Here is a 56,140-nt window from a genome sequence, read left to right as displayed (position 1 = left end):
TGGGCGGGGGTGGCGATGAGGAGGGCGGGGGCGCCGACGGTGCAGGCGAGCACCAGGAGGTCCAGGGGCCACAGTACGAGGGCGAGCAGGGCGGCGTACGCGAGCTCGCGCCAGGTGGCCTGCTCCTTGACGCGCAGCTTGAACCAGGCGGGGATGCCGGGGGCTTCGGGGGTGCGGTGGGGGGTGGGTGCGGGGGGCCGGGGGTCGACCAGGCGGAGACGGCGGCGTTCCAGGGCGGCTATGGGGATGCCGGTGAGGCCCAGGAGGGGCAGGAGGGGGAGGCCTATGAGAACCAGGGCCAGGGCGGCGCACACGGTCAGGGCAAGAAGCCCACCGAGGAGAACAAGCACCCCCAGCAGTACGCCGCCCAGGAGGTACGCCAGCCCTCTCCAGGGCGCACTGCTCCCCAGATAGGCCCGCCCACGAAGCCCCACCCACACGCTTTCCCCGTCCATGGGGTCACGGTATGCGGGGCTATCGGGTGGGTGGGCGGGAAACGCTTGTTCGTTCAGGGGGCGGCTGCGGGGTAATCGGGCGGGTGGTGGGAGAGCCCCGTCCTACGACAGCAGCCCCTCCCGGGCCTGGGCCCTGTACAGGTCGAGAAGAGAGGACTCGGCGACAGGGGTGAGCCGCTCGTACGCCCCACCCCCCGCATCGGGACGCCACCAGACAGGATCCCCGCAGCGGAACCCCTCCCTGCGCAGGGAGGCCCGCGCCACCTTGTTGGTGGCGGTGACCGGCATACTCCGCACCACCCGCACGAAGCGGGGCGCCATCTTCGTGCCCAAGTCCTCCTGCGACAGCAGGAACTCGGCGAAGGCGAGCGGATCGAACTCCGCCCCCGCCCGAGGCGCGAGCGCCGCCATCACCTGATCCCCCGCCACGGGATCGGGCACCGCGTACACCGCGACCGCCGCCGCCCCCTCCCACCGCGCGAGGATGTTCTCGATCATCGCCGCCGCCAGGTTCTCGCTGTCCACGCGGAGCCTGTCGTCCGTGCGCCCCGCGAAGTAGAGGAACCCCTCCGCGTCCCGGTAGAAGAGGTCCCCCGTCCAGTACCAGCCGTCCCGGAGCCGCGCCGCGTCCGCCTCCGCGTTGCGCCAGTACCCCTCGAAGGGCGACCGGCCCTTGTTGACCAGCTCCCCTATCGCCGCGTCCCCGTTCAGCAGCCGCCCGTCCGCGGCGAAGACAGCGGGCGGGCACTCCGCACGCGTACCGGGATCCACCACCGCCAGTTCGTCCCCCGGCGCCGCCCGACCGATCGCCCCGGCCGGAGTCCCCGGCGCCCGCTGGATCGCCGCACCGCCCTCCGAGGAGCCGTAGCCCTCCACCAGCCGCACACCGAACCGCTTCTCGAACCGCCCCGCGTCCACCGCACCGGCCTCCGTCCCGAAGCCCATCCGGAGCGGGTTCTCCGTGTCGTCGGGGCGCTCGGGCGTCGCCAGGAGGTACTGCACCGCCCGGCCCACGTACGTGAAGTACGTGGCCCCATGAGCCCGTACGTCGTCCAGGAACGCCGAGGCCGAGAAGCGCCGCCGCAGCGCCACCCCCGCCCCGCCCGCCAGCGCGGGCGCCCAGTCCGCGATCACCGCGTTGCCGTGGAACATGGGCATGCAGATGTAGTGGACGCCGTCCGGCCCAAGACCGAAGTGCTCGACCAGGGAGCGGCCCGCCGCCGCGAGACGGCCCTGGCTGCAGATCGCGGCCTTGGGCGCGCCCGTCGAGCCCGAGGTGAAGTACAGGAGCATGCGGCCGGCCGGGGTCACGGAGGGCGATATCTCCGGGCCCGCGTCCGCATAGGGCGCGAGCAGCTCCCCGTACGCATCCGAATCCGTCACCAGGATCCGTACGCCCGGGAGTTCAAGGCCGCCCAGGAGCGCGAGGTGCGCCCGTTCCGTGATCAGGACCCGGCAGTCCGTGTGCACGATGTCGCGGGCCAGTTCCGCTCCCCTGCGCGTGGGGTTGATGCCCGCCACCGCCGCACCCGCGAGCGCCGCGGCGCTCAGCCACAGGGGGTACTCGGGGGTGTTGTCGAGCAGCACGCCGACGTGCGGTTCGGCCCCTCTCGGCAGCAGGTCGGCAAGGAGCGCGGCCCTCGCCGCCGCGCCCGCCGCGACCTGGTGGTGGGTCAGCGACTGCTGCTCGAAGTGCAGTCCTGGGCGGTGGTCGCCCCAGCGCGCCTGTACGAGTTCCGCGACGGTTCTCCCGGTGGACTCCATGGCCGCGCACCATAATTGATGCATCGTCAGATGTGGAGAGGGCCTCCGGCGGCGGGGTCAGGGCACGGGCATGGGCTAGGGCAGCTCCGAGTCGAAGACGTCGCCGGAGTCGAACATGTCGGCCGCACTGAACATGTCGTGTGCCGTCGCCATGAAGAAGACGCAGAAGGCGAGCATGACGCCGAAGAAGCAGAGCACGCCGATCGTGGCCGCCGCACTCTTGCCGGGGCTCGGCTCGTGCGCCGTCGCCGCCTCGGGGTGGCCGGCCGCGTAGTACACGGTGACGAGGTCGCCCTCCACGATCGTCGCGGGGCCGTTCTCCTCCTCGAACCGGACGGGGCGGCCCGCGTGCGGGGTGAACTCGTAGACGTGGTGCAGCGTGGTGGCGATGTGGTGGTCCTCGCCGTGCCGGCTCGTCGTGGCGTAGGTGCGCAGGCAACGCGCCTGCGCCGTCAGGCCGCTCGCCCACGCCTGCCGCAACTGCGAGTAGCGCTTGATCACCTTGACCGCCATCGCGATCACGCCTGCGCCGATGAGCGTGGGCACGGCATAGAAAATGAACTCCACTGCATCCCCCGATGGTTGCTGCCGGTACTGCTCCGCGTACGCCGTCGTGGTCTTGGACGGCGTACGCGGAACCTACCCGTGGGGAGTGCGCCAGAGCCTCAAGCCCTGCTCAGAACTTGACGTCGGAGCAGGCGTAGAACGCGTTAGCCGTGTCGTGGACCGTCCACACCGCGACGATCACGTGGTGTCCGCTCCGGCCGCCGGGAATGGCCCCGGAGTGCGAGAGCGTGGCGGGCGGCTGCTGTCCGTTGTAGGGGACGTTGAGGAACGGGGTCGTTTCGAGGGCGGCCCGGGTCACCGGCTTGCTCTCGTCCCAACCCTGCTTGGTTATGTAGTACTTGAAGTCGGTGGTGCGGTGGCGTGCCGTGAACTGCCAGCGGAAGGTGTAGTTCTGACCGGCGCTGACACTGGTCGTCGGCCAGGCTCCGCCGCCCGGCGCCTTCGGCTGGTTGAGCGAGTCGAAGCCGCCGACGCCCGCCGAGCAGATCTTGCCGTCGGCGGGACCGGCCGCCGGGAAGCCTTTGGGGCCCTCGACGCTCTGGGGTTCGTACTGGATGGAACCGCAGCCGCTCACCGTGCCGTTGGCACAGTTGATCTGACGGCTGGCGGGCAGGTCGGTGTAGCCGTGACCGCTCGCACCACCGGACGAGAGCGCGAAGGCCCCGACCGTGGTGGCGCCGAGCATGGCCGCGTACAACTTCTTGTTTCGCATGCTGCCGCTCCAGGGGGAAACGTGGGGGTTCCGTGAGCCGTGCGCGCGCTGCGGCACTGCGGGTGCAGTGGGATGCAGTAAGTACTGCGGTCTAGACCAAGCCCAGATTATGGGCGGTAGTTGAACATGTCCATACCAATAGTGGAGACGATCCGGCCGCACCGATGGCTTGACTTCTCCACGAGTTCACCGTTCGGGCCGTCGTTCGCCGCCACCCACGCCGCCGCCCCCTCGGCTGTCCGGCCGCCCGCCAACTGCCTTTCGACCAGGCGCTGTTGACGTACCTCCGCAGGTGCGCGCACGTACCAGCACTCCGCCATCAGTTCCCGCGCCTCGCGCCAGCCGGGCAGATCGCAGGCCAGATAGTTCCCCTCGGTGACGACGAGCCGGGCCGTCGGCGGGACCCGGTGCCGGGCGGCCACCGGCTCGTGGAGGGTGCGGTCGTAATCGGGTACGTAGATGTCCTGGCCGGTGTCCTCGATGACCCGGGCGAGCAGCGCGACGTACCCCCGGACATCGAAGCTCGGCTCCGATCCCTTGCGGGAGGTGAGGCCGAGGCGCTCCAACTGGTCGTTCGAGAGGTGGAACCCGTCGAGCGGGAGATACGCGGCGCTCTCGCCGATCTCCTCCACCAGCGCCCGCGCGAACGTCGACTTGCCCGCGCCGGGCGGCCCCGCGATCCCGAGGAGGGTGCGGGGCCGCCCGGCGGTCAGCCGCAGTGCGTCCTGGGCGAGGGCGGTGAGGTCGGGGGCGGTCAGGTCGGCGGCGGTCAGGTCGGCGGCGTGGCTGGCACCTTGTTCGGGGGCGTGGTCATCGGTCTCCATGCCCCGTATAGAACGCCACCGTCAGGTCCTTGACCAAGGCCTTGCGCTCGTAGTCGTCGAGCTCGACCAGGCCTCGGGTGGTCAGCCGGGTCACGGTGTCCTCGACGGAGTCCACCACCGAGGTGAGCACGCTGTCGCGGTGCCGCGCGTCCAGGGCGGCCACCCGGCGCAGGCGCATGGTGTCGGCGATCTCGGGTGCGTACTCGATGCGGGTCGGCTGGGCCGAGAAGATCTCGATGCCGACCGGCTCGGCCTCCGCCGCGAGCATCCGGGTCAGCGTGTCGCCCACGGCGTCCGCGTCGCGCAGGGTCGCGGTGTCGTCGTGGAAGGCGTCGGCGGGCAGCCGGGACAGGACGCGGGCCGTCGCCGCCTCGACGCACTCGCGCAGATACTCCTGGTGGTCGGCGACGCCGAGCGTGGCGCGCGCCGCGTCCTTGACCCGCCAGACCACGAGGACGACGACCCGCAGCGCGACCCCGCCCCGGTCCACCGCGGGCATCGGCTCGCTGCGCCAGTGCCGCAGGCGTACGTCGACACGGCGGCGCAGGAGGAGCGGGTTGACCCACATGAGCCCGGTCCTGCGCACGCTGCCGCGGTACCGCCCGAAGAGGGTGAGCACCCATGCCGTGCCGACCCGGCCGCGGGCGAGGCCGCCGAACCCGAACAGCGCGAGCGCGCCCGACCCGGCGAGCGAGGCCCACTGGGCGAGACCGAGCCCGGTGTACGCGTCGTAGCCGCCGTGCCCGTCCGACCAGGGCATCCCGGCCGCTCGCGCCACCGGCTCGGGCAGCACCCCCGCCCACCACAGCGCGGCGGCGCACCCGGCGACTCCCGCCGTCCCGCCGAACACGCCGACCGCACCGGGCAGCACGCGGGCGGGCCGCTCGCCGAGGTCCGGGTCGACCACGGGCAGCGGCCGGGCGGCCGTCGCCACCGGGCGACGGGTGGTGCGGGGCTGCTCCCCCGTCCCCTGCCTGCGCCGCACCACGGCGGGCGCCAGCGAGACCCCGGGGTCGCCGGGGTCGTCGCGGAAGAGCAGATGGATGGGGATCTCGGTGGTGGCCTCGCTCTGGATCAGGCGCGGCGGGCGAGCGGCCGTGTCCGGGGCGCCGGCGGCCTTCGGGTCCTCGGGCTGGGGGGTCTGTGACCGTGATGCCGCTGTCGCACTCATCCTTGCCTCCACCTCATACGTGCCTCGATCTCATCCGCGACGCGGTCACATCTGTGCCCCGGCCCAACTCGTGACCGGGTCACACCCGCAACCCGGTCAGCTTCCTGCCCGCGTCTCAAGCGCGCGGCCCCGCTCATGCGGCTCGTGCGGTTCATGCGGCTCACGCAGCTCATGCGAACAATCGCCGCCAGGTTTCGGGGCCCGGGTAGCCGTCCGCTGCTGCGCCTCGCCAGCCCTGTGACCGCTGGAACGCCTCGACGTTGCGGCGGTCGTTCTCGGTCCAGCGCGGGCCAGGGCCCCGCGCGTAGTGCTTGCCGAAGCCCTTCTTCACCAGTTGCCTGCCGAGCTTCTCGATCGAGGGGCTGGACTGGCCGGGGCGGAACACTCCCCTGCCGGGGTACGCGGGCGCCTTGCCCTGGGCGCCGCCCGCCCCCGCGCCGAGGATGTCGCGGCCCTTGCCCGTCATCAGGTACGACCATGTCGCGGGGCCCGGCAGACCGTCCGCGTCGGCGCCGGTCCAGCCCTGCGCCCGCTGGAACGCCTGCGTGGCCCTGCGGTCCGCGTCACTCCAGCGCGGCCCCGGACCGGTCCTGTAGAAGCGGGCGCCGCCCCGGCCGACCAGTGCCTTGCCCAGCTGGGTGACGTACTTGTTGTTCGCACCGGGGCCGAACGATCCCGCACCGGGGTAGCGCGCGCCGGAGCTCGGCCCCGAGCCACCCGGAGTACCGCTCTCCACCCCTTTGTAGCGGTAGGCCAGATAGCGGTTCCCATTGCTCCAATAGGCATAGGGAGTCGTCTGCATACGGGCGTGCGGGCGGGCCTGTTCGTACGCGGTGTATTGCGTGTGTGCCGCGTTCGCCCAGCCGCCGAAAATCGTCACGTGCGACCCCTTCTCGGGGTTCGCCGGATTGTGGAAGAGAAGGATGTCGCCGGGCTGCAGCTGGCTCTTCGTAATGCGCACCGCGAACGAGGCGAGGCTGCCCGTCCATTCATTGCCGCCGAGGCTCCAGGCCATGGAGACAAAGCCCGAGCAGTCCTGGCGGTAACCGTCGGACCAGTACGAGTCCATGCTGTACGGCACCTTCGCCGCGACCCACTTCTTGGCGCGGGCCATGATCGCGGCCCGCGTCGTGGCCCGCGCCGCCGACACCGTGGGCCCCGGGGAACCCGGCACCCCCGGCGCCCCGTGCAGCGCACTCGTACCGCCCTGCGGACTGCCCGGACCGGGGCTGCCGGGGTCCGGGGCGCCCACCCCCGGCCCCTCGTCCGACGGAACCCCCGGAGCCCCCGGAGCCCCCGGCGGCCCCACCGGATGGTGCCCCGTGCCCGGAGCCGCCGCCGCCGGAAGCACCTGGCCGCCGCCGAGCACGGTGCCCGCCGCCGCGGCGATGACCAGGGCGCGGCGCGCGCCGTGCGCCCCCGGATGGCCGCCCTGTCGTACGGGGAGTGAGTGGGTCATGGCTCGCCGCCGGTGAATGCACCCGGGGCAGTCGCAGTCGCTCTCGGGGTCGAATTCCTCGAATACCGGAGCTCCCTCCATGCGATTCCCCTCACACTCCAGGAAAGAATGCCTGCGTCGCATCTGCACAGTCGTCAGCTTCTCAACTGTCCGGTGATATCGCATGTTGACGGTCCGAATGATTGATGCGCCCCGCATTCACGGTTCCCCCGCCTCCCGGCCTCGCCCCGGACAAAGCCCGCTCGAACCCCACCCCAATGCCGCCCCGGGCACGCGCGAGCTCCCGGCTGGTCCGGAGCACCCGTCGGCGTCCGGTAGAGTTCTCCAGGTCAGCGCGCGCCGCTAGCTCAGTTGGTTAGAGCAGCTGACTCTTAATCAGCGGGTCCGGGGTTCGAGTCCCTGGCGGCGCACAGACAGCGAAAGCCCTCCGTTCACGCGGGGGGCTTTCGTGGTTCCCGGGCCGGGCGATACCCCTGTTCCCGGCAGGGTCGGTACCTGTGTCCGTACCGCTACCGTTGCGCCATGGCGCGCGACATACAGGAGCGGATCAAGAAGCTCATCATCGACCAGCGGCTGCCCTCCGGAGCCTCTCTGCCGACCGAGCCCGAACTGATGGAACGCCTCGGCGTCAGTCGGAACTCCGTGCGAGAGGCGCTCAAGGCGCTGCAGGCGATGGGCATCGTGGAGATCCGGCATGGTTTCGGCACCTATGTCGGACCCATGTCGATGGCTCCCATGATCGAGGGCCTCACCTTCCGCACGGTGGCCGGCCACTACCGCGGCGAGGACAGCCTGCTCCAGCTCCTGGAGCTGCGGGAGGCCGTGGAGACCGGGCTCATCGCGCGCCTCGCGGGCCGCATCCCGGCCGCGGATCTGGCCGAACTCGATGCCCTCGTGGACCGGATGGACGCCGAGGCAGCGGCGAACGACGGGCGGGCGGGCCGGCCGGGAGCGGTTCAAACCGAAACCGACCGCGCATTTCACGCCACTCTGTACCGCTGTCTCCGCAATCCGCTGCTCGGCGAGGTCCTGGAAGCCTTCTGGGATGCCTTCCATAAGGTACGTACCGACCTGGTGGACGTTCCGCAGGACCCGAAAGTCACCTGTCGGCAGCACCGGGAGATCCTCGACGCGGTCCGGTCCGGCGATGTGCTCCGGGCCGAGCGGGCCATACGGGAACACTTCGGTAATATTCGAACGCGGTTGAGTGCTCCTGCCCCAACAGGCAACTCAAATCGCTTGTATGACCGGTAAACACCTTGTTTCGCTCTTGCGATCATGGCTATGGGCGTAGAACCTTGTGCTGAGCCACTGTGTGCAGGAGCCATTGGCTCTCATGAGGCAGGCGGTGCCGGGCAGTTGGGGAGGGCCGGCCGACCGCGGCCCGCGGGGTGAGGGACGGGGGTCCCTGTCACGATCGGATGCCGAGGGGGGGCATCATGCAACCGGAAGGTAGCTGTTCCATGTCTAAGGGGACGGTGGCCTGCCACTGATGCGTCCGTGAAGGCCGGGGGACCGGGTCGGACGGAAAGACCAACGAACACGCGGACGACCCGCGTGCGGGGGGATGACTCATGACGTCGACGCCGACGGGCGCCGGGCCGAACGACCCGTCAGAGACGACCCAACTGCGGGTGCCGTCGCACCGGACAGGCGGGTTCCGACGTATCAAGAAGGCTCTGCCGAGATACGACTACGAGCACTACAGCCGTCTCGCGGGACCGCTCACGCAGCCCGATCCGACCAAGCCGTACAGGGTGCAGTACCGCTCGCTGCTCTCGCAGGAGCCGCACCGGATCAGGGCCGCTCTGATGCTGGGGGCCGCGCCGCTGCTCTCGCTCGTGCTGCTCGCCTGGCTGCTGCAGCCGACGCACTGGACGAAGCGTGACTACGTCGCGAACGACTGGCTGCCGACGCTCGACATCGTCATGCTCATATCCATCGGTCTGATCGAGTTCTTCCGCTGCATGAACGTGCTCTCGAACGCGCACGCCACGCTCGTCGCCCGTGACCCGATACCCGTGGTGCCCGAGACCGGCACCCGTGTCGCCTTCCTCACCTCCTTCGTGCCCGGCAAGGAGCCGCTGGAGATGGTGACGAAGACGCTGGAGGCGGCGGTCAAGATCCGCCACCGCGGCCTGATGCACGTCTGGCTCCTCGACGAGGGCGACGACCCCGCCGTCAAGGAGGTCTGCCAGCGGCTCGGCGTGCACCACTTCTCCCGCAAGGGCGTCGCGAAGTGGAACATGAGCAAGGGCCCGCACCGCGCCAAGACCAAACACGGCAACTACAACGCCTGGCTGGACGCGCACGGCGACGAGTACGACTTCTTCGCATCGGTCGACACCGACCACGTCCCGATGCCGAACTACCTCGAGCGGATGCTCGGCTTCTTCCGTGACGAGAACGTCGGCTTCGTCATCGGCCCGCAGGTCTACGGCAACTACGACAACTTCATCACCAAGGCCGCCGAGTCCCAGCAGTTCCTCTTCCACGCGCTGATCCAGCGCGCGGGCAACGCGTACGGCTCCCCCATGTTCGTCGGCACGAGCAACGCCGTACGGATCAGCGCGCTGAAGCAGATCGGCGGTCTGTACGACTCGATCACCGAGGACATGGCGACCGGCTTCGAGATCCACCGCGCCACGAACCCGCGGACCGGCAAGAAGTGGAAGTCGGTCTACACCCCGGACGTGCTCGCGGTCGGTGAGGGCCCCAACGCCTGGACGGACTTCTTCACCCAGCAGCTGCGGTGGTCGCGCGGCACGTACGAGACCATCCTGAAGCAGTTCTGGAAGGCGCCGTTCTCGCTGCCGCCGGGCCGTCTCTTCAACTACACGATGATGGTCATCTTCTACCCGATGTCCGCCATGAACTGGATCCTGGCCGCGCTCTCCTGCGCGCTGTTCCTGGGCATGGGCGCGTCGGGCGTGAACATCGACCCGACGATCTGGCTGATGCTGTACGGCAACGCGTCTGCGCTGCAGATCGGCCTCTACATCTGGAACCGCCGCCACAACGTCTCGCCGCACGAGCCCGAGGGCTCCGGCGGTATCGCGGGCATGGTGATGTCGGCGCTCTCCGCGCCGGTCTACGCGCGCTCCCTGCTCGACGCCGTGCTGCGCCGCAAGAGCAAGTTCGTGGTGACTCCCAAGGGCGATTCGGCGAGCCCGGACACCTTGTTCGGTACGTTCCGGATCCACCTGTTCTTCATCCTGGTCTTCAGCGGTTCGATGGCCGCCGCGTTCGTCTTCGACCACGTCCACCCGGCGATGATCACCTGGGCCACGTTCGCCCTGCTGATCACGGCCGCGCCGATCTTCGCCTGGCGGTGGGGCATGCGGCAGGACAAGAAGAAGCGCAAGTCCCGGCACGGATCCGGAGCCTCGGGGCCGCCCTCGGGCGGCGGGGACCCGACGGTGCCGCCGCAGAGTGACGCCACGGCGGAGCTGCCGCAGGCACACCAGCCTCCGCAGGCGCCGCACGCGCCGCAGCAGAAGCCCAGTTGGGCATCGAACGACCAGACCATGCAGATCGCCCTTGGGGGACGTAAGAAATGAAGGACCGCTCCAGCCGCCGCCGCGCCCGCCGCATCGCGATAGGCGCGGCGGTGGTCATAGCGCTGGCCGGGATGAACGGCCCGTGGCTGTGGCGCGTGGGTTCGGAGAAGTACCACGACTACAAGATCAACAAGCCGGAGTACAAGGCCGACAACGGCCACTGGCAGGTCGTGGACTTCCCCGAGGAGTACCGCCAGAACACGATCCACGCGGCGCTCCTGCACACCGGCAAGATCCTTCTGGTCGCGGGCTCCGGCAACAACCAGAAGAACTTCGACGCCAAGAAGTTCGACACCCGCCTGTGGGACCCGGTCAAGAACACGATCAAGAAGATCAAGACGCCCGTCGACCTCTTCTGCACCGGCCACACCCAGCTCGCCAACGGCAATCTGCTGATAGCCGGCGGCACCCAGCGTTACGAGAAGCTCAAGGGCGACATCACCAAGGCCGGCGGCCTGATGGTGGTGCACAACGAAGACCCGGACAAGCCGATCACGCTGCCGAAGGGCACGAGGTTCACCGGCAAGAAGAACGGCAAGACGTTCGTCTCCAAGGACCCGGTCGTCATCGAGCGCGCGAAGAAGGTCTTCGACAAGACGACCGGCGCGTTCGTACGCAACCAGCCGGGCCTGGGCCGGGTGTACGTGGAGGCGCAGAAGAGCGGCACGAAGTACGAGACCGGCACGCAGGACAACTACCGCGTGCAGGGCCTCAAGGGCGCCGCCACCCGCAACACGTACGGCATCGCGCAGAAGCTCGCCCTGGACAAGAAGGACTTCCAGGGGATCAAGGACGCCTTCGAGTTCGACCCGGTCGCCGAGAAGTACATCAAGGTCGACCCGATGAACGAGGCCCGCTGGTACCCCACGCTGACCACTCTCTCGGACGGCAAGGTGCTCAGCCTCTCCGGCCTCGACGAGATCGGCCAGCTGGTCCCGGGCAAGAACGAGGTGTACGACCCGAAGACCAAGAAGTGGACGTACACCAAGCAGGTCCGGCAGTTCCCGACCTACCCCGCGGTCTTCCAGCTGGAGAACGGCAGGCTCTTCTACTCGGGATCGAACGCGGGCTACGGCCCCGATGACGTCGGCCGCAAGCCCGGCACCTGGGACCTGGAGGAGAAGGGCAGCTGGAAGGGGATTCCGGGGATGAGCGACCCGAACATCCTGGAGACCTCCAACACGGTCGAACTGCCGCCCGCGCAGGACCAGAAGTACATGGTCGTCGGCGGCGGCGGTGTCGGTGAGTCGAAGAAGTCCAGCAAGAAGACCCGCATCGTCGACCTCAAGGACGACAGCCCGAGGTTCGTGGACGGCCCCGAGCTGGAGAAGGGCACCCGTTACCCGCAGGCCTCGACCCTGCCCGACGACACGGTGCTCATCTCCGGCGGTTCCGAGGACTACCGCGGGCGCGGTGACTCGAACATCAAGCAGGCGCGGATCTACGACGCCAAGACCGGCAAGATGCGGCGGGTCGCGGACCCGGAGGTCGGGCGCAACTACCACTCCGGCTCGATCCTGCTGCCCGACGGCCGCGTGATGTTCTTCGGCTCCGACTCGCTCTACGCCGACAAGGCCAACACCAAGCCCGGCGTCTTCGAGCAGCGCATCGAGATCTACACCCCGCCGTATCTCTACCAGGGCTCGCAACCCAAGCTCACCGGCGGTCCCGAGGAGATGAGCCGTGGCGGGTCGGGGACGTTCAAGACCCAGCACGCCTCGTCCATCACGACGGCCCGTCTGATCAGGCCGAGTGCCTCGACGCACGTCACGGACATCGACCAGACGTCCGTCGCCCTGGACCTCAAGAAGTCCGCGGACGGCGTCACGGTGACGATCCCGAAGGAGCGGAGCCTGGTCGAGTCGGGCTGGTACATGCTCTTCGTGACGGACGACCAGGGCACCCCGAGCAAGGCCAAGTGGGTCCACGTGAAGTAGCCCCGCGGGCACCACGGAAAAGCCGCAGTCGCAACTGTCCGGTCACCCGGCAGTCGCGACTGCGGCTTTCTCGTGGGGCGCTGCGAGGCGCTTCTACTTGGCCGCCTCCGCGAGGCCCTTCGCGTACTCGGGCCACCACTGGCCCGCCTTCGGGCCGCCCCGGCACGTGCCGTCGGACTCACCGGGCCGCTTGACCCAGAGGTACGCGTCGACGAGCGGATCGTCCGTCTTGGTCGTGGGTGCCTCGCCCAGCGCACGGCCCGGCGGATTGCACCAGGTGTCCTTGCCCTTGGTGTACGGGCCGTTGCCGTTGCGCGCGGTGTCGATGACGAACGGCTTGTCGCCGATCTTCGCCGAGAGCTTCTTGCCGAACTCCGTGCTGGCCTCGGTGGTCTGGAAGTTCGAGACGTTGACCGAGAATCCGTCGGCCTGCTCGACACCCGACCACTTCAGGGGCTCCCAGAGCGAGTCCGGGTTCTTCCAGCCCGCGTTGCCCGCGTCCAGGTACACCTTGGTGTTCTTCAGGGACTTGAGCTTCCCGATGGCGCCCTTGAGGAGGTCGTACCGCTCCTCGTGGAACTCCTCCGGCGTGCAGTTGTCGACCATGTGGAGCACGGCGTCCGGCTCCAGGATGACCGTGGCCCTGCGGTCGCCGATGCCCGCGGCGACCTGGTCGATGAACTTCCGGTACTCGTTGCCGTCGGCGGCGCCGCCTTCCGAGTACTGGCCGCAGTCCCGGTGCGGGATGTTGTAGAGGACCATCAGGGCGTCCCTGTCGGCCTTCTGCGCCGCCTCGGTGAAGCCGCGCGCCTGGTCCTCCGCGTTCTCCGGGACGATCCATTCGGCGACCGGCTGCTCGGCGATCTTCCGGATGAGACCGGCGTCGTCCTTCTTGCCGTCCTTCTCGTACGCGGCGACCTGCTTGGCCGCGTTCCCCTCCGGGTTGACCCAGTACGGGTCGGAACCCTTGGGTTGCTGCTTGACCGGCCCCGAGGATTCCTCCTCGCCCGAGCCGTCATCGGAGGAGCACCCCGACAGCAGCAGCGCAGCCCCCGCAAACGCCGCCGCGGCCTGCAACCCCCTGACCGCGATCCGATGACCGCGGCCGGTGCCTTTGTGGTACATCCACTCCCCCTTGGGTGCACTGTCCGATTCTCAATCCTGACATACGCCCACCCTGGCCACGAGGCCCGCCCGTCCGCTGCGAAGACCTGTAGGAGACCTGTTACAGCGGGTCGTCAACGGGTAGGTGCAGTGGGCGGGGCGGCGCTCCATGGGGAGGAGATCATGCGGGATCGCACCTCTGAACTACGGCTTGCCCAAGTCCTGGTGGAGACCGCGAACACCCTGGACGACGACTTCGACCCGGAGCTCTACCTCGGCCGGGTCGCGGGACACTGCGTGGAGCTCCTCGACGCGTCCGCCGCCGGGGTCATCTTCGACGGCTTCGGCGCCCCCGCGGTCGCCACCGGCGGCCATCCCCGCGCACTCGCACTCGACCTGCTCGGCGTCCAGCACGACGGCGGGCCCTGCGTGGAGAGCCTCGGCACCGGTCTGCCCGTGCCACCGGTGCGGCTCGCGACGGCCGAACCCGCCCAGCGCTGGCCGGAGTTCACCGCGCTGGCGCGGCGCCACGGCATCGGGGCGACGTACGCGGTGCCGCTGCGCCAGCGCGAGACCCTGCTCGGGGCGCTCAACGTCTTCGTGCCCGAGACCTCCCGGTGCCCGCACGCCGAAGACGAGCTGCGGCTCGCGCAGGCCATCGCCGACGCCGCCGCGGTGGGCCTGCACAACCACCGCGCCTACACGCGGTATCGAACGCTCGCCACCCAGCTCCAGGGCGCCCTGACCAGCCGCGTACGCATCGAACAGGCCAAGGGAATGCTCGCCGAACGCTGGCATACCGGGATGGACGACGCCTTTGACGTGCTGCGGCGGTACGCGCGCAGAGAACGGCTGGTCATGGACTTGGTCGCCACTGACGTGATCAAGGGATCGCTCGATGACGCGGCGCTGCGCGGCGGTTGGTCCGAACCGTCCTGAAGGTCATCCTGAGAACCACCACCACCTGCGGTGATCACAGAGAGGAAGCGGAGCACGACTTGGCGTCAATCCACCCCTAGGCTCCAGCGCTCATCCGTTCTACAGTCGTCACAACGGCCCAAGCCCCCGGCCTTGTCGTCCATCCCGCACAGTGGGGTTGGCCATCGAACCTCCCGCGCCGGCGCCGGGTTACTCCCGCAGCTCGTGCGCGCGCGGTCGAGGACCAGCCCGGTCGACGGCTCCGGGGGGAGCGGGCCGCCGACCGGGCCCTGGTTGTACCGGGACCGTTGACAGTGTCCATGACCAACTGGGACTCTCCGGGACGACAAGTCCATACATCGAGGCGACGGTTGACAGGAACCCGGTGCCATTCCGGGGCGGTCCCGCCACTGTGACCGGACGCCCAAGTGGTGTGCGGAAGCCAGGAACTGAGCCGTCGTACTCCTGCTTCGGGGCGTGGAACCCCAGAAGGAGACGCTTCGACATGGCACTGCACACCGCGGCACCGCACACCGACAGGACGGCGGCCCGGGCCGCCACGGTCCAGACCCGCGACTGGCTCATCGCCTCGGCCGCGGCCCTCATCGCGCTGATCGCGCTCTACGCGGTCTTCCTCGACAACGGCTCGCTGATCTCGGCGACCGGCAGCTATCTCCACGAGTTCGCGCACGACGGCCGGCACCTCTTCGGTGCCCCGTGCCACTGACCGGGGACGGACACGGCACCATGCCATCCTCGGCGTCCTCGCCCGTACTGCCCCTGCTCGGCCGGGGTCTCGTGGCGGGAGGAACGGCGGGCCTCGCGGCCGGTCTCTTCTCGCTGCTCCTCGCCGAGCCGCTGATGGACCGGGCGATCCGCGCCGAGGAGAAGCGGTCGGCCGCCCATGAGCACGCGCAGCACCACGAGGAGCTGTTCACGCGCTCGACCCAGCACGCGGGCCTGGTGGTCACCTCGCTCGTCGCCGGTCTCGCCGTCGGCGTCCTCTGCGCGGTGGCGTACGCCCTGGTGCACCGCCGCGATCCGTACGCGCACCCGTGGCCGCGCGCCCTCGCCTTCGCGGGGGCGGCCTTCCTCGCCGTCTCCCTGCTGCCCGGTCTGCGCTACCCGGCGAACCCGCCGGGCGTCGGCGACGCGGGCACGGTCGGCGACCGCCAGGCGATGTGGCTCGCGTCCGTGGCGATCGGCGTCCTCGGCATGTTCCTGGTCCGGCAGGTGTACGTACGCCTGTCGGAGAGACCCGACCCGGTGCGGCAGACCGCGGCGGCCCTCACGACGGTCGCCGTGCTCGCCGTGCTCTTCCTGCTCCCGGACAATCCCGACCCGGTCCCGGTCGACGCGGTGCTCCTGTGGGACTTCCGCGTCCTCTCGGTCGCCTCGCACGCCCTGCTGTGGGCGGTGTTCGCGGCGGTCTTCGGAGGCCTGGGACTGCGGGCCGCCCGGGAAGGGGCCGCCGTGGGCGCGAGCGCGGCGGGAGTGCGCTCGCGCCCCGGCACCACCTCTACGGCCCCACCCCGGTGAGGTAGGCCGACACCACCACGTTCGCCGAGTACGTCTTGGCCGCCCGGTCGAACGAGCCGCCGCACGTGATCAGGCGGAGTTCGGCGCGGCCCTCCTCGTGGGGGCCGTACGCCTTCTTCGCGTCGAAGCGGTCCCGGCTGAGGACCTGGACGTCGTCCACGGTGAACTCGGCGACCGAGCCGTCGTCCCGGGTCACCCTGACCTTCTCGCCGGGGCGCACCGCGCTGAGGTCGTAGAAGACCGCGGGGCGCGTCTCGGTGTCGACGTGGCCCACGAGCAGGGACGTGCCCGCCGCTCCGGGGCGCGTCCCGCCGCCGTACCAGCCGACGGATTCCGCCTGCTCGAAGGGCGGCGGATCGATGGCGCCGTCCGGGTCGAGGCCGCGGCTGATCACGGGTGCCCGCACCTTCAGCGAGGGGATGTCGACACGTTGCGGTCTGGCGGCTCCGAGCGGCTCGTGCGCGTCCGGGAGTTCGACGGCGAAGGGGCGGCCCACCGCCGCCACGTCACCGTTCGTGGGCTCCGAGACACCGCCCCGTACGTCGGTGATCTCACTGCCCCACAGCCAGAGGCCCACCAGCACCAGGGCCCAGGCGACCCCGGTGAGGAAGCGCCCGTGCCCCGCCGATCCCTCATGGTCCGACATCGCGGTCGCCGCCCGTCACTCGGAGCGGCGCCGGCGGACGCTGCGGAGCGCCACGGCCACGGCGGCCACCCCGGCGAGCACCAGGCCGATCACCGCGTGCCGGGTGCCGGGGCCCGCCTCCTGGGTGTGCGCGGCGAGCTGCGCGGTGCCGCCGCCGCCCGCGCGGACCGGCGAGACGGGCTCGGAGTGGTGCTGGACGACGCGTACGGTACCCGCGCCCTGGTGGGGGTGGCCGTCGCAGACGACGGTGACGTCGTACGAGCCGGTGACGCCTTCCCTGATCGTGGCGGAGCCGTTCAGGGAGTACTTGTCGCCGTCCCTGCCGGTGAGCTTCGCGTCGCCCGTGAACGCCCCGGACCCCGCGGAACCGGTCGTCCCGTCGCAGCCATCGACGCTGATCTCCACCTTGGCCCCCGGCGCGGCGCTGGCCGGGGAGACCGTGGCGTGCACTTTGCCCTCGTCATGGGCGTGTGCGGGCGTCGTGGCGACGACGGGGAGCGCGGCGAGGACAGCGGCCCCGGCTATGCCACGAAGGGTGAGTGAACCTCTACGCATCGTGAACCTCCTGTTCCGAGGTTCACGCGCGGCTGCTGCTCACGCCTCCCGTGTGCGGCAAACGGGTGGTCACACGCGGTCGACGAGGTCCGCGATCGAGTCCACGACGTTCGAGGGCCGGAACGGGTGCTGGTCGATGTCCTTGCGGGACGTCAGGCCCGTGAGCACCAGGAACGTCTCCATTCCGGCCTCGAGGCCGGCGAGGATGTCGGTGTCCATGCGGTCGCCGATCATGGCGCTGGTCTCGGAGTGCGCCCCGATGGCGTTCAGACCGGTCCGCATCATCAGCGGGTTCGGCTTGCCCGCGAAGTAGGGGCTGCGCCCGGTGGCCTTGGTGATCAGCGCGGCGACGGCGCCGGTCGCGGGCAGCGGCCCTTCCATGGAGGGGCCGGTCTCGTCCGGGTTCGTGCAGATGAAGCGGGCCCCGCCGTTGATCAGCCGCACGGCCTTGGTCATGGCCTCGAAGGAGTACGTACGGGTCTCGCCGAGCACCACGTAGTCCGGGTCGTGGTCGGTCAGGACGTACCCGATGTCGTGCAGGGCCGTGGTGAGGCCCGCCTCGCCGATGACGTACGCGGTGCCGCCGGGGCGCTGGTCGTCCAGGAACTTCGCGGTGGCGAGCGCCGACGTCCAGATGTTCTCGACGGGCACGTCGAGGCCCATGCGGTTCAGGCGGGCCTGGAGGTCGCGGGCGGTGTAGATCGAGTTGTTCGTCAGGACCAGGAAGGGCTTCCCGGACTCACGGAGCCGCTTGATGAAGGAGTCGGCGCCGGGGATCGGGACGCCCTCGTGGATGAGCACGCCGTCCATGTCGGTGAGCCACGATTCGATGGGCTTGCGCTCTGCCATGGGGTGCACTCCTGCGGTCTGCGATGAACGGGTGAGGCCAGGGGCGCCGGGACAGCTCTGTGCCGACGCCCCTCAGCCTAATCAGGAAGCGGTGATCGTGACCCCGTCGATCACCCAATACCAGTTGTTCCCGCCGGTGTACCGGAAGCGGACCTGCGCGCTCTTGGCTCCCGCGGGCACCTGGAGGGCGATGTTCTCGACGCGGGAGGGGGTGTCCGCGGTGTACGTCTTCACGGCGACGGGGGCCCCTCCGTCGTACGAGACGAGCACCTCGCCCTTCTGCGGGGCCTCCTGGCGGTAGTACGTCGTGTAGGTGAGGGTGGCCCGCGCGCCGCCCCGCACCTCGTATGCGGGGCTGACCAGGGTCGAGTCGAAGGTGCCTGAGAAGGACTTGTCGGTCCATTCGTCGCCGTCCGCCACCGCGAAGACGTTCCGGGCGCGGATGTTGTTCTCGCGCTGCTGGTCGCGCTGGGCCTTCGTCCAGAACTCGTCCGTGGTGAAGGACCAGCCGCGCCACTCGGTGATGCCGCCGGTGCCCATCCGGGAGTTGTCGACGCTCCAGCCGCTCGGCGGGGTGTGCGTGAAGCCGATGACGCCGGCGCCGATGCCGGTCTCGTCGACGGGTCCGGTGAGCTTGGTGCGCAGGGCGTCGAACGCGTCCGCCGTGGGCTGCTGGACGGGGCGCCCGTCCAGGCCCCAGGCCGGGTCGATCGCGATGCCGAGGTGGGCGAGCGCGCTCGCGGCGATGTCGGGCATGCGGACGTCGTGGCGGACCGAACCCGGGGTGACCGTACCGCCGGTGGCGATCATGAAGGTCTGGCGCTCGGGCCAGCTCGAACCGCCGTGACCGCCCGCGTCGGTGTGCCCGTGGTCGGCCGTGATCATGACGAGCCAGTCCTCGTCGCCGTACGTGGCACGGGACTTGACCGCGGCGACGATCTGGCCGACCTGGGCGTCGGCGCCGTGGATCGCGTCGAGATAGGCCTGGCTCGCGGCGCCGCTGTCGTGGCCCGCGTGGTCGATGTTGTCGAGCTGGACGAAGACCGCGTCGGGGTTGCCGCTCTTGATCTCGGCGACGGCGCGTGCGGTGGTCCCGGTGTCGTACTCGGCGGACGGGGTGGAGACGCGGGCGTCGACCTTCGCGGAGAAGATGATGTCGGTGATCGGGTTCCAGGAGGCGACGGCGTAGGTCCGCAGGTTCGGCTTCGCGGCCTCGATCCGGGTCATGAAGTCCGGGTATGCGGCCAGGTTGTGCCCGGTGAACTCGTTGTTCACGACCTTGTGCTTGTCGGGCCACACGCCCGTGATGAGCGTCGACCAGCCGGGGCCCGACGAGGTGGGGGCGAGCGGGTTGGCGTAGATGCTGCTCGGCGCGGTCAGGCCCGCGCTCATCAGGCCCTTGAGCGCGGGTGCGTCGGCGTCCTTGATTCTGCTCAGCAGGGCGCCGTCCAGGCCGATGACCAGGACCTTGGGGGTCTTGGCCGCGGCCCTGGCGACGGCGGCGAGGGGCCCTGCGGCCACCGCGAGCGCGGCGGTGGAGACGAGGAGCGAGCGGCGGGTCATGCCTTGCGACACGTGGTCCTCCAGTCGAAAGCGGTGGGGGTGAGCGGCATGGCGCACGCCAACGCCCCCGGAGAACCAGGGGCGTTGGGTCCATACCCGTTATCTTTTCGCTACCGAACACCCCGGGGCCAGGGAGCGAACGGTGAACTCTGGTGTATCCAGGTGAACTTGAGGTCAGATACCGGTGCCCGGGGTCAGCTTCCCGTGGCCGACTTCCAGTCCTCCACGTACGTCTGGAGGTTCTTGGAGATGTCCGTCCAGTCCGGCTCGAAGACCTCGACGCCGTCGACGATCTTGTCGAGGGCGACCGCGTTCGCGTCGGTGGCCTTGATGTCCTTGCGGGCCGCGAAGCCGCCGCCGATCTCGCTGACCTGCTGCTGGGCCTTCTGGCTGAGCAGGTAGTCGAGGAACTTCTTGGCGTTGGCGTTGTGCGGGGCCTTGTTGACCAGGCCGGCCGCGTAGGGCAGCGCGAAGGTGGTGGACCTGCCGCCTTCCTTGGCGGGGAACCAGATGCCGAGGTTCGGCATGTCCTTGGACTGGGCGTAGTTCATCTGGACGTCACCGTTGGCGGCGAGGAGCTCGCCCTTGTCGACCTTGGGCGCGAGCTTGCCGGTGGAGGCGGACGGGCCGACGTTGTTGGTCTGGAGCTTCTTCAGGTAGTCCATGGCGGGCTTCTTGCCGCCGAAGTCGTGCATCGCCTTGATGAGCACGGCGGTGCCGTCGCCCGCGACGCCGGGCGTGGAGTACTGGACCTTGTTCTTGTACGCGGAGTCGGTGAGGTCCTCCCAGGTCTTGGGGGCCTTGCCGCCGCCGAGCTCCTTCTTGTTGTAGATGAAGCCGAAGTAGTTGTTCACCACGGAGGTCCACTTGCCGTCGGTGGCCTTGTCGGCGCCGTCGACCTGGTCCGAGCCCTCGGGCTTGTAGGTCTGGAGCAGGCCCTTCTCGTCCGCCTGCTGGATGAAGGGCGGCAGGGTGATGATGACGTCGGCCTGGGTGTTGGACTTCTCGCGGACGGCGCGCTGCACCATCTCGCCGGAGCCGCCCTCGACGTAGTTCACCTTGATGCCGGTCTTTTTCTCGAAATCCTTGAAGACCTGGTCGTACCAGCCGTCGCCGTTCTCGCCCTTGAGGCCGTCGGCGCTGTAGACGGTGACCTCCTTCGCGTCGGAGGCGGCGGAGTCGCCGCCGCACGCGGTGAGGGATCCGGCGAGGACGAGGCTGCCGGAGACGGCGGCGAGCGTGCGGGTGCGGGTTCGGGGGTGACGCGACATGACGTTTCGTACTCCTTGAAGAACCGTGGGACGGAGGTGAGTTCAGCGATAGGAGGCGCGCGTGCGGACGCGGGAGACGGCGAAGAGGACGAGCAGCGTCGCCGCCATCAGGACCACCGCGACGGCGGCACCGGTGAAGAGGGAGCCGCGGTCGGTGGCCGCGTAGATCTGCACGGGGAGCGGCATCCAGTCCGGCGGGTAGAGCATCATCGTGGCGCTCAGCTCGCCCATGGAGAGCGCGAAGCAGAGGCCCGCCGCCGCGTTGAGCGACGGCAGCAGGAGCGGCAGCTTCACCTTCCACAGGACGTACGAGGGCCGCGCACCGAGCGATGCGGCGGCCTGTTCGTACGCCGGGTCGAGTCGCACGATGGCAGCCGAAACCGACTGGTGGGCGAACGCCGTGACAAGAATGGTGTGCGCGAGGATCACGATCCAGCGGGTGCCGTTGAGGATCATCGGCGGCTTGCTGAACGCGACGAGGATCGCGAGCCCGACGACGACGGAGGGCACGGCGACCGGCAGCACGAAGAGGGTGTCCAGGAGGCGCTTGCCCCCCTTCTTCATCGAGGCGGCGGCGAGCGCGGCCCAGGACCCGACGGCGAGCGCGAGCAGGCTGGCGCTGACGGCGGTGACCAGGCTGGTGGTGAGCGCCTTGAGGGACTCCCCGCGGGTGGCGGACTCGTAGTGCCCCGTGGTGAATCCGGAGGGGAAGGCGCCGGACCAGTGCGAGGAGAGGGAGGCCGCCAGGATCACGAGCAGAGGGAGCGCGAAGAGCGGCAGGAAGAGGACGAAGAAGACCAGCCAGGTCGCCCACTTGCCCTTGCGGCTATGCACCAACACGACGGCTCACCACCCGGTAGAGGCTGTAGAGGCCCACGGAGATCGCGATGTTGACCACGGCGACGACGCAGGCCGCCGGGTAGTCGGACTCGAGGATGGCCTTGCTGTAGACGAGCATGGGCAGGGTCGTGACCCCCTTGGCTCCGGTGAAGAGCACGATCCCGAACTCGTTCAGACACATGACGAGTACGAGGCTGCCGCCCGCGGCGAGGGCGGGCAGCGCCTCGGGCAGGATGACCCGCCGGACGATGCGGCCGGGCTTCGCGCCGAGGCTGGAGGCCACTTCGAGCTGCGCGGTGTCGATCTGCGAGAACGCGGCGAGCAGGGGGCGCATCACGAAGGGCGTGAAGTACGTGATCTCGGCGAGGAGAACGCCCCAGGGGGTCGTGAGGAACTGGAACGGCCCCTCGGCGGCCCCGGTCGCGTCCGTCCACATGCCGTTCGCCATGCCCTTGGTGCCGTAGACGAACAGCAGGGCGAGGGTGATGAGGAAGGACGGGAAGGAGAGGAAGACGTCGATGAACCTGGCGACGGCTTTCCCTCCCGGGAACGGCACGAAGGCGATGATCAGCGCGAGCGCGAACCCGAGCACGAGACACCCGGCCGTGGACCCGACGGCCAGCCACACGGTGGTCCCGAGCGCCTCCCGGAACGCCTCCGAGGCGAAGACGTCGGAGTAGGGCTGGAGGGAGGTCCCGCCGGTGTCGGGCCGCACGGACTGCTGGACGACGAGGGCCAGGGGGTAGAGGAAGAAGAGGGCGAGGAGGGCGATGGGGGGAAGGGCCCATACAAGAGCGGGCACTTGGCGCCGGGTGCCTTCCGGCCGCCCCGGCTGCTGTGCCGACGATGCCGGTTCGGCTTCAACGAGTTGTCCACCAGCGCTAGGCATCGCTCACCCCGCCGGACAGCAGCACCGCGTCCTCCGGGGAGAAGTGCAGCGTGACCTCGTCACCGATGCCCGGCGGGTTCCGCAGCTCCCGCAGGTCCGCCTTCACGCGCTGCCCGGCGACATCCACGTACAGCCGATGGGTGGCCCCCCGCCACTGCACCTCGGCCACGCGCCCGGACAGGGCATTGGGGCCCTCCCCCAGGCCGACCAGATGCGGCCGCACGCACAACGTGGCGGTGGAGCCCCGCGCCGCCTCCCCCGTGTCGACCTTCAGGTCGGTGTCGCCGAACGAGACGCCACCGTCCCCCACCCGCACCGCGAGCAGATTCGCATTGCCCACGAAAGAGGCCGTGAACTCGGTCCGAGGCGCCCGGTAGAGCTCCTGCGGAGTACCGCAGTCCCGCAGCCGCGCCCGGTCCATCACGGCAATGCGATCCGCCAGGGTCAGCGCCTCGACCTGGTCGTGGGTGACGTACAGGATCGAGACGTCGGGCAACTCCCGGTGCAGCCGGGCCAGTTCACCCAGCATCCCCGACCGCAACTGCGCGTCGAGCGCGGAGAGCGGCTCATCGAGGAGCAGCACCCCCGGCCGGGTGGCCAGCGCCCGCGCGATGGCCACCCGCTGCTGCTGCCCGCCGGAGAGCTCCCGGGGAAACCGCTTGGCGTACGAGGCCATCCCCGTCATCTCCAGCGCCTCGGCGACCCGCCCCGGAATCTCGGGCTTGGGGACCTTCCGCGCCTTCATGCCGAAGGCGACGTTGTCCGCGACCCTCATGTGCGGGAAGAGCGCGTACTGCTGGACGACCATCCCGATCCCCCGCTGGTGCGGCGGCAGGCCGGTGACATCGCGCTCCCCGATGAACACCCGCCCGGACGCGGGCCGCACGAACCCGGCGACGGCCCGCAGCGCGGTCGTCTTGCCCGAGCCCGACGGGCCGAGCAGGGCCATGACCTCGCCGGGCTCGACGGTCAGGTCGAGCGAGTCGAGGACGGTGTTCCTGCCGTAGGCGACCGAGACGCGGTCGAAACGGATGCCGCTGCTCATTCCCCGACACCCCGGAGGAGGGCGGGCAGTTCGGCGACGCTCCCGAGGACGTGCGTCGCCCCGGCGGCCCGCAGAGCCCCGTCGTCGTGCGCCCCCGTCAGCACCCCGGCGACGACGGAGGCACCGGCCCGTACGCCGCTGAGCATGTCGTACGCCGTGTCGCCCGCGACGGCGACCTGCCGGACGCCGTCCACCGCCCCCGTCCGCAGGAAGGCGCTGAGCACCATGTCCGGGTAGGGCCGGCCACGGCCGCCCGCGTCGGCGGGGCACAGGGTCAGCTCGACGAGGTCCCGCCAGCCGAGCGCGGCCAGGATGGCGTCCTGGGTGACGCGGGCGAACCCGGTGGTCAGCACCACGGTCCTGCCCTCGCCCCGCAGCTCCTCGATGGCCTCCCTGGCCCCGGCGACCGGCGCGATCCTGCCGCCGTCCACCAGCGCCCCGTACGCCTTCTCGAACGCCACGTTGCCCCGCTGGGCAAGCTCCTCGTCGCCGAACAGGTGCCGGAAGACGGAGATCTTGGACTCGCCCATGGTGGCGCGTACGTAGTCCAGCTTCGCCGCGTGATCGGCCGAGTCCGGCTCGACGCCGAGTTCCCGCGCGGCGGCGGAGAAGGCCTCCTCGACGAGCCCGCCGTCCGCGACGGTCGTACCGGCCATGTCGAGGACGACAAGGCCGCACCCCTCGCTCACCATGTCTCGCAACTCCCTCACCATCCCAACTCGTCGGCGGTCTTCTCGGCGATCGCGGGCGAGCACGTCATGCCGCGCCCGCCGGGCCCGGTGACCAGCCACACGCCCTCGCGGACCTGCTGCCGGTGCACGACGCGGGCCGTGTCGACGCACTGCGCGTACACCCCGGCCCAGCGCCGCCTGATCTTCGGCAGCGGGCGGCCCAGGAAGCCCTCGACGACCTCGGTCAGGTGGTCGTAGGGGTCTTCGAGGGTGTCGAAGGCGAAGGGGTGCTCGTACTCGTGGGTGTCGCCGATGGTCAGGCCGCCGTCCTCGCGCTGCACCATGAGCAGCTGCATCTTGTGCTCGGCGGCGGTCGGCGCCTGCGGCTGCCCGGAGTTGAGCGCTTCGAGGGCGTCCGACTTGTAGGCGGGGTAGTAGCGGAAGCTGTCGGCGTCGGCGACGGAGGTGGTGAGCTCCTCGCCGAGGGGCTCCGTCTGCATCATCTGCAGCCGGACGCGGCGCACGGGCAGGCCGGGTCCCGCCAGCTCGCGGACGAGGCCGCCGAGCCAGGCGCCGGTGGCGAGCACGACGACGTCACCGGTGTGTACGTCGCCGTGGTCGTCCCGCACCGCGTTCTCGCCGACGACCTCGCGGACCTCACGGCCGGGCAGGAAGGTGTAGCGGTGCGAGGACAGCAAGGCTTCCCGGAGCCGGAGTTGGGCCACGCGCGGCTCCACGGCCGCGTCGCGCTCGCACCACAGTCCTGCGATGAAGTCGCCCCGCAGCGCCGGGTTGAGGGCGCGGGCCTCGTCGGCGTCCAGCAGCTTGTAGCCGCGGGCCGTTGCGTCGGGGCGGGCGAGGGCGGCCTCGGCGACCGCGCGCTCACGCTCGTTGCGCACGAGGGTGAGGGAGCCGTTGGCCCGGAAGCCGATGCCCTCCACCCGTGCGCCTATCTCCTCCCACAGCTCGCGGGCCCGCAGGGCGGTGTCCAGCTCCTCGCCCCCGGCGCGGCCGCTCACCCATATCTGCCCGAAGTTGCGCAGCGAGGCGCCGCGAGCCTCACTCTCGCGCTCGATCTGTACGACCTCGTGGCCGCGTTCCACTGCATGCCAGGCGTGCATGGTTCCCACCACGCCGGCTCCTACGACGATGACTCTCACGGCGGCAACGCTCCTGGGGACGGGTGACCCGCCGTGGTCCGGACGGCGACGGGATGGTGAACGGGCACCCAAGCTTGGCCTAGACCCGTTATGTTCTCGTTACCTGAATCAAGTGCAGTCGGGTGTCGGCTGCGGGGGGAGGAGGGATCAGCCGCCGTCGCCCAGATGGGTGGTGAAGGAGAACCGGTCGCCGCGGTAGAGGGTGCGGACGCGTTCCAGGGGGCTGCCGGAGGTGTCGCGGGAGACGCGGTGGATCAGCAGCATGGGCAGCGCGGGAGGGGTGCCGATGAGCAGGGCCTCGCGGGGCGTGGCCAGGACGGTCTCGATGCGTTCGTCGGCGTCGCCGAAGGAGATGCCGAGCCGGTCGCGCAGGTAGGCGTAGAAGGAGGAGTCGGGCTCGAAATCCCGGTCGAGGGCGGGGGCGCGGGTCACGGAGACGTATGTGCTCTCCAGGCCGACCCGTTCGTCGTCGGCGAGCAGCACACGCTCCATGTGCCAGACGGGCTCCCCCTGCTTGACACCGATCTCGGCGGCGAGGGCCCCGGGGGCGGGGAATTGGTCGAGGGAGATGAGATGTCGCCCCGGGGTACGCCCCTGTCGTCGTACGCCTTCGGTGTAGCTCGCGAGGGACAGGGGCTGCTCCAGCTTGGGGCCCGCGACGACGGTGCCGCGGCCCTGCCTGCGCAGCCGCCCTTCGAGCAGCAGTTCACGCAGTGCCTGCCGGACGGTCTCCCGGGCGACCTCGTACCGCACGGCGAGGTCCCGCTCGGTCGGCAGCGTCTGCCCGTCCCCCAACTCCTCTATGAGGTCGGCGATCCGGGCCTTCACCGCGTAGTACTTCGGGATGCGGCCGTGCTCGGGGATGCCGGAGCGGATGGGGGCGCCGGGGGCCTGGCCGAGCAGGTGTGCGGGAGGGTGCGGGGGGTTCGGGTTGTCCACCCGGGGATGTTCGCAGACGTACGTGAACGGGCACGTGAACACCCGCTGTCCGCGCGGGGCTCGGCGTCGGCGTGCGGGGTTCGGCGTCGGCGTGTGGGGCTTTCAGCGTCGGCGTGCGGCCCGCAGGCGCCTCGCGCCTACGACGAGGGCCCAGCCCGCGGCGAACAGCGCACCGGCGACGGCGCTGACGCCGAGCAGGGCGCGGGGCCCCGTGGCGGCGAGTTCATCGGCGTACGAGGACGACCCTCCGGCATCTGAGTCCCCTTGCCCGCCGCTGCCGCCGCCGTGGAGGTCCGACGCACCGTCGCCGCCGTCGCGTCCGCCGCTCTCGCCGGCGTCGGTTCCGCCGTCGGCACCGTCACCGTCCCCATCTCCATCCCCATCCCCATTGCCCTGGCCTTCATGGGCATCGATGGCGAACGGATAGTCCTCGGACTCGCCCACCCAGTCGCCGTCGTCGGCACGGCGCTGGACGACGGCGGCGGAGATGACGGCGCGCTCGGAGCGGGCCTCCGAGGTGAAGGAGAGCCGCACCTTCACGGCGAGGGTCCGACCGGCCTTGACCGTGAACCCGGGGAATCCGTCGTCGAAGACGCCGACGTTCTCGTCCCGGTCGGACCGCTCGAACGCGACGGGACGCCAGCGCTTGCCGTCGCGGAACTCCAACTGGACCTCGCGGGGCCGCAGCTCGCGCTCCTTGTCGACGATGACGACGACGGGGTGGATGTTTCCGCAGGTGCCGCGGGTGGTGTTGGCCAACTCGACGGACCAGCGCCGGTAGCCGCCACCGGCCTCGTATGCGGCGGGCCCCCCTCGGATCCGCGTCCCGATGGGAAAGCCCTCACTCCCGGGATCGGAGCAGGTGGGGGGCTGAGCGGCCCCCGGCAGCGGTACGGAACCTGCAGCCGGCACCCCACTCTCCATGGCAGCCACTGGAACCGCCCCGGGCAGGAGAACAGCGGCGACGACGGTGATGCCGGAGGCGAGCGGACGGCGGAGTCGCATGAGGGGCCTTTGCTGGACGCGGGCGGGCGGGAGCGGGGGCCTTGTGTGGCAGGGAACCGACCGCGAGATTGCCACGCCCCCCGCCCTCCCCCGCCCACGCCACCCCCGGTACGGCCGACTGGCCCGCGCAAGTCCGCCCTATCAGCCGACTTTCCGTTAATTCGGGTTGCCGGGGTCGGGTGGGGTGGGTGGTGGGTGCGGGCGCGGATTCTGGCGGCCGGGGCGCCCCGCCCCTGCCCGCCCCCCTACCCCCTCCCCACCGGAAACGCCGCGTTCGCCCTGCCGAAGAGTGGGGTCAGTACCAGTTGGGCCGCGCCCTCCGCCACGCCTCGGTCGCCGCCGGGTGCGATGGACACCGGGACCTCCGTGCCGTCGCCGCCCTGCCTCGCGCGGGTGGTGAGTACCTCGCCGACTCCTCGTACGAAGCGTTCCTCGTCGGCCAGGACCGCCCGGCCACCCAGCAGTACGAGGTCGATGTCGAGCAGGCTGACCAGGTTCCCCGCCCCCGCTCCGAGGACCCGCGCCGCCTCGTCCAGATCGCCCCGCGCGACCGCCGCCAGGCACAGCGCCTCGATGCAGCCGCGGTTGCCGCATTCGCACCGCGGGCCGTCCAGCTGGATCACCTGGTGGCCGAACTCGCCCGCCCCGGTGCGCGCACCCCGGTAGAGACTTCCGCCCAGTACGAGGCCCGCGCCCAACCCCGTCCCGAGGTGCAGATAGGCGAAGGACTCCGCCACCCCGCCCAGCGCGAGGCCCAGGGCCGCCGCGTTCGTGTCCTTGTCCACGACCACCGGCAGCCCGAGCCGCCCCGCGAACGCGTCCCGCAGCGGGAAGCCGTCCCACGCGGGGAAACCCGTCACGCGGTGCAGCACCCCGTCGGAGTGGTCGAGCGGACCCGGCAGCGCGATCCCCACACCGAGCAGACCTGCTCCCGCCCCCGCATCCGGGCCCCTGTCCGGGCCCGGTTTCAGGCCAGGGGCCAAGCCCCGCACCACCTTCACCGCCGCCTCCACCACCGCCTCCGCACCGGCGGCGAAATCCAGCGGTGCCCGGCGTTCCGCGACCACGTGGCCCGTCAGGTCGGCCAGGACCGCGGTCAGTTCGTCGCGGTCCAGGTGGAGGCCGATCGCGTGGCCCGCGTCCGGGACCAGGCGCAGGAGCGTGCGCGGCTTGCCTCCCGTGGAGGCGCGCCGGCCCGCCTCCGCCGCGAGCCCCTCCGTACGCAGCCGCGCGGTGATCTTGCTGACGGCCTGCGGCGTGAGCCCCGTACGCTCGGCCAGTTCCAGACGGCTTATGCCGCCGTCGCCCGCCGTGCGCAGCAGGTCGAGCACCAGGGCGGCGTTGTGCCCGCGCAGCGCAGGCAGGTTCACCCCGCCGCCCGTCCGACCACCGCCGCCGACCCTCTCGGCTCCCACATCAGTCCTGTTCACACCCCCCATTGTCGCCCGCGCTTGCGCTTTGGCAACACCGTTGCTTAAGTGGAACGCATGACTGGTACAGGCTCCCCTCTACGTGGCTCCCCTCTACGCGTCGCCCTCATCGGATACGGCCTCGCGGGCTCCGTCTTCCATGCCCCGCTGATCGCCGCCACCGAGGGCCTCGCCCTCGACACGGTCGTCACGTCGAACCCCGAGCGGCAGGCCCAGGCCCGCGCCGAGTTCGGTGACGGGCTGAACTTCGCCGCGTCGGCCGACGACCTCTGGGCCCGTGCGGACGAGCTCGACCTGGTGGTGATCGCCTCCCCGAACAAGACGCACGTCGCGCTCGCGACCGCCGCCCTCAAGGCGGGCCTCCCGGTCGTCGTGGACAAGCCGATCGCGGGCACGGCAGCCGAGGCCCGCGAGCTCGCGGCACTCGCCGACGACCGCGGGCTGCTCCTCTCCGTCTTCCAGAACCGCCGCTGGGACAACGACTTCCGCACTCTCCGGAAGCTCATCACCGACGGCGAGCTCGGCGATGTATGGCGCTTCGAGTCCCGCTTCGAGCGGTGGCGCCCGCAGCCCAAGGGCGGCTGGCGCGAGTCCGGTAACCCCGAAGAGATCGGAGGTCTGCTGTACGACCTCGGGTCCCACGTGGTCGACCAGGCCCTCGTTCTCTTCGGTCCCGCACGCTCCGTGTACGCCGAGTCGGACGTCCGCCGCCCCGGCGCCGAGGCCGACGACGACACGTTCATCGCGATCACCCACGAGAGCGGCGTCCGCTCGCACCTGTACGTGAGCGCCACCACCGCCCAGCTCGGCCCGCGCTTCCGCGCGCTCGGCTCGGCGGCGGGCTACGTGAAGTACGGCCTCGACCCGCAGGAAGCCGCACTCCGCGACGGCAAGCGGCCCACCAGCGAGGACAGTTGGGGCGAGGAGCTCGAATGCATGTGGGGCCGCGTCGGCTCCGGCGAGTCCCCGCTGACCGGCGGCGGCAACCCGGTCAAGACGCTGCCGGGCGACTACCCCGCGTACTACGCGGCCGTGGCCGCGGCGCTCCGCGGCACCGGCGAGAACCCGGTCTCCGCGCACGAGGCGGCATCGGCCCTGGACGTCCTGGAGGCGGCACGCCGCTCGGCCCGCGACGGTGTGACGGTGGTCGTATGACGACGCCCGCCGCACCGACGGTCGAGGAGCTGGAGGCCCAGGAACTCCGCCTGGTCCTCCCTCACTTCACATACGAGGATGCCTGGGCACTCGGCACCCTCCTGGTCGATCTCGCCCGCGGACGCCGGGCCCCGGTGGCCGTCGACATCACCCGCGGCGGCCAGCAGCTCTTCCACGCCGCACTGCCTGGCTCGACCCCGGACAACGACGCCTGGATCCAGCGCAAGCGCCGGGTCGTCGAACGCTACGGCTGCTCGTCGTTCCTGGTCGGCACGCGTTTCCGCGCCAAGGGGACGACGTTCGAGGAGTCCTCGCGCCTGGACCCGGACGTGTACGCGGCGCACGGCGGCGCGTTCCCGATCGCGGTGCGCGGCGCGGGCGTCATCGGCACGGTCGTGGTGTCGGGTCTCCCGCAGGCCGCGGACCACGCGCTGGTGGTGGAGGCGCTGGAGCGGTTCGCGGAGGGCTCCGCGTAACCCGTGGCGGGGAGCGCCGCGATGCCAACGGCGCTCCCCGCCAGGCGAGTTACGGGATACGTGCCCGTGCTTACGGGTTACGCGTCCTTCAGCTCCTGGCGCTGCCTGCCCAGACCCTCGATCTCCAGCTCCACCACATCACCGGCCCGCAGGTACGGCTTCGGCTCCGGCTGGCCCATGGCCACGCCCGCCGGCGTACCGGTGTTGATGACGTCACCCGGGTACAGGGTCATGAACTGGCTTACGTAGCGCACCACTTCGGCCACCGGGAAGATCTGCTGGGCCGTGGTCCCGTCCTGCTTCAGCTCGCCGTTGACCCAGAGCTTCAGGGACAGCGCCTGCGGGTCGGGGACCTCGTCCGTCGTCACCAGCCACGGGCCCAGCGGGTTGAACGTCTCGCAGTTCTTGCCCTTGTCCCAGGTGCCGCCGCGCTCGATCTGGAACTCGCGCTCGGACACGTCGTGCGACACCGCGTACCCGGCGACGTGCGCGAGCGCCTCCGCGTCGGACTCCAGGTAGCGGGCGGTGCGCCCGATGACGATCGCGAGCTCGACCTCCCAGTCGGTCTTGACCGACTTGCGCGGCACCAGCACGGTGTCGGCGGGCCCGACCACCGTGTCCGCCGCCTTGAAGAAGATGACGGGTTCGGTGGGCGGCGTGGCCCCGGTCTCGGCCGCGTGGTCGTGGTAGTTGAGCCCGATGCACACGACCTTGCCGATCCGGCCCACCGGCGGCCCGACCCGCAGCCCCTGCGCGTCGAGCACGGGCAGCTCGCCCGACTCGGCGGCGGCCCGGACCCGGTCGAGGGCGCTCGCGTCGGAGAGCAGCGCCCCGTCGATGTCCGTGACGGTCCCTGACAGGTCCCGCAGCGTGCCTTCGGCGTCGAGCAGCGCCGGGCGCTCGGCCCCCGCTGTACCGACTCGCAGCAGCTTCATGGTCAATCTCCCTTGGTCGAGCGCGCCCACTCACCTCCGACGGGCCGCTGATCGCTGGGTCGCGGCCATCGGAGGATTGGAAGATCCTCCAAGGTCGCTGTCCATCCCGCAAGACCCTGTTCACGGACCGGACCGTTACCCGGCAGTAGCCAGCGCCCCGGCGCCGATCGGCACGTCGCGGTAGAGGACGGCCCGCTCGACCGCGCTCCAGGTGGTGCTGGTGACCACGTACAGCGCGGCTGCCAGCGGCACGAAGGCGACGGTGAACAGCGTCATGTACGACATGAACGGCATGACCTTGGTCATCGCGCCCATGCCGGGCACCTGCTGGCCCGCGTCGCCCGCGGGCGTGGCGGCGGCCGTCGCGGCCATCTGCGTCTTCGTACGCCGGAAGTTGAAGGTCGCGACGGCGGCCACGATCGCGAAGAGCCCGAGGTAGACGAGGCCCTGCGCCCCGAAGACCCCGCCATCGCCGAGCGCGTCCGCCCACCGCCCGCCCAGCGGCGCCTCGAAGAGCTTGTGGCCGAGGAGCGAGTTGGCCTCGCCGCCGATGCTGGTGTTGGAGAACAGGTGGTAGAGCAGGAAGAACGCCGGGAGCTGGAACAGGCTGGGCAGGCACCCGGAGAGCGGCGAGACCTTCTCCGCCGCGTGCAGTTCAAGGACCGCCTTCTGCAGCTTCTCGGGGTTCTTGGCGTGCTTCTTGCGCAGCTCGGCGATCTGCGGGTTCAGCCTGGCGCGTGCCTTCTGGCCACGGGCCGACGCCCGCGACAAGGGGTGGACGAGGAGTCGTACGCACGCGGTGAACAGCACGATGGCGGCGGCCGTCGCGGAGGCGTGGAAGAGCGGTTCGAGCAGGTCGGCGAGGGAGCCGACCAAGCCGGCGAACACGGACATGAAAGGAGACAGGAAACCGAACATGGAGAAGCCCTCCGGGGGTCTCGTCGTGCCGGGAAAAGGTGCGGAAGCTCTTTTCGGCGTGACGGCCCGCGAGGGGTGCTCCGGGTTTCTGGTGCGCCCCTACGTTTCTGGTGCGCCCTACGTTTCCGGTGCGCCCTACGCGGCCGTCAGGACGAGACGTCCCGGTGCTCGGGGTCGCCTGCGGCCCGAGGCATCGGGGTCGCGCTGGGGCAGGAACGCGGTGCGCTTCTCGCGATCGCGGATGGCCGTACGCACGCGGGTGCGGGGCACGGCGGGTGCGCAGCGCGCGGCGATGACCGAGCAGGCGGCGAGTGCGGAGCCCGCGGCGGCGGTCGCGGCGAGCGCGACGGCGGCGGTGAGGCTGCTCGCGTCGAGGAGGACGACCTCGACGAGGAGGAAGAGGAGAAGACCGGTGGGACGGAGGGCGGCTTTCCAGCCGCGGAGTGCGTCCTGCATGTCCGGGTCCCCCTCTCATCGCTCGTTCATTGACGCAACGTATCGATACGTCGTGTCGCCTACCGCCCGTTATACAGGATCGGCCCCGCCGGCCGTAGGGGTCGCCCTACCGGGGCCGCATGGACCGCAGCTTGCCCCACACGATGAGCCGGTACTTGGAGGTGTACTCGGGGGTGCAGGTGGTGAGGGTGATGTAGTAACCGGGGGAGCTGTAGCCGTGCCCGGCTTTCACGTCACTGCGGGGAACCGGCCGGATGACCCCGCCGTCACGGGCGGAGGTCTGGCCGAGCGTCGCGTCGACGACGTACGTATAGACGGCGCTCTTGGTCTCGACGAACAGCTCGTCCCCGTCGCCCAGCCGATCGATGCGCCGGAAGGGCTCCCCGTGGGTGTTGCGATGCCCGGCGAGAGCGAAGTTCCCGCCTTCCCCGGGCTGGGCGGTGCGCGGATAGTGCCCGACGTACCCCTTGTTGAGTACGGCACTCTTGCTGACCCCCTCGGCCACGGGCACGCGGATCCCGATGCGCGGAATGCGGAGGACGGCGTAGGCCTGGTCCCAGTCGGGGGTGGGGGCGGTGACGGTGTGCGGCCGCCGGGCGGACTTCTGGGAGCCGGAGCCGGAGGCACGAGACGGGGTTTCGGCGGCGGGGTCGGCGCCAGACTCGGCGCCAGCATCCGCATCCGCATCCGCATCGGCATCGGCATCGGCATCGGCATCGGCATCGGCAGGAGCGGAGTCCGAGGGGCTCCCCCACTCCCGCTCAAGGGCCTGAACCTGGCGCTCGGCGCCTTCGCGGGCTTGGCGGTTGGTCCACCAGAGCTGATGGACGACGAGGAGCAGCAGGACGAGCCCGCAGGTGACGGCAACCTCGGCGCCGCCCCACACCAGACGGGCGGCACGCCCGCGCCGCCCCCGCCGCCCCTGCACAACAACAGGAACCCGCTCCACCCGCTCCCGCACGTCGGTACCTCCCCTCCCGAGAGGGCGGCAGGTTAAGCCCAAGCCCGCGAACTAGCCATGGGGCCCGCACGCCGGGGCCACAAAAGCGCGGCGGCCCTGCTCGACCCTGATCTGCACGGCAACCCTGCTGCAACGCCCCCACTCGGCAGTACGGTGTCCCGTATGCGCCCCGACACGCCTGCCGACCACATCGCCGAAGCCGAGCGCCTGGAGCGGACCGCCGGCTTGTACCCCGAGGACACCGAGCACCTGCTGCTCCAGGCCGCGGCCCACCTGGAACTGGCGGGCGAACGCGACCGCGCGACCACGCTCTACGACCGCCTGCTGGCCCCGGACGCCCCGCACCCGGCATCGGCCCCGACCCTCATCCGCGCCCTGAAGGCCTCGAACCTCTGGGAGTACGGCCACGAGGCGGAGGCAAGGGCGATCATCGACGGCGTACGGGCGGCGGCGCCGCGCGACCCGGCACCGTGGGTGATCGTGGCGGAGTCGCTGGAGGCCCACGACGAGCTGGCCCAAGCGCAGGAGACCTTCACGGAGGCCCTGGAACTCGTGCTGCCGCCCGGCTCCGGAGGCACCCCGTCCTACGACCAGCGCCCCCTGCTGTTCGGCCGCCACAGGGTGCGCCGCCTGCTGGGCGCGGAACACGACGCGTGGGACGCACTCGCAGACGAGGTCTCGTCGTCCCCCGTCCCCCTGGACGAACTGCACGACCCGAAGCGAATCTGGTCCCTGGGCTCGGACAACCCCGCGGAACTCCGCGCCGAAATCTCCCGCATCCAGGCGGAGTTGGGCTCCTACAGGGAGGCACTGTCCCGCCCGTTCCCGGTGGCGGTGCTGCACTGGCCGTCCACGGAACTGGAAGAACTCCTGACGGCGTACCCGTCACTGGAATCCGAATACCCCTCGCACGAGGCGCACTTGGCGACCATAGAGGAGTCATTGCGCGAGCTGTCAGCGTCCGGCACCCCCAACCTGGGAATCGTCACAGGCACGGTCCCGTCCTACGAAGCCTTCGCAGCCTCAGAGGGCACCGACCCAACGGACACCTCCCTACTCCCCCAGTACGCAACGACGCTGGCGGCAAGGGGTCGCGCTGCGGGGTGGCCACCGGAGGCGGGGGCGGTTTGCTGGTGCGGGTCGGGACGGGTCTATGGGGAGTGCCACGGGGTGCCGCAGGGCTAGGGCGACAGGGCGGGCACAGGTAGCCAGTTTCCTGCCCTCCGGAACCTAGAACCCCTGCGCCTGGCCATTGGACTGAACACACTCGACGACTGCCCGCCTACCGGACTGTTTGCTGCAACTCACCAATAGGATAAGGGAATTGCTTCCATTCGACGAAGACGTCGCAGCGGCGAAACGCATCCTTCACGACGGACTGCCGAAGCAGGACGATGAGCTCCTCAAGGTGCGCGAGCAGATCCAGGCCCTCGACCCCGACGGCCACCGGTTCGCATCCGTCCTCCGAGACACCATCGACATGCTCCTCAACGGTGAGACCACCGGGCGCTACGACTGGAAGACTCTCTTCAAGACGGAGAAGACACACGCTGGGACTTTGGTAGAGATCAACTTGCAGCGTGAGTTCAAATTCGCTGACGGCCTCGACATGGACTACCAAATCGCTGGCATTGATGTGGACTGCAAGTACTCCCAGCAGTTCGGTGGCTGGATGATCCCCCCGGAGGCCATGGGTCACATATGCCTCTTCGTCTGGGCCGACGACCACAAGAGCCGGTGGAGCGCCGGCCTGTTCCGGGTACGTGACGAGTGGCTGAACCACGGCGGAAACCGTGACTCAAAGCTCACGGTGAAGGCGGAGCACCGGAGCCGAATCATGTGGCTGTGGCGCAACGCGGACCTCCCAGAGAACGTACTTCTGCATATGGACCCGGCTGACCGGGAAGCCGTCTTCGCCTCCAAATCCGGGCAGCAGCGACTGAACGAGCTCTTCCGGAGAGTGCAGCAGCGGCGCATTGGCCGGAATGTTGTGCGGACGGTGGCCCAGCAGAAGGACTACATGAAGCGGGTCCGGGGCAACGGCGGGTCCCGCTCGGCTCTTCGGTCTGAGGGCATCCTCATCATGGGCGACTATGACAGCCATCGGAGAATCGCTGAGCAACTGGGCCTCCCGCCGTCTCGCGAAGGTGAGTTCGTGAGTGCACGCGTAGTTGCGGCCCAGTCGCACCACAGCCACCTGCCCCGAGCGTCCATCGACAGCTGCGACTGGGTGTTAGCCACGGCCGAGGATCCGCCGGAGACGGCACCAAAGCTGCCGGCACACACATCTCTCCTCTAGAACTTTCCCGCTCAGCAACACTGCATATCGAACTCACCGAGAGATCCAATGCCTCTAAGCGACGTCCAGAAGGCCCTCATTGACCAGCACTTGGGCGATCACGAGGCCATCAGTGCCGTGATCATGGGACTTTGCTGGAACGAGTCCGCGCTCGCCAACTCGGCGAACATCGAGGTCAGTCAGACCGAGACGCTCGCTGAAGCCTGCGAGCGCCTTGGCCTGGGCTGGAATCCCGCTTGGCTTACCGACGCAGGCTTCACCGCATATGACTCTGCTGGGACGGCGCTGGACCCCGCAGCCCACGCCGCTGGACCCATCACATGGATACCTGAGCTGAGGACGTGCCGCCTGGACGACAACGTCTCTGACATGGCCAAAGGTCAAGGTCTCCGGCGGCGCACCTCGGCCGAGCTCGCTGTGCTCGCCGTCTGGAGCCACGTGGTGACTTCCAGGAATATCCAAGTCCTAAGGCCGGCAAAGCAATCGGGCGGAACACGGGGCGCCCTCTTTCGGGATCTTTTGATCTATTTCCTGGAGCGCAGCCTTCCTGACGGCTGGCAGGTCCGGCACGAGGTTCCCCTCACTCACATCCGAGGCCTGCACATGCGCCGGGATGTGGGAGACAGGAAGAGCGACATCCTCATCATCGACAGCGGTCACCGGCTTGTCGCTGCGCTGTCGTCCAAGTGGACCTGGCGCTCCGACCGGGGCACCGAAGCCGCTCAGATGGTGCCACTGACGCGGTACAGGCCCGACGTTCCGTATGCAATGGCGACCGCCGAGTTCCCGCGGGCTGCCAGCGTTACCCGCGAAAGCATCGAGGACCGGACCTATCATCTGTGTCCTGGGTGGGCTGGTGCATGGATGTCTGTGAACGAACTTCCGGCCGGCGTCCCAGCCCGAGACCGCTGGCCGGACTTGGCATCATTGAAGCGGGAGGGGATGTCCCGAGCTGAAGCACTCACGCTGAATGGGCTGGAAGTCCTGGTAAACGATCTCAAGAACAGTGGCGACATCCTGTAGCGATCCTGGAGAACTCACAGTGCCCGGTAATGAGTGGGAACCGCCTGTCGGTTCTTGGGCATCGTCTGCGGCTCGCCGCCGCAATATGCAGGCCATCAAGAGTAGGGACACAAAGCCTGAGCGGTTGATCCGCAAACTGGTCCACGCGCAGGGTCTGCGCTATCGGGTCGCCGCCAAACCGCTTCCGGACCTGCGCCGGACCGCAGACATGGTCTTTCGCCCTACTCGGGTCGCCGTCTTCATCGATGGCTGTTACTGGCACGGCTGTCCCGAGCACTACGTCCCACCGAAAACCAACTCTGGCTACTGGTCGCACAAAGTCGCCCGGAACATGGCCCGCGACCGGGACACCGATCAGCGCCTCACCGAGGCAGGCTGGCTCGTGCTCCGTTTCTGGGAGCACGAGCCAGCCGACGACTGCGCCGCCCAGATCGCTACTGAGGTCGACAAGCGGCGAAACCGCAGTCGGGGGAACAGCGAGTCCGACTGATCAGCTGTTCTTCCGGTCACGCTCACGTGCACCTTTGAGGACGTCCAGAATTGACTCCCCGACCGCCCTTGCCACGGGCGGCGGGAATGCGTTTCCCACCTGCCGGTACTGTGCGGTCTTTCCTCCGGAGAATTCCCAACCTTGCGGGAAGCCCTGGATGATCGCAGCCTGCTCCACCGTGAGCATCGGGCCGTCCGGTCCGAAGAGGTCGCGCTTCTCGGTGCCTCTCTCCTTGCACGTTTCGGCGTCGTTGGCGACGCCTAGGCCCGAGACACCCAGCTGCTTCCACGCGGCCTTCGCGCGACTTGGGCCGAGATCTGCCCCGCCGTGCTTCTTCGATCCGCCGACGAGCGTGGGCGCGATGCCGCCGCCCTTGCCCTTGAGCTCGGCATCACGCTCACGGGCCTTCTTCAGCCACAGGTCGTACGCAGAACGAGCACGCTCTGCATGCTCCCCCTCGAAGTAGGGCTTGTACCGCTTGAGCATGGACGGCTTGAGGCTTTCCGCGACGCTGACCGGGTCCTCGTGGGTGGGTGTAGGCCACTCGTACTTGACGTCCTTCAGGACGTCGTTACGGATAGCCACGAGAACGGCGCGTGGACGGAGCTGGGGAACGCCGAAGTCACTGGCTTCCAGAACGCCCCACTTGCAGACGGTGTACCCGAGCCCTCGGTCGTACGCTTCCTCGCCGTCCTCCCCGCGGTAGGTGCCCCCCTGCAGCTTGGCAAGGATCCAGTCGCGGTAGTCGCTGAACTTCGGGTCCATGATCCCGCGGACGTTCTCGATCATCACCGCGCGCGGCTTGAGGTCCTTGACGAGCGCGAGCATGCGCGGGAAGAGATCGCGCTCATCATCCTTGCCGAGCTGCTTGCCAGCATGGGAAAACGGCGGGCACGGAACGCCACCTGCGAGAAGGTCCAGCCCCTGGGCCGCGAGCAGGCCGCCGCCTTTCCGCAGGTCATCGGCGGGCTCGAATTCTTTGACGTCCGCAGACAGGACGTCGCAGTGCTTTCTCTCCCACTCCCATTCCTTGCGCTTGCGGATGTTCCGGTTGAGCGTCTCGGCCGCATGGGAATCGATCTCTACGAGCGCAAGGTGTCTGAATCCGGCCTGATGCAAGCCAATGGCCTGCCCACCCGCCCCAGCACAGATCTCCACAGAGGTGTAGACGTGCTCAAGCTCATTCATGTGGGTCATGCCCCCTCCTTACAGATGTGCAGCGGCGGGCACTCTGCGCGCACCACCATCACAGAGGGTGACAGGACCCACTGACATCGAGACTCGCTTAAGTGTGCAGCACTCCTCGCAGTTCGCTGAACGCCCCCTCCGCCACACCGAACACTCATACGATATGCCTCATGGCGCGCATCGACTGGAACCGGGACGAGCTGCTGCTGGCCTGCGCACTCGTCATGCAGAACGACTGGCACGAGCTGCGTCAAGGCGACGCGAGCGTGCTTGAGCTGTCCGATCTGCTGCGGTCGCTTCCGACCAACCAGGACGCCGCTGCCAGCGACCCCCGATTCCGCTCGCCCAACAGCGTCAGCCGCAAGACCACGGACATTGCGACCGCCCACCCCGGCTACACGGGCGCCACCACAAAGGGCGGCCGCCCGACACAGACGGTTGTCAGCGACTTCGTGGCCCACCCCGCGGAGATGCTGGCTGCCGCCGAAGCGATCCGTCAGGGCATCGGGTCCGGGGAGCTCCACCGCATACCTCCTCAGCCCGACGAGGCCGGAGATGACGGGGAAACGACGGCACGCGAGGGACGGCTTCTGACTCGGTGGGCTCTGTACCGGGAACGCGACCGCGGTCTCCGCAGCCGCAAGATCCGGCAGGCCCGGCGTCGGGGCCAGGCCATTCGGTGCGTGGTCTGCTCCTTTGACTTCACACGTTTCTACGGCGCTTTGGGAGAGGACTACATCGAGGTCCATCACACTCTCCCTCTCCACGTCTCCGGACCGACCGAGACCAAGCTCGACGACCTCGCTTTCCTGTGCGCCAACTGCCACCGCATGTGCCACAAGAGCTTCCGTGGAGAATCCTGGCGCACTCCCGACGCGTTGAAGGCGATGATCCGCACTTCCACACTGGACGCCCCTCACGCCGCCTCGGCTTCCGACTCGTAACGCGCCTGTGCACGGTCGAGCACATCGTCCGGGTCGCTGCCCTGCACGGCGAGCCAGTGCAGCAAGTCAGCAATGACGTCGGTGGCTGACGCCTCCAGCACCACATACGCCGGTACGACCGCTGAGCTGGCGCCGGAAAGCCGCCGGTACTCGTCCAGCACGGCCGCCGCCCGTTGAACCCGTAGACAGTGACGCGCGGATTCAAGCGAGAACTCGCACCAAACGGCCTTGCCCGTGGCGGTGAGCAGAGTGCCCCAGTCCAGGCTCATCGCAGAGAGCAGGTGCAGGCCGCGGCCGCATTCCTCGTCGCAGTTCTCGACCCTCGCCAGCGGCACAGTGTGGCTCTTGTCATGGAGCTCCACCCTCAGCCGGCCTGCCTTTGACTCCAGGACCAGGGTCGCGGCCGCTCCCTCTCCCACGTGCTTGATGATGTTCGTCGCCAGCTCAGTGACAGCCAGCTCGGCCTCGTCGGCGATGGCCTCAGCGCCCCACCGGCCAAGCATGCAGCGGACCGTTTGACGCAGCAGACCTAGCTCCGTCGGGACAGCCTCAAACGGCAGGACACAGCGCATCTGGTGCGCGCTCTCTTCATAGAAGGACACGGCGAGACTCCCTCCTTGGGCCACGTCAGCGCTGCGCCCACCGCAACCGAGCGGCGACGCTGCGTAGCCGTCGTGAACCGAGTATGACAGTGAGAAGTCTCGCGATGTAACTTCTCACGAGAATCCATCGAGTGAATCTGGTGGAGCATCAACTTCCGCACTGCATAGCCTGATTGCGGCCAGCGAGCACGGCGCCCGCGCCGCCAAGGAGGTAACCGACGTGCCAGCGAGGGCCACCACCCGCCGCCGCCAGCTCGGCGCAACCCTGCGCAAGCTCCGTGTCCGCAAGGGGCTGACTCTGGAGGAGGCCGGTCTGCGCGTCGGTGTATCGAAGGCGACTGTCAGCCGGTACGAGACGCGCGAAGGGCCCGTCAAGTGGCTGGTCGTTGAGGCTCTTTGCCGCGTGTACGAAGCCACCAGCGCCGAGCAGGACGCCCTCATCGGGCTGGCCAAAGATGCCAAACAGCAAGGCTGGTGGAGGTCCTTCGCGGATTCGATCCCGGAGAGCATGAATCTGTTGCTCACTCTCGAAGACGAGGCCGTTCGCGAGGATCACTTCTCCTGCGTCTACGTGCCCGGGCTGCTCCAGACACGCGCCTACTCCACCGCCCTGCAGCTGGCGAACGAGATAGAGCGCACCCCGGAGGACATCGAGCGACTCGTCGACATCCGAATGAAGCGCCAGGAAATCCTCAACCGGCCGAAGCCACCGCGCCTTTGGGCGATCCTCGATGAGTCCGTAATCCGTCGAGTGGTCGGCTCCCCCGCCATCATGCGCGACCAGCTGGACCAGCTGCTGCGCGCCAACGAGTCTCCTCACGTGACACTCCAGGTACTCCCCTTCTCGCAGGGGGCGCACGGTGCCGCTCTCGGCAGCTTCGTGATCCTGGGTGCCCAGGAGACGACTCTCGACGTGGTCTATGTCGATCTGCACGTCGGATCGATCTTCATCGAGAAGGACGAGGAGCTGGACAGATACCGGCTTGCGTTCGACTATCTCCGCGCACAAGCGTTGGACATGGGTGCGTCTTCGGCTCTCATCCGCCAGGTTCGCGAGGAGATTCAATGATCAGCAGCGGTCCCGACAGCCACATCTCAGATGACCTGATGTGGTTCAAGTCGACCTACAGCGGGTCCAATGAAACTGAGTGCGTAGAGGTCGCGGTCAAAGACACCCAGGTCTTCATACGCGACTCGAAGCGGTCGGCAGACAAGCAATTCAGCGTTGACCCGCGCGCCTGGGCGGGATTCGTCGCGTCCATACGCGACATGCCGCGCGCCTGAGCTCGTGCGGTCACACAGACCGCCAGCGACCGCGCGATGCGCCTCGCGGCGAAGCTGGACCGGTGACACGGATCGTCCGTGACTCCGGATTTCATGAGCCGACCGAAGCGGACGCAGGCAAACGAAAAGGGCCCGCCGTGGCGGGCCCCCTTCAAGGTCGTGCTCAGTGGTTGCCGTTGAACTGGCCGTCGTAGCCCGCGCCGTAGCCCGCGCCCTTGGTGATGCCCGCCGGGCCGCCGAGGTTCTCGAAGGCGAAGCCGGCCTTCCAGCCATCGCCGTGGCCGTCCTCGTCGTGGCCGCCTGCGAAGTGGCCTGCGCCCGCGCTGATGCCGGCGGGGCCGCCGACGTTCTCGAAGGCGACGCTGCCCTGGTCGTAGTCGCCGTGGGCGAGGGCGGTGCCGCTGGCGCCCAACACGGCCGCGGCGGTGAGGGCGGTGACGGCCAGGGCGGTACGAATACGCATGGGGTCCCTTTCAGGTACGTGACGATCTTGGTGTTGGTCCAGGGGTCCCCTCTTCCCGGACCACACAGACCTGCCCCGCCGCAATTCACCCGTACAGCCCGGCCTGCCTGGACTAGCTGGACCACCTGTGGGCCACCCGGGCTACCCGGGTACTGCCCGGGCTGCCCGGGCTGCCCGGGTACTGCCCGGGTACTGCCCGGGCTGCCCGGGCTGCCCGGCATGCCTGGACCACCTGGGATACCTGACCTGCCTGGACTACCCGGCCCGCTCGTTCCAGTCGATCCTGTGGTCGAACTGCCACGCACCCCACACCGCTCCCCCGGCCCCGCCCACCTTCGTCGCCACCGGCAGCAGTGCGTCCCGCAGGACTCGGCTCAGGGGGCCCGCCGGCTTTGGGGTGGCTGTTCGGGCTGCCGCCGAGGTGGCCGTCGCCGTTGCCGTGGTGTGTTTCAGGATGCGGTCCACCCGGGGGCGGCGCAGGGACTCGTACGCCTTGAAGGCCTGCCCCGGGGGCAAGTCCCTTAGGCATCGGGCCAGTTCCACCGCGCTCTCCGCCGCCAGCGAGGCGCCCTGGCCCGAGGTGGGGGACGTCGCGTGGGCCGCGTCCCCGATCAGGATCATCCTGCCCCTGCTCCACGATGTGACCGGAGGCATCGTTTCTGTGGGGCCCGTGATCAGCACGTTCTCCGCGGGTGTGTCCGTCAGGAGGTCCGGCGCCGGGGTGCGGTCGTCCGCGAACGCCTCGCCCAGCCGCCGCAGCCACTCCTTCGCGCCCACCGCCTGCGCCTCCGTCGCCGTCATCGGCTCCCGGTGCGGCAGGTTCACGGACCAGGCCGCCGACGCGTCGTCGAAGATCTGGTACGCGAAGTACGCCCGCTTCCCGTAGCACATGTACAACACCCCCTCCGTGGAAGGGAGTTCCGTCTTGGGGACACGTGCCGTGAAGGTGAGCGTCCCGGCGTAGTGCGGCTTCGGCGTGGAGGGGTCGATCAGCGAGCGCACCGTCGAGCGCAGGCCGTCCGCGCCGATCAGGATGTCCGCCCTCTCCAGCGAACCGTCCGAGAAACGGGCCGTCACGCCCGTGCCCGTGTCGGTCGCGTCCAGCAGGCGCTTGCCCTTGCGGAGGGGGATGTCGCGGCGTTCCGCCTCCCTCGCGATCGCCTCGTCCAGCTCCGTGCGCCAGACGAAGCGCGTGGTGGGGAGGTCCGCGGGCGGCGTGAGCTGGGCCAGGTGTCGGCCCGTCCAGCTGCGCAGGCACAGGGACGTCACCGGGGTACCGATCGCGCGCACCATCTCCGCCGCGTCGATCGCTTCCAGCGCCTGCAGGCCGTTCGGGGCGATCGTCATCGCCGCGCCGGGACGGGAGCCATGCTCCTTCGGCGGCCTCGACGCGGAGTCGTCGCAGGCCTCGTACACCGTCGCCTCGATGCCCGCCTTGTGCAGGGCCATCGCCGCCACCGGACCTGCGACACCACCCCCGATGACCAGGGCTGTTCGGGTGCTGCGGTCGGCAGTGGTTCGCGCGGTCATCTTTACTGTCGGTCCCTCGTCACTATCGGCCCCCCGTCGGCTGCGCCTTCGAGCGCGCCGCGGAGGCGCAGCGCACACCCTCACCAACCTACGCGGCCCAGACCCCCTCGCCGCAAGGCTTTCCTGGCGCGTTAGCCTCGGGCCACGCACGCATTGAGGATGCCGTGATGCATTGAGGACGTATCGGCCGGAAGCAGCGGCAGACCGCACCGGCCAACCGCAGCGGCCGACAACATCGGCCGACAGCCGTGGAAGCGAGGCAGGCATGGCGAAGGTACCGGCAGCGGCAGTGGCCGCCAGTGGGCTCGTCGGCGGGTTCGCCGTCGCCCGGTGGACCAAGAAGCGGCCGCTCGGCGGCGTCGTCCTCGCCGCCGCGGGGGCCGCTGCCGCGCAGCAGTGGCGGCAGAGCGCGGGCCCGAGGACCGCCGCCGCGCTCAGCGCCACGTACGTCGCCGCCTTCGCCGGGTCTCATCCGCTCGCCAAGAAGGTCGGGGCCTGGCCCGCCGTCTTCGGGGTCGCGGGTGGGGTGGGGCTCGCGTCGTGGGTCCTCGCCGACCGCCGGGCCTGAGATACGCCGACCGTCGGGTCTGAGGTACGCCGACCACCAGCCTGAGGTACGAAGCCTGCGCGCCCCTCACGAACCAGCGATCAGCGATCAGCGATCAGCGAACCCCTCACGCCTCGCTGTCCCTGAACAGCCGCGCGAAGCCCGCCACCGCGAGTACCCCCGTCCCCATCACCAGGACGAAGAACCCCCACGCCAGCGGCCACACCGTCGCGTCCGGCTCCGGGTGGCTGTCGAAGGAGACGTACATCAGCGTCGCCGGCGGGCCCGCCACCATCAGGAGCGCCCAGATCAGGCGGTCACGGAAGCCGAAGTAGGCCGCCAGGGACAGCATCGAGACGGCCAGGGCGGTGATGCCGAGCGCGGTCACCGGTGTCGTCTCGTTGATCGCGCCGGGTGTCTCGGGGCGGTTGCGCAGGTCCCAGGGCAGGCAGAGGAGGTACGCCGCCACCGCCAGGCCCACGCCGACCAGCCGCGTCAGCCAGCGCCGCAGGAGAGGCGTCTCGGGCAGGGGCGTCAGCAGGTTCCGCGGGTTCATGGGGCTCAGTTCGTGGCGCGGGCTGAAACGCGCACCCATGCGGCGCGGGCTCATCCGCGCACCCATGTGGCGCGGGCTCATGATCATCGACTTTGCCGTCATGCGCACGAGCCTGCCGACCCCACCACGGGGCGCGACAGAGTACGCGTACTCAGTCCAGGCCCGACCTCAGCCCCAGGCCCAGGCCCGACCCCAGACCCAGACCCGGCCCCGGACCCGCTCAGCCCGATCCGCCCCTCGTCCCCCTGCACGTCCCCCTGAACGTCATCCGATACGCCCCCGGCGACACCCCGAGCCCCGCCTGGAAGTGCTGCCGCAGCGACGCGCCCGTGCCGAAGCCCGCCTCCGCCGCGATGCGGTCGACCGTGCGGTCCGTCTCCTCCAGGAGCTCGCGCGCCCGGTCCACGCGCCGCTGGGTCAGCCACTGCATCGGCGTCAGGCCCGTTTCCTCGCGGAAGCGTCGGCTGAACGTGCGCACGCTCATCGACTCCCGCTCGGCCATCTCGGCCAGCGTCAGGGGTTCCGCCAGGCGCGTCCGGGCCCACTCCCTGGCCCGGCCCGTCGACGTCAGGCGGGGCTCCGCCACCGGCCGCCGGATGTACTGGGCCTGGCCGCCCTCGCGGTGCGGGGGTACGACGTTGCGGCGGGCCACGTCCGCCGCCACCGCCGCCCCGTGGTCGCGGCGGATCATGTGCAGGCAGAGGTCGATGCCCGCCGCCTCGCCCGCGGAGGTGAGGACGGCGCCCTCGTCCACGTACAGGACGTCCGGGTCCACCGTCACGGCCGGGAACGTACGGGCGAAGAGGTCCGCCGACAGCCAGTGCGTGGTCGCCCTGCGGCCGTCCAGGAGGCCCGCTGCCGCGAGGGCGAAGGCGCCGGTGCAGATGGAGGCGATACGGGCCCCGTCAGCGGACCTCAGCACGTCCGCGAGGGCGGGAGGCAGCTCCCCCGGGGCCAGCGACTCGTCCTCCTCGTGCGACGCCGGGATGATCACCGTGTCCGCGGCGGCCACCGCCTCGGGGCCGTGCTCGGCGTGGACGGGGAAGTCCGCGTCCGTGCGGATCCTGCCGGGGGTGAGGGCGCAGGTCGTCAGCTCGTAGAGGCGTCCGCCCGCCGACGAGCGTGCGCTGCCGAACAGCTGGTGGACCAGGCCCAGTTCCATGGGCAGGACCCCGTCCCTGACGAGGACCGCCACCCGGTGGGGCCGCTCTCCTCGTACGCCCTCTCCTCGTACGCCCTCTCCTCCTACGCCCTCTCCTCGTACGCACTCTCCTCGTACGCACTCTCCGCTCATCCCCGGATCTTCCCACCCGGCCGGGGCCGCGCCCCGGACCATTACCCCGCCTCCGCCTTCACCTACCTACGCCTCCGACAACGGCCGCGCCACATCCTCCAGCGACCGCTGCTCCGCGTTCACCGCGAACACCGCCGCGACAAGACCCGCCGCGCACATCAGGCCCGCCCCGATCTGGAAGGCGAGCACGGTGTCGCCGACCACGCCCGTCTCCGTCAGCTTGGCGAAGATCAGCGGGCCGCTGATGCCGCCGGCCGCCGTACCGATGGCGTAGAAGAAGGCGATCGCCATGGCGCGGGTCTCCATCGGGAAGATCTCGGAGACCGTGAGGTACGCGCTGCTCGCGCCCGCCGACGCGAAGAAGAGGACCACGCACCAGCAGGCCGTGAGGGTCGTCGCGCTCAGCGAGCCCTGGTCGAAGAGCCAGGCCGTGCCGAAGAGCAGGACGCCCGACAGGATGTACGTCGAGGAGATCATGACCCGGCGGCCCACCGTGTCGAAGAGCTTGCCGAGGAAGAGCGGACCGAGGAAGTTGCCCGCCGCGATGACGGCGAAGTAGTAACCCGTGCTGCCCGAGGGGACGTCGAAGAACTTGGTGAGGATCGCGCCGAAGCCGAAGGTGATCGCGTTGTAGAGGAACGCCTGGCCGACGAAGAGGGACAGGCCGAGCACCGCCCGCTTGGGATAGTCGCGGAAGACGGTCCTGGCGATGAGGCCGAAGCCGATGCTCTTGCGCTGGTGGATGGTGATCTCGCGGTCGGGGCGCGGCAGGCGTTCGCCCTTCTCCTCCTCGATCTCCCGCTCCACCGACGTGACGAGGGCGTCCGCCTCCTCGCCGCGGCCGTGGATGAACTGCCAGCGCGGGCTCTCCGGCACATGGCGGCGCACCAGGAGGATCACCAGGCCGAGTACGACGCCGAGGGCGAAGGTGAGCCGCCAGCCGAGGTCCTTGGGGAAGATGCTGGTGTTCAGCATGACGACCGAGAGCAGCGAGCCGCCGATCGCGCCCAGCCAGTAGCTGCCGTTGATGATCAGGTCCACGCGCCCGCGGTACTTGGACGGGATGAGTTCGTCGATGGCCGAGTTGATGGCCGCGTACTCGCCGCCGATGCCGAAGCCGGTGAGGAACCGGAAGATGAAGAACCACCAGGCGTCGAAGGAGAGCGCGGTCAGCGCGGTGGCGGCGAGGTACACCGCGAGGGTGACCATGAAGAGCCTTTTTCGGCCGTATTTGTCGGTGAGGCGGCCGAAGAACAGGGCGCCCGCGCAGGCCCCCGCCACATAGAGGGCCGCCGCGGTGCCGGTCACCTGGGCGGAGCTGATGGCGAGGCCGCTGCCTTCCTCGGAGAGGCGGCTCGCGATGTTGCCGACGGTGGTGACTTCCAGACCGTCCAGGATCCAGACCGTGCCGAGGCCGATGACGATCATCCAGTGCCAGCGGGACCAGGGCAGCCGGTCGAGACGGGCGGGCACGGCCGTGGTGACCGTGGCTTCGGAGCGGGCTTCGGAGCGGGCTTCGGAGGGGGTGTGCTCCCTGTCCGGCGGGGGCGGCTGTGCGGGCGTGGACGACGCGGTCATGGCGGGCGGCTCCTTCCGCTGCTCCCACGTCGCCGGCCCGCCGGGCCCAGGGCTCCTGGCCCTGGCCTGCTGCTCCCGCGGCTCCGCGGCTCGGGCGACGGCCCTCTCCACGTCGAGAGAGCTACTCCAGAGTGCCCAGCAAAGGGCCGCTCACGCGCGCCGGACCACCGCCTACGGCCCCCTCTACGCCTCCCTCAGCCTCCCTACGCCCCCACCGCATGCGACACCGCATAGATCGCAAGCCCCGCCAGCGCCCCCACCACCGTGCCGTTGATCCGGATGAACTGCAGGTCGCGGCCGATGTGGGCCTCGATCTTCTTCGACGTGTGCTCGGCGTCCCAGCCCGCGACCGTGTCGGTGATGAGGGAGGTGATCTCGTCGCGGTACGTCGTCACCACGTACACCGCGGCGCCCTCGACCCAGCCGTCCACCTTCTGCTGCAGCCGTCCGTCCGTCGCCATCCGCGAGCCCAGCGAGAGCAGCGCGGCCCGCACCCGCAGGCGCAGCTCGCTGCGCTCGTCCTCGGCGGCGGCCACGATCATCTGGCGCACGGCCGACCAGGCGGAGGCGATCAGGTCCTGCACCTCGCCGCGGCCGAGCACCTCGCGCTTGAGGCGCTCCACGCGCTCGCGGGTGTCGGAGTCGGACTGGAGGTCGGCGGCGAAGTCGGCGAGGAAGCGGTCCACGGCACCGCGCGCCGGGTGCTGGGGCATGTCCCGCATCTCGGCGAGGAAGCGCAGGAGCTCCTTGTAGACGCGCTCGCCGACCTTCTTGTCGACGAACCGCGGGGTCCAGCCGGGGGCGCCGCCCTGCACCGCGTCCATGACCGACTCGTCGTGCTCGACCAGCCAGTCGTGGGCGCGTACGCAGACCAGGTCGACGACCCTCCGGTGGCCGCCGTCCGCGACGACCTTCTCCAGCATCTTGCCGATGCCGGGCGCGATCTCCTGGGCGTCGGCGCGGCGCGTGATGGCCTCGCCGACGACCGCCTGTACGTCGGAGTCGCGCAGGACCGTCAGGGCGCCGCGCAGCGCCGTGGCGAGTTCGGCCGTCACCCGGTCGGCGTGTTCGGGGTCGGCCAGCCAGGTGCCGAGCCGGCTGCCGATGCCCACCGCGCGCAGGCGGCCCCGTACGACGTCGGAGGAGAGAAAGTTCTCACCCACGAAGTCGCCGAGAGAGGCACCCAGTTGGTCCTTCTTGTTCGGGATGATCGCCGTGTGCGGGATGGGCAGGCCCAGCGGGTGGCGGAAGAGCGCCGTCACCGCGAACCAGTCGGCGAGCGCACCGACCATGCCCGCCTCCGCCGCCGCCGCGACATAGCCCGCCCAGGCGCCCGCGCCGGAGTTCTGTGCCCACTTGGCGAGCACGTAGACGAGGGCGACGAAGAGGAGGAGGCCCGTCGCGGTGATCTTCATCCGGCGGACGCCGCGCCGCTTCTCCTCGTCGGCGGGGCTGTACGTGAAGCCGCCGCCACCGGGAGCGGAGCCTCCGCTTGGGGGACGGGTCCCGCGGGCATGCTGTCCGGCAGCGTCCGCGTCCTCCGCGTCCTCAGGAATTGATCGCTTCGTACGTTCCACTCACTCCACCTGGCCCGTTCGCGTGGTTCGCGGCGTCCTCATACGTATTGTCCCCGTCTCAATGCGTCCCTTACTGACCGACTCCTGGAACGGACCACAAGTTCCCGGCGTCTGAATGGTCGGAGGGGGGCAGTGTCGGCCGCCTCACGGCCCATGACGCATCATGGGGTGATCACATCGGAGCCTCGATCAGGCTCCCCCTGCTCGAGGAGACACAGCCCGCATGACCAAGCGTCACGGTTATGCCCTGCTTGCCGCGGTCCTCGCGGTAATAGTGGTGATTTCCGCCGCCATATACCTCGGTGTATCCACCGATGACGGATCTCAGGACACCATCAGCGCGGGGCCCCGCAGCCCGCACAACTCCGCGGCGCCCGCCTCGGCCGGCACCTGGGTCGGCTCCTGGGCCGCATCCCCCGCCGCGGCGGAACCAAACACGCACCGCAACGGCTTCGCGGGCCGCTCCATCCGTAATGTCGTGCACACCAGCGTCGGCGGCGACGCCACCCGCATCACGCTGTCGAACCTGTACGGGCAGCAGCCGCTGAGCATCACCCACGCCTCCATCGCGGTCGCCGCGGGCTCGAACAACCCGGCTGCCACGCCGGGCACCCTGCGCCGTCTGAACTTCAACGGCAACACGTCCGTGGTGATCCCCGCGGGCCAGCAGGTGATGAGCGACGCCGTCCGGCTGCGCGTGCCGCACGACACCGACCTCCTGGTCACGACGTACTCGCCGACCCCGTCCGGCCCGGTCACCTTCCACCCGCACGCCCGCCAGGTCAGCTACGTCGCCGAGGGTGACCGCACGGAGGACCTGAACGGCGCCGCGTACACCCAGCAGAGCACCTCCTGGCGCTACCTGTCGGCCGTGGACGTCCTGAGCAACGAGTCGAACGGCACCGTCGTCGTCTTCGGTGACTCGCTCACCGACGGCATCTCCTCCACGATGGGCGCCAACGCCCGCTGGACCGACGGTCTCGCCACGCGCCTGCGCACCGAGTCGGGCGCCCCGCGCTACGGCGTCGTGAACGAGGGGATCAGCGGCAACCGCATCCTCTCGGACGGCAACGGCACCCCCGCGGACAACCCGAGCGGCCTCACGCGCTTCGACCGCGACGTCCTCGACCGCAGTGGCGTCAAGGCCGTCGTCATCGCGCTCGGCGTGAACGACATCCTGCGCAACCCGCACCAGAACAACCCCGACCGCATCGTGGAGGGCCTGCGCGAGCTGACGCGCCAGGCGCACACGCGCGGCCTGCGGGTCGTCGGCGCGACCCTGATGCCGTTCGGCGGCCACCGGGGATACGAGCCGTCGCTGGAGAACGTGCGTCAGGCGGTCAACGAGCAGATCCGCGACGGCAAGGTCTTCGACGAGTTCGTCGACTTCGACCGCGCCCTGCGCGACCCGTACGACCCCCGCAAGCTGCGCGGCGCGTACGACTCGGGCGACCACCTGCACCCGAGCGACCTGGGCTACCGCAAGATGGCGGAGACGTTCAACGTGACGAACCTGCGGGGCTCGGCAGCCGCCGAGCTGTAGTCACCCGAAGTGACCGAGGGCGCCCGGCGGGCGCCCTCGCAAACCCAGTCCCGCTTCCCGCGAACTCAGTCCCGCTCCTCGCGCCTGCGCATGTGCAGCTCGTGCCGCTCCTGGTGCCGCAGCCGGTGCTCCTCGGCCCGCTCGAAGTGCGCCGCACGCCGCTCCTCGCGCCGCTCCAGCTTCTCCCGGCGGCGCTCCTCCTTCATCCGCAGGCGCTCCGCCCGCGGCAGCTTGCGCTCCACGCCGACCCCGCCCATCAGGGCGAAGCCCTTGACGACCACGCGCGGGGAGCCCGGCGTACCCTCGCCGGTGGCCTTGTCGTCGAAGCCGCCCATGATGCCGAAGCCCTTGACCTGGACGTTCAGCTCGGGCGGCACGGTGACCTGCAGGCCACCCATGATCGTGAAGCAGCGGATCTCGACGTCACGGTCCGCGAAGCGCGCCTCGCGCAGGTCGATCTCGCCGCCGCCCCACATCGCGAACGCGGTGAACCGCGAGCCCACCGTCCAGCCGCCCTTGCGGTTGAAGCCGCTCCAGAACGCGAAGGCGCCCGTGGAGGTGGCCTCGCCGCCGATGCGGGACGGCCAGTCGATCTCGCCCTCCGCCGCCGCGGACGGCTTCACCATGGAGATCTTGGCGCCCACCGCGGGCAGATCCCGCGTGATCGGCTCCAGCTCGCCGTACGTACGCGCCTTGTACGTGGCCTCAAGGCGCTCCTCGAACTCCTCCATGTCGAGGCGCCCCTCGGCCACGGCGTCACGGAGTCGTTCGGCGACGCGCTCGCGGTCGGCGTCGGCGGCCCGGAGGTCCGGGAGATGAGGCTGCTCGTCGGTCATACGAGCAGCCTACGAGGTCGCCTTCTCCGCGTACATCTTGGCGATGACCGCTTCGATGTCGGGTTCCCTGACCGAGAGGTCGACCATCGGATAGCGGGCCGCGACCCGGGCGACGAGCGGAGCCGCCGACTCCGCCGCGGGGAAGGCGAGCCACTGCCGCGGGCCCTCCACCTTCACCACGCGCGCCGACTCGACCTCGATGGGCGGAAGTTCGCGCTCCAGGTCGACGACCAGGGTGCGCTCGCTCTCCCCCACCTCGTGCAGCCCGGCAAGCGCGCCGTCGTACATCAGACGGCCGTGGTCGATGACCATCACCCGCTTGCAGAGCTGCTCGATGTCGGTCAGGTCGTGCGTGGTGAGCAGGACCGTCGTACCGGCCTCTGCGTTCAAGTCCCGCAGGAATCCACGGACCTTGGCCTTGCTGATCACGTCGAGGCCGATCGTCGGCTCGTCCAGGTACAGCACCTCCGGATCGTGCAGGAGTGCCGCCGCGATGTCTCCGCGCATCCGCTGGCCGAGCGAGAGCTGGCGCACGGGCACGTCCAACAGGGCGGCCAGCTCCAGGAGTTCCACGCAGCGGTCCAGGTTCTCCTTGAAGCGGGCGTCCGGGATCCGGTACATGCGGTGCATCAGGCGGTACGAGTCGATCAACGGCAGGTCCCACCACAGCGTCGTCCGCTGGCCGAAGACGACACCGATACGGCGCGCCAGGCGGGTGCGCTCACGCGAAGGGTCGATGCCCGCCACGCGCAGACGCCCGCCGCTGGGGGTGAGGATCCCCGTCAGCATCTTGATCGTCGTCGACTTGCCCGCGCCGTTCGGGCCGATGTAGCCGACCATCTCGCCGCGCGGCACGCTGAAGGTGATGCCGTCGACGGCCCGCACCTCGTGCTTCTCGCGCCGCAGGAAGCCGGTCTTCTTGCGTACGTCGAAGACCTTCTCGACGCCGTCCAGCTCAATGAGGTCTGTTTCCACGGCAGTTCAGCTCCCTGTGCTGCGGTACGAACGAAGGCCCGTGCGCCAGGCGAGGCCCGCGAGCGCGAGAAGGAGGGCGGCCACGAGCGGCGGCGTGAACGCCACCCACGTCGGCAGGTCCAGCGGATAGGGCCGCCCCAGGACGTACAGCGCGGGCAGCCAGTTCACGAAGGCCAGCGGCAGGATGAAGGTCACGCCGCGCACCAGGTCCTTGGCGAAGACCGTCGGCGGGAACTGGAGCAGCGTGGTCCCGCCGTAGGTGAAGGCGTTCTGCACCTCGGCCGCGTCCTGCGCCACGAACTGGAAGGCGGCGCCCCCCACGAACACGGCCGCGAAGATCCCCGCACCGCACAGCAGCATCAGCGGCACCATGAGCACCTTCAGCGGGGTCCAGGCGATGTCCAGGACCACCAGCGCGTACCCGAGGACGAACCCGCCCTGGAGGAGCCGCCCGACCCGGTGCAGGCCGAAGCGGTCGGCGGCGACCTGCGCGATCACCGGCGCGGGCCGCACCAGGAGCGTGTCGAGCGTGCCGTCACGCACCCGCTTGCCCAGCCGGTCCATGGACCCCAGGGAGAGGTCGGCGAGCCCGAACGACGTACAGGTCGCCCCGTACAGGAAGGCGATCTCGGACAGCGAGTAGCCGCCGAGCCGGTCCACCTGGGAGAACATCAGCAGGATCGCCGCGAAGTCGAAGGCGGTCACCGCGAAGTTGCCGAACGCGGTCATCACGAAGGACAGCCGGTAGGCCATCAGGGAGCGGATCCACATCGCGGAGATCAGCCGGTAGGCGCGAAGCCCGTCCCGCACCTGCGTCAGAGCGCCCCGCGCCCGCGTCAGGTCAGCCACCCTGGACCACCACCCGTCGCGTGGCCACGGCCTGCAGCAGCCGCCCGGCCGTGAGCAGCGCCGCGGCCCAGCCGATCTGGAAAGCGTACGTCCCCAGCAGGTCCACGCCCGTGTGCTTGCCGAGGAACACATCGGCGGGCACCTGGAGCAGCGCCGACCAGGGCAGCGCGCGGGCGAACTCGCCGAGCGCGCCCGGGAAGACGTTCAGCGGGAGCAGCATCCCGGAGAAGAAGGTGCCCGCGAGCATCGCCACCTGGGCGGTGCCCGCGCCGTCCATCAGCCAGAACGCGGAGAGCGCCACCAGGAAGCGGATCGAGAAGCTGACCAGCGCGCCGAGGAACACCGCGAGCAGGAAGGCGAACCAGCGCAGCGGATCGGTGGGCAGGGCGAGGTCGAAGACGAGGGCGCCGACCACCATGGGCACGACACCACGCCCGAGCAGCTGGAACAGGGCCCGGCCCAGGTCGGTCGCCAGCCACCAGATCTGCAGGTCGGCGGGCCGGTACAGGTCGACGGCGATGTCCCCGGTGCGGATCCGCTCGATCAGCTCGCCCTCGAAGCCGCCGCCCATCAGCGCCATCACCGTGAGCAGCGCCTGCCCCAGCCAGACGAACGTCAGGGCCTGCGCCTGGTCGTAGCCGCCGAGCCCGGGACGCTCGTCCCAGAGCGCGATGTAGGTGTAGGCGAGGATCAGCCCGAAGACGGTGTTGGTGAACACCCCCGCCAGGGTCGCCGTCCGGTAGGTCGCGTACCGCCTGAAGCCGCTGCGGCCGACGGCCGCGTACAAGCGGAACCGTCCTGTGCGCACACGCATCCCCTTTAACGAGAGCTTTGACGGAATCCTTGTCCGGTCCGGGCCAAAGGCACGGAGCCTAGTGCGGACGGCATCGCTCGTGCCAGGCATTTTCGGCGCACGGCGCGTGCCTGGCAGGGAACGCAGGAAGCGACAGTGTGCAATGGGTCGTACGAGGCGTACGTGACGTGCGACGCGAACCGGGAGTTCCACGAGACATGAGCAGCGACGAGCCGCAGCAGCAGGGCGCCGAAGGACCCAAGGGCTGGGCGCCCCGCGAACCCGTGGACCCCCCGGCCGACACTCCAACCGACACCCCAGCGGCCACCGCCGGCACAGCAGCCGAGCCCCCTGAAGGCGCGGCGCCCGCCCCGGACGCCGACGGCAGCGGCAGCGGCAGCGGCAGCGGCAGCGGCAGCGGCAAGAAGGGCAAGAAGAAGCGCCCCAAGCGCAAGGGCTGGCGGCGGATCTTCCCCACCTGGCGCATGGTGCTCGGCGGTTTCATCCTGCTGATCCTGCTCTGCGTCGGCGGCTTCGCCGCGGGCTACATGATCGTCGACATCCCGCCCGCCAACGCGGGCGCCATCGCCCAGAGCAACGTCTACCTCTACGCCGACGGCAGCCAGCTGGCCCGCGACGGCGAGGTCAACCGCGAGAACGTACCGCTGAGCCAGATCCCCAAGGACGTCCAGCACGCCGCGCTCGCCGCCGAGGACCGCGACTTCTACAGCGAGTCCGCGGTCGACCCGAAGGCGATGATCCGCGCCGCCTGGAACACCGTCACCGGCAAAGGCAAGCAGTCCGGTTCGACGATCACCCAGCAGTTCGTGAAGAACTACTACCTGGGCCAGGAGCAGACGGTCACCCGCAAGGCAAAGGAGTTCTTCATCTCCATCAAGCTGGACCGCGAGGTGAGCAAGGACGACATCCTCGCCGGGTACCTGAACACCAGCTACTTCGGGCGCAACGCGTACGGCGTCCAGGCTGCCGCCCAGGCGTACTTCGGCAAGGACGTCAAGAAACTGGACACCGCCGAGGGTGCGTACCTGGCGACGCTCCTGAACTCCCCCAACGCGTACGACGTGGCGACCCACCCGGAGAACAAGCAGCGGGCCATGGGCCGCTGGAGCTACGTCCTGGACGGCATGGTCAAGGAGGGCTGGCTCAGCCCCGCCGACCGCGCGAAGACCAAGTTCCCCGCACCGAAGGAGGCCAAGGGCGCATCCGGCCTGTCCGGGCAGCGCGGATACCTCGTGCAGGCCGTCGAGGACTATCTGACGGCCAACGACATCGTCGACGAGGACACCCTGGCCAAGGGCGGCTACCGCATCACCACCACCCTCCAGAAGGACCGCCAGGAAGCCTTCAAGACGGCGGTCGACGACCAGGTGATGTCCAAGATCGACAAGAACGCCCGCAAGGTCGACCGCAACGTGCGCGCGGGCGGCGCCTCGATCGACCCGGAGACCGGCAAGGTCGTCGCCATGTACGGCGGCATCGACTACACCAAGCAGTACGTCAACAACGCCACGCGCCGCGACTACCAAGTCGGCTCCACCTTCAAGCCGTTCGTCTTCACCTCGGCCGTGGAGAACGGCTCGGTCACCCAGGACGGCCGCACCATCACCCCGAACACCATCTACGACGGCACCAACAAGCGCCCGGTGCAAGGCTGGGACGGCGGGACGTACGCCCCCGAGAACGAGGACGACGTCGACTACGGCAACATCACCGTCAGCACCGCCACCGACAAGTCCGTCAACTCGGTCTACGCGCAGATGGCCGTCGACGTCGGCTCCGACAAGGTCAAGGACACGGCGGTCGCTCTCGGAGTCCCCGCGAACACCCCCGACCTGACCGCGTCCCCGTCCATCGCGCTCGGCCCGTCCACGGCCTCCGTCCTGGACATGACGGAGGCGTACGCGACGCTCGCCAACCACGGCAAGCACCCCACGTACACGATGGTCGAGAAGGTCACCAAGGACGGCCAGGAGG

55 protein-coding genes, 1 tRNA gene and 1 riboswitch (2 of these 57 running past the window's edge) are annotated in these 56,140 nt (G+C 69.8%); of the genes, 19 read left to right on the top strand and 37 right to left on the bottom strand.

The genetic code is table 11. From position 1 onward, the window contains the following. The 7 genes from OG302_RS26375 to OG302_RS26345 all read right to left on the bottom strand — a co-directional run. Positions 1-455, bottom strand: partial view of a sensor domain-containing protein gene (locus tag OG302_RS26375; protein WP_371529032.1) — the 5' end (the start) only. The gene continues 841 nt to the left of window position 1, outside the view; only the first 455 of its 1,296 coding nucleotides appear in the window; it begins with the start codon at positions 453-455; the stop codon falls past the left edge of the window. A gap of 102 nt (positions 456-557) precedes the next feature. Further along, a complete protein-coding gene (locus OG302_RS26370) occupies positions 558-2,219 on the bottom strand; it encodes a long-chain-fatty-acid--CoA ligase (protein WP_371529031.1) in 1,662 nt (553 codons plus the stop codon). Positions 2,220-2,294: 75 nt separating this feature from the next. Then, the gene (locus tag OG302_RS26365; RefSeq protein ID WP_371529030.1) at positions 2,295-2,765 is read right to left on the bottom strand and encodes a DUF3592 domain-containing protein; all 471 of its coding nucleotides are present in this window, start codon (positions 2,763-2,765) and stop codon (positions 2,295-2,297) included. Between the two features lie 130 nt (positions 2,766-2,895). Beyond that, positions 2,896-3,498 carry a lytic polysaccharide monooxygenase gene (locus OG302_RS26360; RefSeq protein WP_371529029.1) on the bottom strand — a complete coding sequence of 201 codons (603 nt, stop codon included), beginning with the start codon at positions 3,496-3,498 and terminating at the stop codon, positions 2,896-2,898. A 107-nt stretch (positions 3,499-3,605) separates the two neighbouring features. Next, on the bottom strand, positions 3,606-4,322 hold the full coding sequence (locus tag OG302_RS26355; RefSeq protein WP_371529028.1) for a nucleoside/nucleotide kinase family protein: 717 nt from the start codon (positions 4,320-4,322) through the stop codon (positions 3,606-3,608). Next, positions 4,309-5,493 carry an SPFH domain-containing protein gene (locus tag OG302_RS26350; RefSeq protein ID WP_371529027.1) on the bottom strand — a complete coding sequence of 395 codons (1,185 nt, stop codon included), beginning with the start codon at positions 5,491-5,493 and terminating at the stop codon, positions 4,309-4,311. Before OG302_RS26350 ends, OG302_RS26355 begins: the two co-directional genes overlap by 14 nt. A gap of 169 nt (positions 5,494-5,662) precedes the next feature. Then, complete coding sequence (locus OG302_RS26345) at positions 5,663-7,033, bottom strand: peptidoglycan-binding protein (protein WP_371529026.1); 1,371 nt, start codon at positions 7,031-7,033, stop codon at positions 5,663-5,665. Between the two features lie 255 nt (positions 7,034-7,288). On the opposite strand from OG302_RS26345, the gene OG302_RS26340 reads away from it, so the two are divergent. The 4 genes from OG302_RS26340 (at position 7,289) to OG302_RS26325 (ending at position 12,449) form a co-directional block, all read left to right on the top strand. Further along, positions 7,289-7,362 (top strand) — tRNA-Lys (locus OG302_RS26340). Positions 7,363-7,474: 112 nt separating this feature from the next. Next, positions 7,475-8,206, top strand: coding sequence for a FadR/GntR family transcriptional regulator (locus tag OG302_RS26335; RefSeq protein WP_371529025.1), 732 nt, complete (start codon positions 7,475-7,477; stop codon positions 8,204-8,206). 320 nt (positions 8,207-8,526) lie between these two features. Then, on the top strand, positions 8,527-10,512 hold the full coding sequence (locus tag OG302_RS26330; protein ID WP_371529024.1) for a glycosyltransferase family 2 protein: 1,986 nt from the start codon (positions 8,527-8,529) through the stop codon (positions 10,510-10,512). Then, on the top strand, positions 10,509-12,449 hold the full coding sequence (locus tag OG302_RS26325) for a galactose oxidase-like domain-containing protein (protein WP_371529023.1): 1,941 nt from the start codon (positions 10,509-10,511) through the stop codon (positions 12,447-12,449). The genes OG302_RS26330 and OG302_RS26325 overlap by 4 nt, the downstream gene beginning before the upstream one ends. 93 nt (positions 12,450-12,542) lie before the next feature. On the opposite strand, the gene OG302_RS26320 is transcribed toward OG302_RS26325, so the two are convergent. Then, on the bottom strand, positions 12,543-13,574 hold the full coding sequence (locus tag OG302_RS26320) for a glycoside hydrolase family 6 protein (protein ID WP_371529022.1): 1,032 nt from the start codon (positions 13,572-13,574) through the stop codon (positions 12,543-12,545). A 162-nt stretch (positions 13,575-13,736) separates the two neighbouring features. Here OG302_RS26320 and OG302_RS26315 point away from each other — a divergent pair, with 162 nt between their 5' ends. The 3 genes from OG302_RS26315 to OG302_RS26305 all read left to right on the top strand — a co-directional run bounded on the left by OG302_RS26315 (position 13,737) and on the right by OG302_RS26305 (position 16,010). Next, the gene (locus tag OG302_RS26315) at positions 13,737-14,492 is read left to right on the top strand and encodes an ANTAR domain-containing protein (protein WP_371529021.1); all 756 of its coding nucleotides are present in this window, start codon (positions 13,737-13,739) and stop codon (positions 14,490-14,492) included. A gap of 330 nt (positions 14,493-14,822) precedes the next feature. After that, a riboswitch (cobalamin riboswitch) is annotated at positions 14,823-14,945 on the top strand. 31 nt (positions 14,946-14,976) lie between these two features. Then, on the top strand, positions 14,977-15,198 hold the full coding sequence (locus OG302_RS26310) for a CbtB-domain containing protein (RefSeq protein ID WP_371529020.1): 222 nt from the start codon (positions 14,977-14,979) through the stop codon (positions 15,196-15,198). 20 nt (positions 15,199-15,218) lie between these two features. Continuing rightward, positions 15,219-16,010, top strand: a complete 792-nt coding sequence (locus tag OG302_RS26305; RefSeq protein WP_371529019.1) for a CbtA family protein — start codon at positions 15,219-15,221, stop codon at positions 16,008-16,010. Here the strand turns inward: OG302_RS26305 and OG302_RS26300 are convergent. From OG302_RS26300 to OG302_RS26240, 13 genes are all read right to left on the bottom strand, one after another. Continuing rightward, complete coding sequence (locus OG302_RS26300; protein ID WP_371529018.1) at positions 15,991-16,656, bottom strand: class F sortase; 666 nt, start codon at positions 16,654-16,656, stop codon at positions 15,991-15,993. The two genes, OG302_RS26305 and OG302_RS26300, sit on opposite strands and share 20 nt — an antisense overlap. A gap of 15 nt (positions 16,657-16,671) precedes the next feature. Further along, entirely contained in the window at positions 16,672-17,211 is a 540-nt protein-coding gene (locus OG302_RS26295) for a hypothetical protein (RefSeq protein ID WP_371529017.1), read from the bottom strand. Between the two features lie 69 nt (positions 17,212-17,280). Next, positions 17,281-18,060, bottom strand: coding sequence for an HAD-IIA family hydrolase (locus OG302_RS26290; RefSeq protein WP_361836346.1), 780 nt, complete (start codon positions 18,058-18,060; stop codon positions 17,281-17,283). 81 nt (positions 18,061-18,141) lie between these two features. Next, positions 18,142-19,623 (bottom strand): alkaline phosphatase family protein, encoded by a 1,482-nt coding sequence (locus OG302_RS26285; protein WP_371750238.1) that lies wholly within the window; start codon positions 19,621-19,623, stop codon positions 18,142-18,144. A gap of 194 nt (positions 19,624-19,817) precedes the next feature. Next, complete coding sequence (locus OG302_RS26280; RefSeq protein WP_371529016.1) at positions 19,818-20,894, bottom strand: 2-aminoethylphosphonate ABC transporter substrate-binding protein; 1,077 nt, start codon at positions 20,892-20,894, stop codon at positions 19,818-19,820. A gap of 42 nt (positions 20,895-20,936) precedes the next feature. Next, on the bottom strand, positions 20,937-21,734 hold the full coding sequence (locus OG302_RS26275; RefSeq protein ID WP_371529015.1) for an ABC transporter permease: 798 nt from the start codon (positions 21,732-21,734) through the stop codon (positions 20,937-20,939). Then, the gene (locus tag OG302_RS26270) at positions 21,721-22,623 is read right to left on the bottom strand and encodes a 2-aminoethylphosphonate ABC transporter permease subunit (protein ID WP_371529014.1); all 903 of its coding nucleotides are present in this window, start codon (positions 22,621-22,623) and stop codon (positions 21,721-21,723) included. Before OG302_RS26270 ends, OG302_RS26275 begins: the two co-directional genes overlap by 14 nt. After that, positions 22,616-23,668 carry an ABC transporter ATP-binding protein gene (locus OG302_RS26265; protein ID WP_371529013.1) on the bottom strand — a complete coding sequence of 351 codons (1,053 nt, stop codon included), beginning with the start codon at positions 23,666-23,668 and terminating at the stop codon, positions 22,616-22,618. Before OG302_RS26265 ends, OG302_RS26270 begins: the two co-directional genes overlap by 8 nt. Beyond that, complete coding sequence (locus tag OG302_RS26260) at positions 23,665-24,360, bottom strand: phosphonatase-like hydrolase (RefSeq protein WP_371529012.1); 696 nt, start codon at positions 24,358-24,360, stop codon at positions 23,665-23,667. The genes OG302_RS26265 and OG302_RS26260 overlap by 4 nt, the downstream gene beginning before the upstream one ends. Positions 24,361-24,374: 14 nt before the next feature. Beyond that, positions 24,375-25,499, bottom strand: coding sequence for a TIGR03364 family FAD-dependent oxidoreductase (locus OG302_RS26255; protein WP_371529011.1), 1,125 nt, complete (start codon positions 25,497-25,499; stop codon positions 24,375-24,377). A 147-nt stretch (positions 25,500-25,646) separates the two neighbouring features. Further along, positions 25,647-26,438 carry a GntR family transcriptional regulator gene (locus tag OG302_RS26250; protein ID WP_371529010.1) on the bottom strand — a complete coding sequence of 264 codons (792 nt, stop codon included), beginning with the start codon at positions 26,436-26,438 and terminating at the stop codon, positions 25,647-25,649. A gap of 102 nt (positions 26,439-26,540) precedes the next feature. Next, complete coding sequence (locus tag OG302_RS26245; protein ID WP_371529009.1) at positions 26,541-27,350, bottom strand: hypothetical protein; 810 nt, start codon at positions 27,348-27,350, stop codon at positions 26,541-26,543. A 338-nt stretch (positions 27,351-27,688) separates the two neighbouring features. Further along, a complete protein-coding gene (locus tag OG302_RS26240) occupies positions 27,689-28,882 on the bottom strand; it encodes an ROK family protein (protein WP_371529008.1) in 1,194 nt (397 codons plus the stop codon). A 48-nt stretch (positions 28,883-28,930) separates the two neighbouring features. Between OG302_RS26240 and OG302_RS26235 the strand changes: the two genes are divergently transcribed. Together OG302_RS26235 and OG302_RS26230 are read left to right on the top strand one after the other, a co-directional pair. Beyond that, positions 28,931-30,028, top strand: a complete 1,098-nt coding sequence (locus tag OG302_RS26235) for a Gfo/Idh/MocA family oxidoreductase (RefSeq protein ID WP_371529007.1) — start codon at positions 28,931-28,933, stop codon at positions 30,026-30,028. Beyond that, the gene (locus OG302_RS26230) at positions 30,025-30,504 is read left to right on the top strand and encodes a heme-degrading domain-containing protein (protein WP_371529006.1); all 480 of its coding nucleotides are present in this window, start codon (positions 30,025-30,027) and stop codon (positions 30,502-30,504) included. The genes OG302_RS26235 and OG302_RS26230 overlap by 4 nt, the downstream gene beginning before the upstream one ends. 77 nt (positions 30,505-30,581) lie before the next feature. Here the strand turns inward: OG302_RS26230 and OG302_RS26225 are convergent, their stop codons facing one another. The 4 genes from OG302_RS26225 to OG302_RS26210 form a co-directional block, all read right to left on the bottom strand. Next, the gene (locus OG302_RS26225; protein ID WP_371529005.1) at positions 30,582-31,439 is read right to left on the bottom strand and encodes a fumarylacetoacetate hydrolase family protein; all 858 of its coding nucleotides are present in this window, start codon (positions 31,437-31,439) and stop codon (positions 30,582-30,584) included. Between the two features lie 135 nt (positions 31,440-31,574). Then, entirely contained in the window at positions 31,575-32,345 is a 771-nt protein-coding gene (locus OG302_RS26220) for a YidC/Oxa1 family membrane protein insertase (protein ID WP_371750237.1), read from the bottom strand. Positions 32,346-32,492: 147 nt separating this feature from the next. Next, on the bottom strand, positions 32,493-32,813 hold the full coding sequence (locus tag OG302_RS26215) for a DUF6412 domain-containing protein (protein ID WP_361836382.1): 321 nt from the start codon (positions 32,811-32,813) through the stop codon (positions 32,493-32,495). A gap of 106 nt (positions 32,814-32,919) precedes the next feature. After that, positions 32,920-33,774, bottom strand: a complete 855-nt coding sequence (locus OG302_RS26210; protein WP_371529004.1) for a class E sortase — start codon at positions 33,772-33,774, stop codon at positions 32,920-32,922. Between the two features lie 162 nt (positions 33,775-33,936). Between OG302_RS26210 and OG302_RS26205 the strand changes: the two genes are divergently transcribed. The 4 genes from OG302_RS26205 (at position 33,937) to OG302_RS26190 (ending at position 37,586) form a co-directional block, all read left to right on the top strand. Then, the gene (locus tag OG302_RS26205) at positions 33,937-34,959 is read left to right on the top strand and encodes an SEC-C metal-binding domain-containing protein (protein WP_371529003.1); all 1,023 of its coding nucleotides are present in this window, start codon (positions 33,937-33,939) and stop codon (positions 34,957-34,959) included. A gap of 139 nt (positions 34,960-35,098) precedes the next feature. Continuing rightward, positions 35,099-36,073 (top strand): NaeI family type II restriction endonuclease, encoded by a 975-nt coding sequence (locus OG302_RS26200; RefSeq protein WP_371529002.1) that lies wholly within the window; start codon positions 35,099-35,101, stop codon positions 36,071-36,073. 48 nt (positions 36,074-36,121) lie between these two features. Continuing rightward, complete coding sequence (locus tag OG302_RS26195; RefSeq protein ID WP_371529001.1) at positions 36,122-37,096, top strand: hypothetical protein; 975 nt, start codon at positions 36,122-36,124, stop codon at positions 37,094-37,096. Positions 37,097-37,115: 19 nt separating this feature from the next. Further along, on the top strand, positions 37,116-37,586 hold the full coding sequence (locus tag OG302_RS26190; protein WP_371529000.1) for a very short patch repair endonuclease: 471 nt from the start codon (positions 37,116-37,118) through the stop codon (positions 37,584-37,586). Here the strand turns inward: OG302_RS26190 and OG302_RS26185 are convergent, their stop codons facing one another. Continuing rightward, a complete protein-coding gene (locus tag OG302_RS26185; protein ID WP_371528999.1) occupies positions 37,587-38,783 on the bottom strand; it encodes a DNA cytosine methyltransferase in 1,197 nt (398 codons plus the stop codon). Between the two features lie 161 nt (positions 38,784-38,944). Here OG302_RS26185 and OG302_RS26180 point away from each other — a divergent pair, with 161 nt between their 5' ends. After that, complete coding sequence (locus OG302_RS26180) at positions 38,945-39,718, top strand: HNH endonuclease (RefSeq protein ID WP_371528998.1); 774 nt, start codon at positions 38,945-38,947, stop codon at positions 39,716-39,718. Here the strand turns inward: OG302_RS26180 and OG302_RS26175 are convergent. After that, positions 39,691-40,320 (bottom strand): ATP-binding protein, encoded by a 630-nt coding sequence (locus tag OG302_RS26175; protein WP_371528997.1) that lies wholly within the window; start codon positions 40,318-40,320, stop codon positions 39,691-39,693. The two genes, OG302_RS26180 and OG302_RS26175, sit on opposite strands and share 28 nt — an antisense overlap. Before the next feature lie 220 nt (positions 40,321-40,540). Between OG302_RS26175 and OG302_RS26170 the strand changes: the two genes are divergently transcribed. Together OG302_RS26170 and OG302_RS26165 are read left to right on the top strand one after the other, a co-directional pair. Further along, positions 40,541-41,389 carry a helix-turn-helix domain-containing protein gene (locus OG302_RS26170; RefSeq protein ID WP_371528996.1) on the top strand — a complete coding sequence of 283 codons (849 nt, stop codon included), beginning with the start codon at positions 40,541-40,543 and terminating at the stop codon, positions 41,387-41,389. After that, the gene (locus OG302_RS26165) at positions 41,386-41,604 is read left to right on the top strand and encodes a DUF397 domain-containing protein (RefSeq protein ID WP_371528995.1); all 219 of its coding nucleotides are present in this window, start codon (positions 41,386-41,388) and stop codon (positions 41,602-41,604) included. The genes OG302_RS26170 and OG302_RS26165 overlap by 4 nt, the downstream gene beginning before the upstream one ends. Before the next feature lie 163 nt (positions 41,605-41,767). On the opposite strand, the gene OG302_RS26160 is transcribed toward OG302_RS26165, so the two are convergent. After that, complete coding sequence (locus OG302_RS26160; RefSeq protein WP_371528994.1) at positions 41,768-42,067, bottom strand: hypothetical protein; 300 nt, start codon at positions 42,065-42,067, stop codon at positions 41,768-41,770. 255 nt (positions 42,068-42,322) lie between these two features. Then, the gene (locus OG302_RS26155; RefSeq protein WP_371528993.1) at positions 42,323-43,597 is read right to left on the bottom strand and encodes an FAD-dependent oxidoreductase; all 1,275 of its coding nucleotides are present in this window, start codon (positions 43,595-43,597) and stop codon (positions 42,323-42,325) included. Between the two features lie 265 nt (positions 43,598-43,862). Between OG302_RS26155 and OG302_RS26150 the strand changes: the two genes are divergently transcribed. Further along, entirely contained in the window at positions 43,863-44,165 is a 303-nt protein-coding gene (locus tag OG302_RS26150) for a hypothetical protein (RefSeq protein WP_371528992.1), read from the top strand. 106 nt (positions 44,166-44,271) lie between these two features. On the opposite strand, the gene OG302_RS26145 is transcribed toward OG302_RS26150, so the two are convergent. The 4 genes from OG302_RS26145 to OG302_RS26130 form a co-directional block, all read right to left on the bottom strand. Then, the gene (locus tag OG302_RS26145) at positions 44,272-44,802 is read right to left on the bottom strand and encodes a hypothetical protein (protein WP_371528991.1); all 531 of its coding nucleotides are present in this window, start codon (positions 44,800-44,802) and stop codon (positions 44,272-44,274) included. A gap of 118 nt (positions 44,803-44,920) precedes the next feature. Beyond that, positions 44,921-45,994 (bottom strand): GlxA family transcriptional regulator, encoded by a 1,074-nt coding sequence (locus OG302_RS26140; RefSeq protein ID WP_371528990.1) that lies wholly within the window; start codon positions 45,992-45,994, stop codon positions 44,921-44,923. A 66-nt stretch (positions 45,995-46,060) separates the two neighbouring features. Further along, positions 46,061-47,572, bottom strand: coding sequence for an MFS transporter (locus OG302_RS26135; protein ID WP_371528989.1), 1,512 nt, complete (start codon positions 47,570-47,572; stop codon positions 46,061-46,063). Positions 47,573-47,775: 203 nt separating this feature from the next. Beyond that, the gene (locus OG302_RS26130) at positions 47,776-48,987 is read right to left on the bottom strand and encodes a DUF445 domain-containing protein (RefSeq protein WP_371750236.1); all 1,212 of its coding nucleotides are present in this window, start codon (positions 48,985-48,987) and stop codon (positions 47,776-47,778) included. A 385-nt stretch (positions 48,988-49,372) separates the two neighbouring features. Here OG302_RS26130 and OG302_RS26125 point away from each other — a divergent pair, with 385 nt between their 5' ends. Next, complete coding sequence (locus OG302_RS26125) at positions 49,373-50,692, top strand: SGNH/GDSL hydrolase family protein (protein ID WP_371528988.1); 1,320 nt, start codon at positions 49,373-49,375, stop codon at positions 50,690-50,692. Positions 50,693-50,757: 65 nt separating this feature from the next. Here the strand turns inward: OG302_RS26125 and OG302_RS26120 are convergent, their stop codons facing one another. Genes OG302_RS26120 through OG302_RS26105 form a run of 4 tightly spaced genes read right to left on the bottom strand, consistent with a single transcriptional unit; the run spans position 50,758 to position 54,166 of the window. Further along, entirely contained in the window at positions 50,758-51,528 is a 771-nt protein-coding gene (locus tag OG302_RS26120; RefSeq protein ID WP_371528987.1) for a DUF1707 domain-containing protein, read from the bottom strand. A 9-nt stretch (positions 51,529-51,537) separates the two neighbouring features. Further along, positions 51,538-52,503 (bottom strand): ATP-binding cassette domain-containing protein, encoded by a 966-nt coding sequence (locus OG302_RS26115; RefSeq protein WP_371528986.1) that lies wholly within the window; start codon positions 52,501-52,503, stop codon positions 51,538-51,540. Positions 52,504-52,509: 6 nt separating this feature from the next. After that, the gene (locus OG302_RS26110; protein ID WP_371528985.1) at positions 52,510-53,352 is read right to left on the bottom strand and encodes an ABC transporter permease; all 843 of its coding nucleotides are present in this window, start codon (positions 53,350-53,352) and stop codon (positions 52,510-52,512) included. Further along, the gene (locus OG302_RS26105; RefSeq protein WP_361836446.1) at positions 53,345-54,166 is read right to left on the bottom strand and encodes an ABC-2 family transporter protein; all 822 of its coding nucleotides are present in this window, start codon (positions 54,164-54,166) and stop codon (positions 53,345-53,347) included. Before OG302_RS26105 ends, OG302_RS26110 begins: the two co-directional genes overlap by 8 nt. A gap of 197 nt (positions 54,167-54,363) precedes the next feature. On the opposite strand from OG302_RS26105, the gene OG302_RS26100 reads away from it, so the two are divergent. Continuing rightward, positions 54,364-56,140 carry the 5' portion of a transglycosylase domain-containing protein gene (locus tag OG302_RS26100; RefSeq protein WP_371528984.1) on the top strand. Its footprint extends 794 nt past the window's final position, so the window shows 1,777 of its 2,571 coding nt (coding positions 1-1,777); the start codon lies at positions 54,364-54,366; the stop codon falls past the right edge of the window.

The sequence above is a fragment of the Streptomyces sp. NBC_01283 genome (genome assembly GCF_041435335.1).
Classification (GTDB): domain Bacteria; phylum Actinomycetota; class Actinomycetes; order Streptomycetales; family Streptomycetaceae; genus Streptomyces.
Note: the sequence above shows the minus strand (reverse complement) of the source record. Positions and strands in the feature narration are given on the sequence as shown.

Bases quoted from the DNA above. Each gene is read 5' to 3' on its own strand.
- OG302_RS26315 (WP_371529021.1), top strand. From the start codon at position 13,737: ATGCGGGATCGCACCTCTGAACTACGGCTTGCCCAAGTCCTGGTGGAG.
- OG302_RS26130 (WP_371750236.1), bottom strand. From the start codon at position 48,987: ATGAAGATCACCGCGACGGGCCTCCTCCTCTTCGTCGCCCTCGTCTAC.
- OG302_RS26215 (WP_361836382.1), bottom strand. From the start codon at position 32,813: ATGCAGGACGCACTCCGCGGCTGGAAAGCCGCCCTCCGTCCCACCGGT.
- OG302_RS26230 (WP_371529006.1), top strand. From the start codon at position 30,025: ATGACGACGCCCGCCGCACCGACGGTCGAGGAGCTGGAGGCCCAGGAA.
- OG302_RS26105 (WP_361836446.1), bottom strand. From the start codon at position 54,166: ATGCGTGTGCGCACAGGACGGTTCCGCTTGTACGCGGCCGTCGGCCGC.
- OG302_RS26225 (WP_371529005.1), bottom strand. From the start codon at position 31,439: ATGAAGCTGCTGCGAGTCGGTACAGCGGGGGCCGAGCGCCCGGCGCTG.
- OG302_RS26300 (WP_371529018.1), bottom strand. From the start codon at position 16,656: ATGTCGGACCATGAGGGATCGGCGGGGCACGGGCGCTTCCTCACCGGG.
- OG302_RS26240 (WP_371529008.1), bottom strand. From the start codon at position 28,882: ATGGGGGGTGTGAACAGGACTGATGTGGGAGCCGAGAGGGTCGGCGGC.
- OG302_RS26350 (WP_371529027.1), bottom strand. From the start codon at position 5,493: ATGAGTGCGACAGCGGCATCACGGTCACAGACCCCCCAGCCCGAGGAC.
- OG302_RS26330 (WP_371529024.1), top strand. From the start codon at position 8,527: ATGACGTCGACGCCGACGGGCGCCGGGCCGAACGACCCGTCAGAGACG.
- OG302_RS26155 (WP_371528993.1), bottom strand. From the start codon at position 43,597: ATGACCGCGCGAACCACTGCCGACCGCAGCACCCGAACAGCCCTGGTC.
- OG302_RS26235 (WP_371529007.1), top strand. From the start codon at position 28,931: ATGACTGGTACAGGCTCCCCTCTACGTGGCTCCCCTCTACGCGTCGCC.
- OG302_RS26140 (WP_371528990.1), bottom strand. From the start codon at position 45,994: ATGAGCGGAGAGTGCGTACGAGGAGAGTGCGTACGAGGAGAGGGCGTA.
- OG302_RS26285 (WP_371750238.1), bottom strand. From the start codon at position 19,623: ATGACCCGCCGCTCGCTCCTCGTCTCCACCGCCGCGCTCGCGGTGGCC.
- OG302_RS26310 (WP_371529020.1), top strand. From the start codon at position 14,977: ATGGCACTGCACACCGCGGCACCGCACACCGACAGGACGGCGGCCCGG.
- OG302_RS26320 (WP_371529022.1), bottom strand. From the start codon at position 13,574: ATGTACCACAAAGGCACCGGCCGCGGTCATCGGATCGCGGTCAGGGGG.
- OG302_RS26180 (WP_371528998.1), top strand. From the start codon at position 38,945: ATGGCGCGCATCGACTGGAACCGGGACGAGCTGCTGCTGGCCTGCGCA.
- OG302_RS26135 (WP_371528989.1), bottom strand. From the start codon at position 47,572: ATGACCGCGTCGTCCACGCCCGCACAGCCGCCCCCGCCGGACAGGGAG.
- OG302_RS26335 (WP_371529025.1), top strand. From the start codon at position 7,475: ATGGCGCGCGACATACAGGAGCGGATCAAGAAGCTCATCATCGACCAG.
- OG302_RS26290 (WP_361836346.1), bottom strand. From the start codon at position 18,060: ATGGCAGAGCGCAAGCCCATCGAATCGTGGCTCACCGACATGGACGGC.
- OG302_RS26295 (WP_371529017.1), bottom strand. From the start codon at position 17,211: ATGCGTAGAGGTTCACTCACCCTTCGTGGCATAGCCGGGGCCGCTGTC.
- OG302_RS26205 (WP_371529003.1), top strand. From the start codon at position 33,937: ATGCGCCCCGACACGCCTGCCGACCACATCGCCGAAGCCGAGCGCCTG.
- OG302_RS26185 (WP_371528999.1), bottom strand. From the start codon at position 38,783: ATGACCCACATGAATGAGCTTGAGCACGTCTACACCTCTGTGGAGATC.
- OG302_RS26265 (WP_371529013.1), bottom strand. From the start codon at position 23,668: ATGAGCAGCGGCATCCGTTTCGACCGCGTCTCGGTCGCCTACGGCAGG.
- OG302_RS26145 (WP_371528991.1), bottom strand. From the start codon at position 44,802: ATGACGGCAAAGTCGATGATCATGAGCCCGCGCCACATGGGTGCGCGG.
- OG302_RS26355 (WP_371529028.1), bottom strand. From the start codon at position 4,322: ATGGAGACCGATGACCACGCCCCCGAACAAGGTGCCAGCCACGCCGCC.
- OG302_RS26280 (WP_371529016.1), bottom strand. From the start codon at position 20,894: ATGTCGCGTCACCCCCGAACCCGCACCCGCACGCTCGCCGCCGTCTCC.
- OG302_RS26305 (WP_371529019.1), top strand. From the start codon at position 15,219: ATGCCATCCTCGGCGTCCTCGCCCGTACTGCCCCTGCTCGGCCGGGGT.
- OG302_RS26120 (WP_371528987.1), bottom strand. From the start codon at position 51,528: ATGACCGACGAGCAGCCTCATCTCCCGGACCTCCGGGCCGCCGACGCC.
- OG302_RS26195 (WP_371529001.1), top strand. From the start codon at position 36,122: ATGCCTCTAAGCGACGTCCAGAAGGCCCTCATTGACCAGCACTTGGGC.
- OG302_RS26150 (WP_371528992.1), top strand. From the start codon at position 43,863: ATGGCGAAGGTACCGGCAGCGGCAGTGGCCGCCAGTGGGCTCGTCGGC.
- OG302_RS26360 (WP_371529029.1), bottom strand. From the start codon at position 3,498: ATGCGAAACAAGAAGTTGTACGCGGCCATGCTCGGCGCCACCACGGTC.
- OG302_RS26325 (WP_371529023.1), top strand. From the start codon at position 10,509: ATGAAGGACCGCTCCAGCCGCCGCCGCGCCCGCCGCATCGCGATAGGC.
- OG302_RS26370 (WP_371529031.1), bottom strand. From the start codon at position 2,219: ATGGAGTCCACCGGGAGAACCGTCGCGGAACTCGTACAGGCGCGCTGG.
- OG302_RS26345 (WP_371529026.1), bottom strand. From the start codon at position 7,033: ATGGAGGGAGCTCCGGTATTCGAGGAATTCGACCCCGAGAGCGACTGC.
- OG302_RS26160 (WP_371528994.1), bottom strand. From the start codon at position 42,067: ATGCGTATTCGTACCGCCCTGGCCGTCACCGCCCTCACCGCCGCGGCC.
- OG302_RS26270 (WP_371529014.1), bottom strand. From the start codon at position 22,623: ATGCCTAGCGCTGGTGGACAACTCGTTGAAGCCGAACCGGCATCGTCG.
- OG302_RS26260 (WP_371529012.1), bottom strand. From the start codon at position 24,360: ATGGTGAGCGAGGGGTGCGGCCTTGTCGTCCTCGACATGGCCGGTACG.
- OG302_RS26125 (WP_371528988.1), top strand. From the start codon at position 49,373: ATGACCAAGCGTCACGGTTATGCCCTGCTTGCCGCGGTCCTCGCGGTA.
- OG302_RS26165 (WP_371528995.1), top strand. From the start codon at position 41,386: ATGATCAGCAGCGGTCCCGACAGCCACATCTCAGATGACCTGATGTGG.